Source organism: Arthrobacter sp. R1-13, assembly GCF_054161475.1.
Window position 1 is genome coordinate 3,380,577 of record NZ_CP096420.1, and the last position, 56,850, is coordinate 3,437,426.

General features: G+C 62.8%; 53 protein-coding genes and 1 tRNA gene (1 of these 54 cut by a window edge). 24 read left to right on the forward strand and 30 right to left on the reverse strand.

All coding sequences use genetic code 11. The annotated features are described in order from the left end of the window. Positions 1-1,367, forward strand: partial view of an APC family permease gene (locus M1D88_RS15650; RefSeq protein WP_458111669.1) — the 3' portion only. 136 nt of this gene lie to the left of the window's left edge; 1,367 of the gene's 1,503 nt are visible here — the last part of the coding sequence; the start codon falls outside the window, past its left edge; the stop codon is at positions 1,365-1,367. A gap of 9 nt (positions 1,368-1,376) precedes the next feature. After that, positions 1,377-2,594 carry an acyl-CoA dehydrogenase family protein gene (locus M1D88_RS15655; RefSeq protein ID WP_458111670.1) on the forward strand — a complete coding sequence of 406 codons (1,218 nt, stop codon included), beginning with the start codon at positions 1,377-1,379 and terminating at the stop codon, positions 2,592-2,594. On the opposite strand, the gene M1D88_RS15660 is transcribed toward M1D88_RS15655, so the two are convergent. From M1D88_RS15660 to M1D88_RS15670, 3 genes are all read right to left on the reverse strand, one after another. Continuing rightward, positions 2,591-3,772, reverse strand: a complete 1,182-nt coding sequence (locus tag M1D88_RS15660) for a cystathionine gamma-synthase (protein ID WP_458111671.1) — start codon at positions 3,770-3,772, stop codon at positions 2,591-2,593. The genes M1D88_RS15655 and M1D88_RS15660 overlap by 4 nt on opposite strands. A 35-nt stretch (positions 3,773-3,807) precedes the next feature. After that, the gene (locus M1D88_RS15665) at positions 3,808-5,193 is read right to left on the reverse strand and encodes a cystathionine beta-synthase (RefSeq protein ID WP_458111672.1); all 1,386 of its coding nucleotides are present in this window, start codon (positions 5,191-5,193) and stop codon (positions 3,808-3,810) included. 76 nt (positions 5,194-5,269) lie between these two features. Continuing rightward, positions 5,270-5,692: a VOC family protein gene (locus tag M1D88_RS15670; RefSeq protein WP_458111673.1), complete on the reverse strand. Its 423-nt coding sequence runs from the start codon at positions 5,690-5,692 to the stop codon at positions 5,270-5,272. Between the two features lie 237 nt (positions 5,693-5,929). Between M1D88_RS15670 and M1D88_RS15675 the strand changes: the two genes are divergently transcribed. Beyond that, positions 5,930-6,910 carry a DNA-3-methyladenine glycosylase family protein gene (locus tag M1D88_RS15675; protein ID WP_458114547.1) on the forward strand — a complete coding sequence of 327 codons (981 nt, stop codon included), beginning with the start codon at positions 5,930-5,932 and terminating at the stop codon, positions 6,908-6,910. A gap of 14 nt (positions 6,911-6,924) precedes the next feature. On the opposite strand, the gene M1D88_RS15680 is transcribed toward M1D88_RS15675, so the two are convergent. Then, positions 6,925-8,601 carry an AMP-binding protein gene (locus M1D88_RS15680; protein ID WP_458111674.1) on the reverse strand — a complete coding sequence of 559 codons (1,677 nt, stop codon included), beginning with the start codon at positions 8,599-8,601 and terminating at the stop codon, positions 6,925-6,927. Between the two features lie 102 nt (positions 8,602-8,703). On the opposite strand from M1D88_RS15680, the gene M1D88_RS15685 reads away from it, so the two are divergent. Further along, on the forward strand, positions 8,704-8,982 hold the full coding sequence (locus M1D88_RS15685; protein ID WP_458111675.1) for a putative quinol monooxygenase: 279 nt from the start codon (positions 8,704-8,706) through the stop codon (positions 8,980-8,982). A 76-nt stretch (positions 8,983-9,058) separates the two neighbouring features. On the opposite strand, the gene trxA is transcribed toward M1D88_RS15685, so the two are convergent. Both trxA and M1D88_RS15695 read right to left on the reverse strand, forming a co-directional pair. After that, positions 9,059-9,472 (reverse strand): thioredoxin, encoded by a 414-nt coding sequence (gene trxA / locus M1D88_RS15690; protein ID WP_458111676.1) that lies wholly within the window; start codon positions 9,470-9,472, stop codon positions 9,059-9,061. Between the two features lie 100 nt (positions 9,473-9,572). Next, on the reverse strand, positions 9,573-10,118 hold the full coding sequence (locus tag M1D88_RS15695; RefSeq protein ID WP_458114548.1) for an acyl-CoA thioesterase: 546 nt from the start codon (positions 10,116-10,118) through the stop codon (positions 9,573-9,575). Positions 10,119-10,202: 84 nt separating this feature from the next. On the opposite strand from M1D88_RS15695, the gene M1D88_RS15700 reads away from it, so the two are divergent. Then, positions 10,203-10,937, forward strand: coding sequence for a potassium channel family protein (locus M1D88_RS15700; protein ID WP_458111677.1), 735 nt, complete (start codon positions 10,203-10,205; stop codon positions 10,935-10,937). A gap of 314 nt (positions 10,938-11,251) precedes the next feature. Then, on the forward strand, positions 11,252-12,079 hold the full coding sequence (locus M1D88_RS15705) for a LysM peptidoglycan-binding domain-containing protein (protein ID WP_458111678.1): 828 nt from the start codon (positions 11,252-11,254) through the stop codon (positions 12,077-12,079). A gap of 145 nt (positions 12,080-12,224) precedes the next feature. Here M1D88_RS15705 and M1D88_RS15710 read toward each other — a convergent pair whose 3' ends face one another. The 3 genes from M1D88_RS15710 to M1D88_RS15720 form a co-directional block, all read right to left on the reverse strand. Then, positions 12,225-12,731 (reverse strand): methyltransferase family protein, encoded by a 507-nt coding sequence (locus M1D88_RS15710; RefSeq protein ID WP_458111679.1) that lies wholly within the window; start codon positions 12,729-12,731, stop codon positions 12,225-12,227. 168 nt (positions 12,732-12,899) lie between these two features. Then, positions 12,900-12,981 (reverse strand) — tRNA-Tyr (locus M1D88_RS15715). Positions 12,982-13,130: 149 nt separating this feature from the next. Then, entirely contained in the window at positions 13,131-13,385 is a 255-nt protein-coding gene (locus tag M1D88_RS15720) for a hypothetical protein (RefSeq protein WP_458111680.1), read from the reverse strand. 208 nt (positions 13,386-13,593) lie between these two features. On the opposite strand from M1D88_RS15720, the gene M1D88_RS15725 reads away from it, so the two are divergent. Further along, complete coding sequence (locus M1D88_RS15725) at positions 13,594-14,085, forward strand: YajQ family cyclic di-GMP-binding protein (protein WP_458111681.1); 492 nt, start codon at positions 13,594-13,596, stop codon at positions 14,083-14,085. A gap of 99 nt (positions 14,086-14,184) precedes the next feature. On the opposite strand, the gene htpX is transcribed toward M1D88_RS15725, so the two are convergent. Continuing rightward, positions 14,185-15,051, reverse strand: coding sequence for a zinc metalloprotease HtpX (gene htpX / locus M1D88_RS15730; protein ID WP_458111682.1), 867 nt, complete (start codon positions 15,049-15,051; stop codon positions 14,185-14,187). A gap of 170 nt (positions 15,052-15,221) precedes the next feature. Here htpX and M1D88_RS15735 point away from each other — a divergent pair, with 170 nt between their 5' ends. From M1D88_RS15735 to M1D88_RS15750, 4 genes are all read left to right on the forward strand, one after another. Further along, a complete protein-coding gene (locus M1D88_RS15735; protein WP_458111683.1) occupies positions 15,222-16,025 on the forward strand; it encodes a hypothetical protein in 804 nt (267 codons plus the stop codon). Positions 16,026-16,055: 30 nt separating this feature from the next. Continuing rightward, the gene (locus tag M1D88_RS15740; protein WP_309108453.1) at positions 16,056-16,529 is read left to right on the forward strand and encodes a Fur family transcriptional regulator; all 474 of its coding nucleotides are present in this window, start codon (positions 16,056-16,058) and stop codon (positions 16,527-16,529) included. Between the two features lie 22 nt (positions 16,530-16,551). Continuing rightward, the gene (locus M1D88_RS15745) at positions 16,552-18,069 is read left to right on the forward strand and encodes a catalase (RefSeq protein ID WP_458111684.1); all 1,518 of its coding nucleotides are present in this window, start codon (positions 16,552-16,554) and stop codon (positions 18,067-18,069) included. 123 nt (positions 18,070-18,192) lie between these two features. Further along, positions 18,193-18,828 carry a DUF2461 domain-containing protein gene (locus M1D88_RS15750; RefSeq protein ID WP_458111685.1) on the forward strand — a complete coding sequence of 212 codons (636 nt, stop codon included), beginning with the start codon at positions 18,193-18,195 and terminating at the stop codon, positions 18,826-18,828. Positions 18,829-18,928: 100 nt separating this feature from the next. Here M1D88_RS15750 and M1D88_RS15755 read toward each other — a convergent pair whose 3' ends face one another. The 4 genes from M1D88_RS15755 to M1D88_RS15770 all read right to left on the reverse strand — a co-directional run bounded on the left by M1D88_RS15755 (position 18,929) and on the right by M1D88_RS15770 (position 23,533). Then, a complete protein-coding gene (locus M1D88_RS15755) occupies positions 18,929-19,222 on the reverse strand; it encodes a DUF3040 domain-containing protein (protein WP_458111686.1) in 294 nt (97 codons plus the stop codon). A 241-nt stretch (positions 19,223-19,463) separates the two neighbouring features. Next, a complete protein-coding gene (locus tag M1D88_RS15760) occupies positions 19,464-20,069 on the reverse strand; it encodes a TetR/AcrR family transcriptional regulator (RefSeq protein WP_458111687.1) in 606 nt (201 codons plus the stop codon). Between the two features lie 68 nt (positions 20,070-20,137). Further along, positions 20,138-21,670 (reverse strand): amino acid permease, encoded by a 1,533-nt coding sequence (locus tag M1D88_RS15765; protein WP_458111688.1) that lies wholly within the window; start codon positions 21,668-21,670, stop codon positions 20,138-20,140. A 141-nt stretch (positions 21,671-21,811) separates the two neighbouring features. Continuing rightward, a complete protein-coding gene (locus M1D88_RS15770) occupies positions 21,812-23,533 on the reverse strand; it encodes a sigma-70 family RNA polymerase sigma factor (RefSeq protein WP_458111689.1) in 1,722 nt (573 codons plus the stop codon). Positions 23,534-23,672: 139 nt separating this feature from the next. On the opposite strand from M1D88_RS15770, the gene M1D88_RS15775 reads away from it, so the two are divergent. Beyond that, entirely contained in the window at positions 23,673-24,545 is an 873-nt protein-coding gene (locus M1D88_RS15775; protein ID WP_458111690.1) for a hypothetical protein, read from the forward strand. A 243-nt stretch (positions 24,546-24,788) separates the two neighbouring features. On the opposite strand, the gene M1D88_RS15780 is transcribed toward M1D88_RS15775, so the two are convergent. Then, on the reverse strand, positions 24,789-26,237 hold the full coding sequence (locus tag M1D88_RS15780; protein WP_458111691.1) for an FAD-dependent oxidoreductase: 1,449 nt from the start codon (positions 26,235-26,237) through the stop codon (positions 24,789-24,791). 72 nt (positions 26,238-26,309) lie between these two features. Beyond that, positions 26,310-27,308 (reverse strand): DNA topoisomerase IB, encoded by a 999-nt coding sequence (locus M1D88_RS15785; RefSeq protein ID WP_458111692.1) that lies wholly within the window; start codon positions 27,306-27,308, stop codon positions 26,310-26,312. 218 nt (positions 27,309-27,526) lie between these two features. Here M1D88_RS15785 and rarD point away from each other — a divergent pair, with 218 nt between their 5' ends. Beyond that, positions 27,527-28,504 (forward strand): EamA family transporter RarD, encoded by a 978-nt coding sequence (gene rarD / locus M1D88_RS15790; protein WP_458111693.1) that lies wholly within the window; start codon positions 27,527-27,529, stop codon positions 28,502-28,504. Positions 28,505-28,511: 7 nt separating this feature from the next. On the opposite strand, the gene gabT is transcribed toward rarD, so the two are convergent. After that, a complete protein-coding gene (gabT, locus tag M1D88_RS15795) occupies positions 28,512-29,867 on the reverse strand; it encodes a 4-aminobutyrate--2-oxoglutarate transaminase (protein ID WP_458111694.1) in 1,356 nt (451 codons plus the stop codon). A gap of 65 nt (positions 29,868-29,932) precedes the next feature. Further along, the gene (locus M1D88_RS15800) at positions 29,933-31,363 is read right to left on the reverse strand and encodes a gamma-aminobutyraldehyde dehydrogenase (RefSeq protein WP_458111695.1); all 1,431 of its coding nucleotides are present in this window, start codon (positions 31,361-31,363) and stop codon (positions 29,933-29,935) included. A gap of 183 nt (positions 31,364-31,546) precedes the next feature. On the opposite strand from M1D88_RS15800, the gene M1D88_RS15805 reads away from it, so the two are divergent. The 6 genes from M1D88_RS15805 to M1D88_RS15830 all read left to right on the forward strand — a co-directional run bounded on the left by M1D88_RS15805 (position 31,547) and on the right by M1D88_RS15830 (position 39,116). Next, complete coding sequence (locus M1D88_RS15805; RefSeq protein ID WP_458111696.1) at positions 31,547-32,992, forward strand: PucR family transcriptional regulator; 1,446 nt, start codon at positions 31,547-31,549, stop codon at positions 32,990-32,992. A 35-nt stretch (positions 32,993-33,027) separates the two neighbouring features. Next, positions 33,028-33,687, forward strand: coding sequence for a hypothetical protein (locus M1D88_RS15810; protein ID WP_458111697.1), 660 nt, complete (start codon positions 33,028-33,030; stop codon positions 33,685-33,687). A gap of 216 nt (positions 33,688-33,903) precedes the next feature. After that, entirely contained in the window at positions 33,904-35,793 is a 1,890-nt protein-coding gene (locus M1D88_RS15815; RefSeq protein ID WP_458111698.1) for a substrate-binding domain-containing protein, read from the forward strand. A gap of 100 nt (positions 35,794-35,893) precedes the next feature. Next, positions 35,894-37,150 (forward strand): MFS transporter, encoded by a 1,257-nt coding sequence (locus tag M1D88_RS15820; protein ID WP_458111699.1) that lies wholly within the window; start codon positions 35,894-35,896, stop codon positions 37,148-37,150. Further along, positions 37,147-37,839, forward strand: coding sequence for a FadR/GntR family transcriptional regulator (locus M1D88_RS15825; protein WP_458111700.1), 693 nt, complete (start codon positions 37,147-37,149; stop codon positions 37,837-37,839). The genes M1D88_RS15820 and M1D88_RS15825 overlap by 4 nt, the downstream gene beginning before the upstream one ends. A gap of 104 nt (positions 37,840-37,943) precedes the next feature. Then, positions 37,944-39,116, forward strand: coding sequence for an AI-2E family transporter (locus tag M1D88_RS15830; protein ID WP_458111701.1), 1,173 nt, complete (start codon positions 37,944-37,946; stop codon positions 39,114-39,116). A 78-nt stretch (positions 39,117-39,194) separates the two neighbouring features. On the opposite strand, the gene M1D88_RS15835 is transcribed toward M1D88_RS15830, so the two are convergent. Further along, positions 39,195-39,734, reverse strand: coding sequence for a hypothetical protein (locus tag M1D88_RS15835; RefSeq protein WP_458111702.1), 540 nt, complete (start codon positions 39,732-39,734; stop codon positions 39,195-39,197). Between the two features lie 210 nt (positions 39,735-39,944). On the opposite strand from M1D88_RS15835, the gene M1D88_RS15840 reads away from it, so the two are divergent. The 3 genes from M1D88_RS15840 to M1D88_RS15850 are packed head-to-tail and all read left to right on the forward strand — an operon-like array spanning position 39,945 to position 42,363. Then, positions 39,945-40,229 carry a hypothetical protein gene (locus M1D88_RS15840; protein ID WP_458111703.1) on the forward strand — a complete coding sequence of 95 codons (285 nt, stop codon included), beginning with the start codon at positions 39,945-39,947 and terminating at the stop codon, positions 40,227-40,229. A 20-nt stretch (positions 40,230-40,249) separates the two neighbouring features. Next, entirely contained in the window at positions 40,250-41,077 is an 828-nt protein-coding gene (locus tag M1D88_RS15845) for a DUF1206 domain-containing protein (protein ID WP_458111704.1), read from the forward strand. Between the two features lie 2 nt (positions 41,078-41,079). After that, complete coding sequence (locus tag M1D88_RS15850; protein WP_458111705.1) at positions 41,080-42,363, forward strand: SRPBCC family protein; 1,284 nt, start codon at positions 41,080-41,082, stop codon at positions 42,361-42,363. 111 nt (positions 42,364-42,474) lie between these two features. Here M1D88_RS15850 and M1D88_RS15855 read toward each other — a convergent pair whose 3' ends face one another. The 10 genes from M1D88_RS15855 to M1D88_RS15900 form a co-directional block, all read right to left on the reverse strand. After that, positions 42,475-43,941 (reverse strand): FAD-dependent oxidoreductase, encoded by a 1,467-nt coding sequence (locus tag M1D88_RS15855; RefSeq protein WP_458111706.1) that lies wholly within the window; start codon positions 43,939-43,941, stop codon positions 42,475-42,477. 23 nt (positions 43,942-43,964) lie between these two features. Beyond that, a complete protein-coding gene (gene cobA, locus M1D88_RS15860; RefSeq protein ID WP_458111707.1) occupies positions 43,965-45,248 on the reverse strand; it encodes a uroporphyrinogen-III C-methyltransferase in 1,284 nt (427 codons plus the stop codon). Positions 45,249-45,488: 240 nt separating this feature from the next. Then, the gene (locus tag M1D88_RS15865; protein ID WP_458111708.1) at positions 45,489-46,436 is read right to left on the reverse strand and encodes an ABC transporter permease; all 948 of its coding nucleotides are present in this window, start codon (positions 46,434-46,436) and stop codon (positions 45,489-45,491) included. Further along, complete coding sequence (locus tag M1D88_RS15870) at positions 46,426-47,151, reverse strand: ABC transporter ATP-binding protein (protein ID WP_309107875.1); 726 nt, start codon at positions 47,149-47,151, stop codon at positions 46,426-46,428. Before M1D88_RS15870 ends, M1D88_RS15865 begins: the two co-directional genes overlap by 11 nt. A 75-nt stretch (positions 47,152-47,226) precedes the next feature. Next, positions 47,227-48,372 carry an ABC transporter substrate-binding protein gene (locus M1D88_RS15875; RefSeq protein WP_458111709.1) on the reverse strand — a complete coding sequence of 382 codons (1,146 nt, stop codon included), beginning with the start codon at positions 48,370-48,372 and terminating at the stop codon, positions 47,227-47,229. Positions 48,373-48,620: 248 nt separating this feature from the next. Further along, entirely contained in the window at positions 48,621-50,054 is a 1,434-nt protein-coding gene (locus M1D88_RS15880; protein ID WP_458111710.1) for a sulfate adenylyltransferase subunit 1, read from the reverse strand. Beyond that, the gene (cysD, locus tag M1D88_RS15885) at positions 50,054-51,016 is read right to left on the reverse strand and encodes a sulfate adenylyltransferase subunit CysD (protein ID WP_458111711.1); all 963 of its coding nucleotides are present in this window, start codon (positions 51,014-51,016) and stop codon (positions 50,054-50,056) included. Before cysD ends, M1D88_RS15880 begins: the two co-directional genes overlap by 1 nt. Then, positions 51,013-51,753: a phosphoadenylyl-sulfate reductase gene (locus tag M1D88_RS15890; RefSeq protein ID WP_458111712.1), complete on the reverse strand. Its 741-nt coding sequence runs from the start codon at positions 51,751-51,753 to the stop codon at positions 51,013-51,015. Before M1D88_RS15890 ends, cysD begins: the two co-directional genes overlap by 4 nt. Then, on the reverse strand, positions 51,750-53,492 hold the full coding sequence (locus M1D88_RS15895; protein WP_458111713.1) for a nitrite/sulfite reductase: 1,743 nt from the start codon (positions 53,490-53,492) through the stop codon (positions 51,750-51,752). The genes M1D88_RS15890 and M1D88_RS15895 overlap by 4 nt, the downstream gene beginning before the upstream one ends. 146 nt (positions 53,493-53,638) lie before the next feature. Beyond that, positions 53,639-54,376, reverse strand: a complete 738-nt coding sequence (locus M1D88_RS15900; protein WP_458111714.1) for a sirohydrochlorin chelatase — start codon at positions 54,374-54,376, stop codon at positions 53,639-53,641. A 62-nt stretch (positions 54,377-54,438) separates the two neighbouring features. Here M1D88_RS15900 and M1D88_RS15905 point away from each other — a divergent pair, with 62 nt between their 5' ends. Both M1D88_RS15905 and M1D88_RS15910 read left to right on the forward strand, forming a co-directional pair. Beyond that, a complete protein-coding gene (locus M1D88_RS15905) occupies positions 54,439-55,104 on the forward strand; it encodes a trimeric intracellular cation channel family protein (RefSeq protein WP_458111715.1) in 666 nt (221 codons plus the stop codon). Positions 55,105-55,118: 14 nt separating this feature from the next. After that, a complete protein-coding gene (locus M1D88_RS15910) occupies positions 55,119-55,541 on the forward strand; it encodes a hypothetical protein (protein WP_247042083.1) in 423 nt (140 codons plus the stop codon). Positions 55,542-55,663: 122 nt separating this feature from the next. Here the strand turns inward: M1D88_RS15910 and M1D88_RS15915 are convergent, their stop codons facing one another. After that, entirely contained in the window at positions 55,664-56,515 is an 852-nt protein-coding gene (locus tag M1D88_RS15915) for an endonuclease domain-containing protein (RefSeq protein WP_458111716.1), read from the reverse strand. Between the last annotated feature and the right edge of the window lie 335 nt (positions 56,516-56,850).

Below are 56,850 nucleotides of genomic sequence, written 5' to 3' on the forward strand. Positions count from 1 at the left end.
CCACTCTGGGGCTGATTGTGGCGGTCAATGGCAACTACACTCCCCTGATCCTGCTCCTGGGCTTCATCCCCGTGCTGTTCATCGCGTATGCCTTCCGCGAACTCAACAGCGCCATGCCCGACTGCGGCACCACGTTCATCTGGGCACGCCGTACTTTCGGTCCCTGGGCCGGCTGGCTCGGCGGATGGGGTGTCGCTCTGGCTGGCATTGTGGTGCTGGCAAACCTCGCCCAGGTAGCGGGCCAATATGTCTGGCTGCTCATCGGTGATGGGTCCTTGGCGGATAACAGCCTCCTGGTTACGGCAACCGGAGTGCTTTTCATCGCCCTTATGACATTGGTGAACTACCGGGGCATCCGCCTGGGCGAACACGTCCAACGCGTCCTGACGTACGTCCAGTACATCTCGCTGGGCATCTTCGTGCTGGCCCTCGTGTTCAGGATTGCGGGTGGGGCTCCGGAAGGTCAGGCGTTCGATATTGAATGGTTCAACCCTGTCGCTGCCTTTGCCGATCCCGGGGCCGTGGTGCACGGGGCGCTCTTGGCCCTTTTCATCTACTGGGGCTGGGACACGTGCCTGGCCGTCAATGAGGAAACCGAGAATCCCACCAGAACCCCCGGCCGCGGAGCCGTCATCTCCGCGTTCTTGCTCGTTGCCATCTACGTTTCCGTGGCCCTCCTGGTAATGCTGTACGCCACGATCGGCACCGAGGGAATCGGCCTGGCCAACGCCGAAAACCAGAGCGATGTCTTCGTCGCGATGAAGGACGTGGTCCTGGGTCCCTGGGGCTGGCTCATCGTGGTGGCGGTGCTTGCCTCAGTGCTGTCCTCAACCCAAACCACCATCCTGCCAACTGCGCGAGGAACGCTCTCGATGGGAGTCCATGGGGCCCTCCCGGCCAGGTTCGGCCAGGTCCACCCCCGCAACCAGACACCAGGGTTTTCCACCACAGTGATGGGGGTCGCAGCCATTGCCTACTATGTGGTCATGAGCATCCTCAGCGAAAACCTGCTGTCTGATTCCATCAGCTCGATCAGCCTCTTCATTGCCTTTTACTATGCGCTGACAGGCTTTGCGTGTTTCTGGTTCTTCCGCGGAACGCTCCGCGAGTCAGCCAGGAATCTGTGGTTCCGCGGCATCCTGCCTTTGCTCGGTGCCCTGATGCTGACAGCGGCCTTCTTTGTTTCCGCGGTCCAGATGTGGGACCCGGCCTACGGCGACACAGAGATCTTCGGGGTGGGCGGCGCGTTTGTGAGCGGCGTGCTCCTGTTGTCGATGGGCGTGGTCCTGGCCGTAATGTGCCGGTTTGCACCGGCCACCCGTGGTTACTTCGTCAGCAAACGGGAGGTCACCACAGTCAGCGCGTAGGATGCTCCAATGAGCAACGCTGCTGAATTTTCCGCCATCCCCGCGGCCGCCTCGATTCCTTCCAGCTCCGACGTTTTGGCTCTGGACGCGCTGCTAAGCCCTGAGGAACTGGCGTTACGGCAGCGGATACGGGATTTCACCGATCAGCGAATCCGTCCGGGTATTGCCGCTTGGTACGAGGACGCGGTATTTCCGCTGGAGCTTGCTCCCGAGCTCGGCGAACTGGGCGTGCTCGGAATGAGTCTTCGCGGGTATGGCTGCCCGGGCCGCACAGCCGTCGAGTACGGCCTGGCCGCGATGGAACTGGAGGCCGGGGACTCGGGTATCAGAACTTTTGTTTCAGTCCAAGGCTCGTTGGCGATGACCGCCATCCACATCTGGGGGTCCGAGGAACAGAAACAAGAGTGGCTGCCGCGCATGGCTGCCGGTGAGCTGATTGGCTGCTTCGCCCTGACAGAGCCCGACGCCGGCTCCAATCCCTCGGCTATGACCACCAGCGCACGGCGGGACGGAAGCGGAGAGGGCGCAGGCTGGCTGCTGGACGGCACGAAACGGTGGATCGGCCTTGCCTCTGTTGCGGGGGTGATGGTGGTCTGGGCCGGGACCGACGACGGCATCCGCGGCTTCCTGGTTCCCTCCGGTACGCACGGCGTCACGGCCACACCTATCGGGCAAAAGCTCTCAATGCGCGCTTCCATTCAGTGTGATGTGACGTTCGACGGCGTCCGGCTAGGTCCCGAAGCCCTGCTGCCAGGAGCGCGCGGCCTGCGGGGCCCGTTCACTTGCCTCAACGAAGCCCGGTACGGAATCGTCTGGGGTGCCATGGGCGCCGCCAGAGACTCCTACGAGGCAGCCTTGGGGTATTCCGTTGAGCGCCTGCAGTTCGGCAAGCCCCTGGCCGGCTATCAGCTGACTCAGGAGAAGCTGGTCAACATGCTGCTGGAAATCCAGAAGGGCACGCTGTTGGCTCTTCACCTGGGACGCCTCAAGGACGCCGGAACGTTGCTTCCGGAGCAGATTTCACTCGGCAAGCTCAACAACGTCCGGGAAGCCATTGCCATCGCACGGGAGGCCCGCACCATCCTCGGCGGCAACGGGATTACCCTGGAACACTCTCCTCTGCGCCATGCTGCCAATCTGGAATCCGTCCGCACCTACGAGGGAACTGACGAGGTGCACACCCTGATCCTGGGCCAGCATATAACCGGGTTGCCCAGCTTCCGCTAGCTCCCGGTACGGCCATTGGAGATGAACGAGAAGGCGTGGTCCAGGTCGGCGATCAGATCCTCAACATCTTCGATCCCGCAGGACAGCCGGATGAGGTTCTCGGGGACAGCCAGTTCCGTGCCTTTGACGGAGGCGTGGGTCATCTCCGCCGGGTAGTTCATGAGGGACTCGATCCCGCCAAGGGACTCGGCCAGGGTAAAGACGGAGGTGGACTCGGCGACCTTCCGGGCCGCGGCCTCTCCTTCCTTGAACTGGACGGAGACCATGCCCCCGAACTTCTTCATCTGTTTCCTGGCGAGCTCGTGTCCCGGATGCGACGGCAGGCCCGGGTACAGCACGGCCTCCACCTCGGGACGTTCCAGCAGCCACTCCGCCACGGCCTGGGCGTTCTCGCTGTGGCGGTCCATACGCACACCCAGGGTCTTGAGCCCGCGGGTGGTCAGGAAGGCGTCCATCGGACCCGAGACGGCGCCGACGGCGAACTGCACAAAGCCGATCTTCTCCGCCAGCTCCGGATCCTTGACCACCAAGGCACCGCCCACCACGTCGGAGTGGCCGCCGATGTATTTGGTGGTGGAGTGAACCACGACGTCAGCCCCGAAGGCGAGCGGGTTCTGCAGGTAGGGGGACGCAAAGGTGTTGTCCACCACGAGGAGGGCCCCGGCGTCGTGCGCTATCTCGGCGAGCGCCGCCATGTCGGTGATCTTCATGAGCGGGTTGGACGGTGTTTCAACCCAGACGAACCGTGTCCTGTTGGCCGCAACGGCATCCCTCACGGCATCGAGGTTGGCCATATCCACGGGCGTGTTCCCGATCCCCCAGTCGCCCAGGATGCCGTTGATCAGGCGGTATGTTCCGCCGTAGGCGTCATTGCCGAGAACGATATGATCCCCCGGCCGGGTGAGCGCCCGGATGAGGGAGTCTTCCGCGGCCAGGCCCGAGCCGAAGGAAAAGGCTGCCGTGCCGCCTTCCACGGCAGCAAGCTGCTCCTGAAGTGAATCACGGGTGGGATTGGCGCCGCGGCCGTATTCGTAACCGTCCCGGAGCCCGCCGATCCCGTCCTGCGCGTAAGTGGAGCTGAAGTGCAGCGGCGGGACCACGGCACCGGTACGGGGTTCGAAGGCCTGGCCGGCGTGAACGGCGCGGGTGTTGAAGCCGGCGGATTCTGAGACGGGCATGATGCTCCTTGAGTCGTTGCTGAGTAGGGAGGCGGTCAGTGGCTGAGGTAGGCGAGCAGGTCGTGGCGGGTGAGGATACCCACCGGGGCGCCGACAAACGTCACCATCACGGTGTCGACGTCGGAAAGCAGTTCGCGGGCGGCCGAAATGGTTTCCAGCGAGCCGATGACGGGCAGCTTCTCCCCCATGTGTTCGGCGATCTTGTCCGTCAGCTTGGCTTCACCGCGGAACAGTTTGGCGGTCAGGGAGCGTTCATCGACGGCGCCCAGCACCTCGCCCATGACCACCGGTGGTTCCTGCGACAGGACAGGGATGTGGCTGACGCCGAACTCGTTCATGATGTTGATGACGTCGCGGACGCTCTCATTCGGGTGGATGTGCACCAGGTCAGGCAGCTCCCCCGTTTTGGACTTAAGCACCTCTCCCACGGAGGTTTCCTCGCCGCCGGACAGGAAGCCGTAGGAGCGCATCCACTTGTCGTTGAAGATCTTGGCGAGGTAACCGCGGCCTGAATCGGGCAGGATAACCACCACCACAGCACTCTCCGGTAGGTCCCGGGCGGTCTGCAACGCCGCGACCACGGCCATGCCCGATGATCCTCCCACCAGGAGTCCTTCCTCGCGGGCCAGGCGCCTGGTCATGGCAAAGGAGTCCCCGTCAGTGACGGCGATGACGTTGTCAGGGACGGCTTTGTCGTAGTTGGCTGGCCACATGTCCTCGCCCACGCCCTCGACGAAGTACGGCCGCCCGGTTCCGCCTGAGTAGACCGAGCCGGCGGGGTCAGCCCCGATGATCCTGACCCGGCCGCCGTCGGACTCGGGACGGTCGGCCGAAACCTCCTTGAGGTAACGCCCGGTGCCGGTGATGGTGCCGCCGGTTCCGGCGCCGATCACAACATGCGTGACCTTACCGTCCGTGTCCTCCCAGATCTCAGGGCCGGTGGTCAGGTAGTGGCTGCCGGGCGCGGCCGGATTGGAGAACTGGTCCGGCTTGTAGGCGCCGGGGATCTCCGTCACGAGCCGGTCGGAGACACTGTAGTAGCTCTGTGGGCTGTCCGGTGCGACGGAGGTGGGAGTGACTACGACCTCCGCCCCGTAGGCCTGGAGGACGGCGCGTTTGTCCTCGCCCACTTTGTCCGGCACCACGAAAATGCACTTGTAGCCCTTTTGCTGGGCTACAAGGGCGAGTCCGACTCCGGTGTTTCCGGAGGTTGGTTCCACTATGGTTCCGCCGGGCTGGAGTTTGCCGCTGCGCTCAGCATCCTCAATCATCTTCGCCGCGATACGGTCCTTGATGGAGCCGCCGGGGTTCAGGTACTCGAGTTTGACCAGGACGGTAGCCCTGATGCCTTCGGTGACGTGGTTCAGTTTGATCAGCGGGGTGTTGCCGATGAGGTCCAGGATGGACTGGGCATACTTCATAGGTACAAAGTTACCGCTAGTGCCGTGCCTGGCCTTGGTCGGCCACACGCCCTTCTGCCCGGCGGGGTGCTGATGGCTAGCCGGCCGGCTGCTGCTCGGCAGCCGCGCTCTGTTCGCTGGGAGAGGCGTTCTGCCACAGCCCCATGAGATTTCCTTCGCTGTCCCTGAAGTACGCCGCAAAGCCCATGTCCATTACAGGCTGCTTGGGGGAAACCACCGTCCCGCCAAGGCCCGCGATTTTGGCCAGGGAGGCGTCGATGTCCTCCACGTCCACGGTGATGACGGGGACTGTGAGCTCCCCCTCCTTCTTGAACATTCCGCCGTTGATGGAGCCCGGTTCGGTCGGCGTTCCCTGTTGATCAGTTGGCGTCGTCATCACCGTGTTGTAGTCCATATCCGGCACCGGGCTGATATCCCATCCAAATGCCGAACTGTAAAACTCCCTGGCACGGTCCTGATCGTCCGTGGGGATTTCGAAGTGCACAACTCGTCCAGCCATTGATTCACCTGACAATTCGAAAGGCCTGGCACGGGCGGTCCGCGCCACACGCAAATTCTAGTCTCGGCGCCCTTTTCAGGTAAGCGTGGGAGGGACCCTGTACGTGTGTGCCCCCGGCCCCTGCCCCGCTGACCAGTCCGTGTTCCTGTCAGCCGGGCGTGGGAGCATAGTCATGTGACCCCCGCTCCCCCATATACAGGCTTGGCGCCTGTCGCCGCGTTTGCCGACGCCCCTGGCATTCAACTCGGGACAGCTGCCAGCGACGGGACAACGCATGCCGATGCCTCGCTGCAGTGGTCACCGGATGGGGACTATGACCTCCTCCAGACACTGGGCATCCTTCTGCGAGGAAACTCAGATCCCGCCGCCAGCATCCGGCGTGATGGATACTGGCTGGCCTTTACGACGCCGGACGGCCCGGCCACCCTGCGTCTCTCACCACGGACTTCCGGTTCCGGAACGGTAATCGATGCTGCCGCATGGGGCCCCGGCTCCACTGCCGCGATCGAGGGCGTGCCGGCGCTGCTCGGGGCCGGGGATGACTGGTCCGCTTTTGATGAACCGGCGTTCCACGCCACGCTTCCTCCGTTGGTGGTTGAAGCCCGACGCCGGAACAGGGCTGTGCGTTTGCCTTCCACATTGCGGGTCGTTGATTCCCTGGTGCCTACGATTCTGGAGCAGAAGGTCACGGTCATCGAGGCACGCCGCGGCTACCGCTACCTCATGTACCGCCACGGCACCCCTGCCCCCGGCGCCGGTACCTTTGCCCCCGCCGGACTCCTGGTGCCACCGACGCCCGAGGCATGGCTCCGCATTCCGTCCTGGGAGTGGCATAAGGCGGGAGTGGGACCCCAACGATCTGCTACCGTCATGCGGGCGCTGCGCTCCGCCGCCGCGCTTGAACGCCTCGCCGGGCTGCCGGCCGCGGAGGCAGCCGAAAAGATGCAGACTATTCCGGGGATCGGAGTGTGGACCGCCGCCGAGGTAGTGCAGCGCACGCACGGCTGCCCGGACTCCATCGCAGTGGGCGACTACCACCTCGCGGCTTACGTCGGTGCGGCGCTGACAGGCAGGAGAACGGACGACGCCGGCATGCTGGACCTGCTCGCACCGTGGAAGGGGCACCGCCAACGTGTCGTCCGGATGATCGGTCTGAGCGGCTTCCGCAAACCCACCTTCGGACCCCGGATGACCATTCAGGACCACCGAAGGCACTGAGCCTACCGCTCCAGTCAGAGCCCCAGCCTGGCCACTGCTTCCTCGCGCATCTCCACTTTGCGGACTTTGCCGGATACCGTCATCGGGAAGCTTTCCCTGACATCCACATAGCGGGGAATCTTGTAGTGGGCCAGGCGTCCGCGGCAGAAGTCGGCTACGGCATCCGCATCCAGGGGCTCGGTTCCTGGCACCTGGATGATGCAGGCCATCAGTTCCTCGCCGTACCTGGCATCCGGGACGCCAATCACCTGGACGTCCTGGATCGCAGGGTGGGTGTAGAGGAACTCCTCGATCTCCCGGGGATAGATGTTCTCGCCGCCGCGGATCACCATGTCCTTGATCCGGCCCTCAATCACCACGTAACCGTCGTCGTCCATCCGGGCCAGGTCTCCGGTGTGCATCCAGCCGTCCGCGTCGATAGCCTCGGCGGTCTTTTCGGGCTGGTTCCAGTAGCCCTGCATCACCGCGTAACCCCGGGTGCACAGTTCCCCGATCTGGCCATGCTCCAGCACCTCCCCGGTGCCCGGGTCGATGATCTGGCTCTCAAGCCTGGGCATGGTCCGGCCCACGGTCTGGGTGCGGTGTTCCAACGTGTCTCCCCGCCGGGTCATGGTGGAGACGGGGGACGTCTCGGTCATGCCGTAGCAAATGGCAACGTCCCGCATGTTCATGTCTGCAATGACCCGGTTCATCACCTCGACAGGACACGTGGACCCTGCCATCACCCCGGTGCGGAGAGTGGAGAGATCGTAGGACGCAAAGTCCGGCAGCGCGAGTTCGGCGATGAACATGGTGGGAACGCCGTACAGGGAGGTCCCGCCGAAGTCCTGGACTGCTTCGAGGGCAGCGGACGGGCTGAATCCACGGCTTGGAATGATGGTGGCAGCTCCGTGACTGAGGGCGTTGAGGTTGCCGATCACCATGCCGAAGCAGTGGTAAAACGGCACCGGGATCACCACGCGGTCATGTTCGGTGTAGCCGAGCAGCTCACCAATCGCGTAGCCGTTGTTCAGGATGTTGTGGTGCGTCAGCGTCGCGCCTTTGGGAAATCCGGTGGTTCCCGATGTGTACTGCAGATTTATGGGATCGTGCGGGTCAAGTTCCGCCATCCGCGCCTTCAAGCCGGCATGCCCGACGTCGTCGGCGCGCTTGAGCAGCTCGGCGTAACTCAATTCGGTGTCGCTTTCCGGGACACCGGCGTCGAGGCCCTCCACTCCGGAATCCGGCAGGAAAACAAGCCCCTGAAGGGCCGGGCACGCGGCGAGGGCCTCGCGGGCCATGCCCACGTAGTCGCTGTTGCTGTCCGAGGGCGCCGCTACCAGCATCCGCATGCCGTTTTGTTTCACCACAAATTCGAGTTCGTGGCTGCGGTAGGCGGGATTGACGTTGACCAGAATGGCCCCGGCCTTGGCCGTGGCGTACTGCAGGATGGTCCATTCGGCGCAGTTGGGACTCCAGATCCCGATCCTGTCCCCTTTGCCGATTCCCATGGCCAGCAGCGCCCTCGCGAGCCGGTCGACGTCGTCGTTGAACTTCGTATAACTCCACCGGCGCGCATCTTCGCCGGCAACCGGGGCCGCTTCAATCAGCGCATCGTGGAAGGGAAATTCGGCCACCATCCGCTCAAGATTCTGACCGATGGTCTCTTCGAGCAACGGGACGTCAGTGTCCCCGGCTGTGTAAGCGCGCATGCTGGCACGCTACAGCGTCCCCGGCTTCCTGAGAAGGGCAACTACTAGGGAGTCCTACTAAACAATTCTTTCGACGTTCCGGTGCCCGGTATTGTGAAGCGCATGACTGAACCCATTGACTTGAAGACCACGTTCATCCCCAATGACGGCGAATTTTTCCGCGTCAAGCTTGCCTTGGAAATCGCCATCGACGAGGCGACGAATGAGCCGGGGTGCATCCGATATGAGCTGACAGAGGCCACGGAGGACAGGCTGGTACTGACCGAGCGCTGGGCCTCGGAAGATGACCTGGAAAAGCATTCAAAGGGCGTTGTGGTCCAGGATCTCAACGAGCGGCTGAGCGCGTTGCTGGCCGAGCCGGTCAAGTGGGAACGGCTCTAAAGAGCCGTCCCCACCTGAGCCGGGAAACCTGAGTCCTAGAAACCAGGCGTGACGGATAATCAGGCGACGCGAAAAACTAGGCGTCCGGAATCTGGGAGCCGTCCTGGGGCCCCGCGGAAGCGGCGGCCTCTTCCCGCGAACGCGCCACATGGGCGTGGACTTCGTCCATGTCCAGCGCTTTGACAGCATCGACAACCTGTTCAAGCTGCTGTTCGTTCAGGGCGCCGGGCTGGGAAAATACCAGCACCTTTTCGCGGAACGCCATCAGTGTGGGGATGGACGTAATGCCTGCCTCGGCAGCCAGCTGCTGTTCAGCTTCGGTGTCCACCTTGGCAAAAACGACGTCCTGGTGCTTCTCGGAGACAGCGGAGTATCTGGGAGCGAATTGACGGCAGGGGCCGCACCATTCCGCCCAAAAGTCCACCAGTACGATGTCGTTGTCCTCAATGGTCGATGCGAACTGTTCACCTGTTATGTCTACGGTAGCCATCCCTCCACCGTACGCGAGGCCGCTCCCGATGTCCCGCCGGTTCGCTGATGGCACAGTCAACCAGGATATGCGCGACGTCGGGACTCACCTGGAAGCGGACTTACACCCATACATGCGGGGCAGGGCGCCTGGCGCCGGGCAAAGCGTTGGTCTCACGCCACTCGTGGATCCACTCCGGGAGCTCAAGCCCAGCCGGCGGTTCACCGAACTCCTTCAGGATTTCCTCCTGGCTGACCGGACCTCCGCTGCTGACGAGGCGGGTGGCGATATAGGCCCGGGCATAAATCTCGCCGTCCGCCACCATGCGCTGCTCGAAGTAAATGGCCTTTGCATCCAGTCCAATGATTTTTGATTCAATGGTGTAGCGCTGCCACAGCTGGAGTGACTTCCGGAAAGCAATCGTTTCCCCAGCTGCGACCGGCGACCAGCCGCGCCTGCGCATCTTTTTCCACGTACCGCTTCGGCCCATCAGGTCAAAGCGGCCAAGGTCCATCAGGGAAAAATACATGCCGTTGTTTACGTGCAGGGCGATGTCTATGTCGGTGGGAAGAACCCGAAGAGGCAACGATGACGTCTCCCAAACGCTCAGGCGTAATCTCCGGGACGAGGTGAAAAGGACCAGGAGCGTGCGAAGCAATAGGTGCATGGCCACAATGTTACCGGCCAGTAACTTCATGGCCAAGCGCTGCTCTTTCCGGGTGTTGGACAGCGCCCGCCCTAGAATTCCCGTATGACCCAGGAACGCTACCGCAACCTCGCCGAGTGGCCCCTCATGGGAACGGCACTGATTTTCCTCACGGCCTACGCGTGGCAGGTGATCGGGGCCGTCGAAGGGCGTGACGCAGACGTCCTTGAGGTTGTCATGTGGATTACCTGGGCCATTTTTGCCGTCGACTACGTCACGAATCTCTGGCTTGCCCAAGATCGGCGCCGTTGGTTTGTCCGGAATCTTCATGAGCTGCTCATCGTCGCGCTTCCGTTTTTCCGCCCGCTGAGGCTGCTGCGTCTGGTCACCTTGCTTTCCGTGCTCCACAGGACAATAGGTGAGACTCTGCGGGGCCGGGTTGTTACCTATGTGGCGGGATCGGCGGCTCTGCTGGTGTTTGTGGGCGCCCTTGCGGTGCTCGACGTCGAGCAATCAGCTCCTGACGCCAAGATCGTCACATTCGGCGATGCCCTGTGGTGGGCGATCACCACCATCACCACCGTTGGTTACGGTGACATGTACCCGGTCACGGCCATCGGACGGATAGTCGCCGCAGCGTTGATGATGAGCGGTATTGCCGTGCTCGGTGTGGTCACAGCTTCCATCGCGTCCTGGCTGGTCCAGCGCATCGAAGAAGGCACGGAAGCAGCCACCGAGGCAGCGGAGGCGCCAGTGCGGGACGAAGTGAACGAACTACTGCAGGAAGTTATCGCATTACGCTGCGAAATTGAGGAGCTGCGGAGTGAAAAGAGCATTTAGTTCCAGTGCAATTTGGTTGCTTTTAATTCATGCCCCAATGCCCGCGGCCCATTTTGCCCGTACCACGCTTAAGTACGCACCCGCGGCCTAAGTAATTCGTCGAAAAAGTCGAGTATTGGCTACTCGTGCGACGTGCATCCGCCCCTTCATAGACTCGGTATTCCTAGGGCCGGCAAGTCAACAACACTTGTCGGATTTGTCCATCGGTAGTTCCTTGTACTGCTCTGCGCCTTGCTGCGACTGGAGCATTCACAAGGAACTGCCGCCTTAGGGGTTTCCGACCGGCAATCCCTCAGTTTGATGGGGGTGAACCAGTGGAAAATGAATATCTCGGACGCTTTGCCGAGGTCAGGGCCGTCAGCCAGGCAGCCCCGCGCTTTGGAGCCGGCAACAAGCTCAAAGCCGGAGGGATCGCGGGCTCCATTCTCGCCGTCGTTCTCACTGCCTCGCTGTTCACCTTCGATGGCGACTCCAGCGCTACTGCGCCGGTGGAGCCCGCTCAGAGTGTCGACGTCGGGGTCGTGGGGAATGCTGACCAGGAAGGCTCTGCCCCAGCGGCGGGGAGCGAGCGAGCGGCGGATTCCCTTGCGGCTGAGCTCCCTGAGGAGGCCCCGCTTCCGGCACCTGCACCAGCTGAACCGGTTGTTGTGGAACCTGCGCCGGAGCCGCCGGCACCCGCACCGGTACCCGAGCCCGTTCCCGCGCCGGAACCAGTCCCGGTTCCAGAGCCTGCCCCAGAGCCTGCTCCCGCCCCGCCCCCTGTTGCTGCCCCGGCACCCCCAGTTGCCGCGCCGGCACCCCCACCAGCGCCCACAGTACGGACCATCTATGTTGCCGGAGCCGGGGGCCAGGCCCTCTTGGACAGCTGCATCGGGCCCATTCACTACACACCCAACGATGGCTACTCGCTCTTCATCACCGAGCACGATTACTGTGGCGGCTGGGCACGTTTTTCAGGAATAGGAATCGGCGAGACAGTAAGCCTGGGCGGGTATGGAACCTATACGGTGACAGCACGTGGTCAGGTTCCCAATCCCGGCACCACCAATGACGTCATCGCAGTGTTCGGAGGATTCCCGCGAGCTATCCTGCAAACCTGCATTCCCGGCACCAGCCAGATGCTGTTGATCGCTCTGAATTAGCGCAGAGCCACGACTGTCCGGTTGCGCACCCACCCTCCAGTGATTGCAGCCGGCAACAGAAAGGCCTTCGGCTCCTGACGGTTCCGGAGGCCTTTCCAATGCTGCCATCACTCGGGCGCCAAGGCACCTGTTTTGTGGTTCCCGACTATCCCTCTTTACGGAAACGGAACCTGACGTAGCGCGGAACCCTCTCCGCGTAGTCAGCATAAGACTGTCCGAAGATCGCGGCCGTGGCGGCCTCTTCGTGGAGGACACCAAGATGCTCAGCGAGCACCGCGGCAGGGAAAGTTGCGAGAACCCAGGACGAACCGGACAGGGTTCCCGCCCCTACATGGATGAACCACCAGCCGACGTACATGGGATGCCGCGTAATCGCATACGGGCCGCTGGTAACCAATACCTCCGGCCGCTCCAGCTCGAATGCACCCGTAGAGTGGTGTCGCCGTTCCGCCAGCGCCCACAGATTCAGGCCGACGCCGGCAACCACGATTCCGGTCCCTCCGAGCCGGTGAAGGGCACGGGATCCAGGAAGAGGTGCGGGACGGATCCGGCCAAGAATGAGATTCACGGCTAATCCGGTCAGTTGCCCTGGCGGCAGGGGAAGGTTTTCGTAAAGCTCCCTCAACCGGGCCGTCCGGGACGCAGTGGCCATGCCAGAACTGTATCTCCGAAACGACGTCAGCGTTGGATCAGATGATGCCTTAGTTCCCGCGGTGGACGCGCCCAAGGGGAGGTTGGCTTGGAATGAATAGGAATGTCGGAGAATGACAAAGGCCCGTAATTTTCCTGGTTCCAGGAGAATTACGGGCCTTCGTTTGGGTGGCAGATGAGGGATTCGAACCCCCGTAGGCGTTGCCAGCTGATTTACAGTCAGCCCCCTTTGGCCGCTCGGGTAATCTGCCGAACTTCAAAAGAAGATCACTCGCGTTCTCCATGCCAGAAGGGCTGTTTCCAGTCCGTTCCGCTTCCGGTGACCGCGGGCAAGACAACTTTACAGAACTTCCGCCGAAGAATCGAATCGGCGCGGAGACGGGCTAAAAAGCCCGGAAAATCAGGCTTCTCCGAGGATCCGGCCAGCCAGCTTCGCTTCAAACCGTGCTGCCTGTTCTTCTGTGATCTGGTTCAACTGGACTGCGCGCAGCAAATCCGTATGCACCCCGTCCATCCGTGCTGACGCTGCCGCGGTGGGGCTGAGAATGATCGAAGCGGCCAAGGCTGCAGCAGCAACGGTGCCCGCGGCTGACGCAATGGTTCCCGCGGCATAGGAGCTAGAACGGAGGACGTAGCGGACGGCCTTGTGCGGCATGGTCTTTCCTTTCGGGGTGGCACTTCCAACAGTTACAACTCTGCCCGCGCACGCTTGGTTCCTCCCGGAGGTTAGCTAGGAGTGAACTGTGAACAGCAGTGCTGGGCGAACCTTCCCCCCGACTTCACTTCCAGCCCATCCGTATTAGGCTGGATTCCAGACATCCCGGCCGTTATTGAGGCACCGGACCAACAGCAGGAGGAGAGTCATGGCAGGCGAATCCACATTCGACGTCGTCAGCAAGGTAGACAAGCAGGAGGTTGCAAACGCCCTGCACCAGGCGCAGAAAGAGCTGGCTCAGCGTTACGACTTCAAGGGTGTAGGCGCTGAGGTTGATTTCAGCGGCGAGAAGCTCCTCATGAAGGCAAACTCGGAAGAGCGTGTGTTGGCAGTTCTGGACGTACTGCAGTCAAAGCTCATCCGCCGCGGCATTTCGCTGAAGTCCCTGGACACCGGCGAGCCCTACGCGTCGGGCAAGGAGTTCCGACTGGAAGCAACCATCAAGGAGGGCATCGCCCAGGACCTCGCCAAGAAGATCAACAAGCTGATCCGGGACGAGGCTCCGAAGTCGGTCAAATCCCAGATCCAAGGCGACGAGCTGCGTGTGACCTCCAAGTCCCGCGACGATCTCCAGGAGACCATGGCTCTGCTGAAGGACTTCGACGAGGCTGACCTCCAGTTTGTGAACTTCCGCAGCTAATTCCTGTGCCAGGACGCGCAAACGGGCTTAGGACACGCATATTTGGGTGTCCTAAGCCCATTTGCGCGTCCTAGGCGGCAGGGCACGACGGCGGGCCCGTCACCTGAGCGGCCGCCCCGCCATCTGCTCCAGCCTGGCAATCCGCTCCCGCATCGGAGGGTGCGTGGCGAACATCTTGTTCATGACGCCTCCACGGAACGGGTTGGCGATCATGAGGTGGGATGCATTCACCAGCCGCTGGTCCGGCGGCAGCGGCGCGAGCTGGACGCCCTGCTCAATCTTCCGCAGGGCAGAGGCGAGCGCCAGCGGATCCCCGGTCAGCGCTGAACCGTCCTCGTCGGCGTCGTACTCCCTGGTCCGGGAGATGGCGAGCTGGATCATCGAAGCTGCGAATGGCGCCAAGAAAGCCATGGCGAGCAGGGCTACGGGGTTGGAGTTGCGCCGGTCCCCGCCCAGGAACACGAGCATCTGCCCCACCGAGGTAATTACCCCGGCGACGGCGGCAGCTACCGACGACGTGAGGATATCCCGGTTGTAGACATGCATCAGCTCGTGCCCCAGAACGCCGCGCAGCTCCCGCGGATTGAGGATCTGTAGGATTCCCTCCGTGCAGCACACAGCCGCATTCCGCGGATTCCGGCCAGTGGCGAAGGCGTTCGGCGCCATGGTTGGCGAAAGGTAAATGCGGGGCATGGGCTGCTTGGCCTGTACCGAAAGCTCCCGGACTATCTGGTACAGCTGGGGCGCCTGGGCCTCAGATACTGGGTACGCCTGCATGGACCTGAGCGCGATCTTGTCACTGTTCCAGTAGCCGTAAGCCGTGGTGCCGACGCCGATCAAAGCCATGATCCAGATGGGTGTTGCGCTCCGCATGCTGCTGCCGATCAAGGCACCAAGTCCGAGCAGCACGGCCCAGAGCACTCCAAACAGGGCCGCGGTCTTCAATCCGTTGTAATGTTTGTGCACTTCGCCTCCCACTGACACGCCGCACAACAGCAGAACCAACCTTCACTCAAAAGTTTAATGCCGCCATGAGCAAGAATGTTCCCCACCGGGACAGCGGCAATTTCGCAACTCAAGCGGCGACGACGCGGCTTGAGTCACGCTTGATATGGTCAGCGGGGAAGGGAGCGCACATGGGATTGGCCAGACGGCTGCTGTGGGGATCCGCAGTCTGGGAAGTAGCCCGGCCTCGGACGCCACTGACTTCAACCCACCTCCTGATCAGGCTCAGCAATCCCGCCACCGCCCTTGACCGGCGCTCCGCCTCAGACTGGCTTCGCTGCCACAAGGCAGCTCATGCCGCACTGACCCAGGTCCTCGGCGTCACCCACTGCACGCTTATGTTTGCCTACCAATGGCACGCCCTGGGGGCGGCCCTGGGCGAGCCGGTGGCTGAGTCCTCGACCCCCACCTTCCATCTCTTCGGACGCTGGGACGCGGAACCAGGCGCCCCCGGCGCAGTACTGGCCCTTCCTGCTCATCGTCGGACACCCCTGGGCGACGACGAACTCCTGGACATCGATCTCGCCCTCCGTGGCGCTCTCCGGGCCACGGCCGCGTTCGACGCCGAATTGACGGCCGCCGTGGACGGTCCAGATAGTGGCCCGCTGGCCGGCGAGAACCGAGCAACCTCGCTCCCCGACGTGGCTACCGTCACGCCTGCGCACCCTATCGATGGCGGGCATCGGGTGTTGACGTTCCACCGCTCCCTGGCCTCCATCTCAGACGTCCGCCCGGCGGAAGTCCTGGCCCTGGCAAAGGCGCTGGAAGGATTTGCCGCGGATCCGACCGTCAGTGGGCTCAGCTGCATTGCCCCTGACCCTTCCACTACCGGCCGCAGACTGAAGTTGCATGTCCTTGGACGCTCCGCCAACGAGTCCAGGAATCCGCTCGCTGCATTGTCGGATTCCCCGGAACTTAGCCAAGCCTTATTGTGATTCAGTCATAATAAGTGTTTCAATGGAGCCATGAGCGATTCCGGTGGCGACCACGAAGCATGGGCCAAGGCCCTGCGTGCCCACGGGCGCCGCGTGACCAAACAGCGGCTCGCCGTGTTGGCCGCCGTCGAACGCCACCCTCACTCCCCCGCCGAAAACATCCTTGCAGCCGCCCGGAATGACCTTCCTGAGCTGACGGCTCAGTCCGTCTACGTGGTTTTGGGGGATCTCACCGACCTGAACATGCTGCGCCGGTTTGAACCTCCCCACTCACCGGCCCTGTACGAAACCCGCGTGGCGGACAACCATCACCATGCGATCTGCATCAGCTGCGGACGCGTGGAAGACGTCGATTGCGCCGTTGGCCACGCGCCGTGCCTTACACCCCACTGGGGCGAGGACAGTGGCCGGCGCATGACCATTCAGATCGCCGATGTGTTGTATCAGGGCATTTGCCAGGACTGCCAGCGCACCCAACAGCTTCCTTCCGAACTCGATAAGTAACAATCCAAGAAATAGGAGAACGATGACCGCGAACAGTGTTGCGCCCATCCCCGTATCCACCACCCAATCCGGGGCCCCTGTCACTTCAGATGCCCATTCCCGCTCCGTCGGTGCTGACGGCGCAATCATCCTCACGGATCACTACCTGGTCGAAAAGCTGGCGCAGTTCAACCGCGAGCGTGTGCCGGAGCGTGTAGTTCACGCCAAAGGCGGCGGCGCTTTCGGCAAGTTCACCACCACCGAGGACGTCTCGGCCTACACGAAGGCTGCTTTCCTGCAGCCGGGCGTTGAGACCGAGATGCTCATCCGCTTCTCCTCTGTTGCGGGCGAGAATGGCTCCCCTGATACCTGGCGCGATCCCCGCGGTTTCGCCGTGAAGTTCTACACCTCCGAGGGCAACTACGACCTCGTTGGAAACAACACTCCCGTCTTCTTCATCCGCGACGGCATCAAGTTCCCCGACTTCATCCACTCCCAGAAGCGCCTCCCGGGTACCCACCTGCGTGACGCTGACATGCAGTGGGATTTCTGGACTCTTTCCCCGGAATCCGCACACCAGGTCACCTGGCTCATGGGTGACCGTGGCCTCCCGGCGTCCTGGCGGGAAATGCAGGGCTACGGCTCGCACACCTACCAGTGGATCAACGCTGAAGGCGAGCGCTTCTGGGTCAAGTACCACTTCAAGTCCAACCAGGGCGTCAAGAGCATGAGCGGGGACCAGGCCGAAGAACTCGCCGGTTCAGACGCCGACTTCTACATCCGCGACCTGCAGGAAAACATTGCTGCCGGCAACTTCCCGTCCTGGGACCTGCACGTCCAGGTTATGCCGTACGAGGATGCCAAGACCTACCGCTTCAACCCGTTCGACCTCACCAAGGTGTGGCCGCACGCTGACTACCCGCTGATCAAGGTAGGCACCATGGAGCTGAATCGGAACCCGGAGAACTACTTCGCGCAGATCGAGCAGGCCACGTTTGCGCCGTCGAACTTCGTTCCCGGCATTGCCGCTTCCCCGGACAAGATGCTGCAGGCCCGTATCTTCTCGTACGCGGACGCACACCGTTACCGCGTGGGCACCAACCACGCCCAGATCCCGGTGAACCAGCCCAAGAACCAGGTCAACAACTACAGCCAGGACGGCGCGGGACGTTACCACTTCAACGCCCCTTCGGTTCCGGTTTACGCACCGAACTCGGTGGGCGGCCCGGCTGCGGTTGAGCCGCAGAGCCCGGCCGGCGGCTGGGAGAACGACGGCGAGCTGACCCTTGCCGCGCACTCCCTGCACCCTGAGGACAGCGATTTCGTCCAGGCCGGCGCGCTTTACCGCGAGGTTTACGACGACGGCGCCAAGGCACGTCTGCTCGAAACCATCACCGGAGCCGTGGGCGGCGTCAAGAGCCCTGGCATCAAGGAACGCGCCATCCAGTACTGGACCAATGTTGACGCCGAGCTTGGTGCGAAACTCCGCGCCAACCTTGGTGCAGGCGTTACCGCCGGCGCTGGCAACTCCGAGGCAGAAGCTGCCAACAAGATCGGCTGATGTTCTGATCGAAGCGTTACTGAACGCCCCGTCGCGGATTTCTCCGCGGCGGGGCGTTTTTGTTTTCCACATAGCCTCCGGAGAGTATGGCCCGCCCTGCCGGTGGCTGCCTACGATCCGTACATGGAAACTTTTGAAGGAATTCCCCCGACGGCGTTCGGGTTCTACGCGGAACTGGAAGAAAACAACAACCGCGACTGGTGGCTGCAGAACAAGGCCCGCTACGAGGAGGACGTCAAAAGGCCATTGATGGCGCTGCTCGCCGGGTTGGAGCCAAGGTTCGGTCCCGCGAAGATCTTCAGGCCCAACCGTGACATCCGGTTTTCCCAGGACAAAGCCCCTTACAAAACGGCCCAGGGCGCCTTCGCTTCCTACCAGGAAGGTGTGGGGTACTACCTTCAAGTGGGGGCGGACGGCCTGCTGGTCGGCGGCGGCTACCACTCCCACTCCCCGGCCCAACTCGCCCGCTACCGAAACGCCGTACATGCTTCTGCAACGGGCGAGTCGCTGCAGCATATCGTCGAGGCTCTCAGCACCTCGGGCTTTGACGTTGAAGGTGAAAAGCTGAAGACCGTACCGCGCGGCTTCGATTCCGCCCATCCGCGAGCCGAACTGCTTAAGCACAAAACGCTAACGGCCGGTGTTGACCTGGGGCAGCCAGAATGGCTTGCAACTCCTGCGGCGTCAGATGAAATCGCCGGGCTTTGGGAGCAGCTGCGCCCGCTCGTCGAGTGGGTGGGCCGCCACGCCTCACCTTAATGCCATCAGCCGCGAAGCGGTTCAACCTTCACCAGGCCACCAAGGATGAGACCGGAAACGGGTCGTGAAGAGGTGTCAGGTGAAAAGGTATCAGGCACCATCACAGCGGCGGATTGCCGGTCCTGGTTCGTTTGGGAACTCCATAGAGGAACCAGTAGGCGCCGGCCATGGTCAGCACAAAGCCGAGGGCGCCGATGATCGTAATCTCCGTGACGATTCCTGTGATGACCACCGCGAATCCGGCCAATGTGCTCAGGACCCCGTAGACCCGCTGTGAGGAAGTTCTGCTGCTTGGGACTCCCCATTGCAGTTTCCGGTATAGATCAGGATCGGATGCGGCCAGTTCCTGTTCTAACTTTTCAAGGCGCGCGCGTTCCTCATCCGATAGAGCCATGGGAACCTTCCTGCCCATGGAGTAGCAGCCGGGATTGAGCGTCCGGAATGTCCCGAACCTGCCGCAATTGCGACGCCACCTTCTCTCTCACCTGGGTTGACAGCTGCCAACACGAGTCAGGACCGGCGGCGGTCTGGTAAGAGCTGAGGCGGACACGGGTTCACCTGCAGACCCTGGCCGTCGCCGGCCTAGGTTCAATTTTACGCCGTGCTGACGGAGGAAGTTCCGTTTAGGTCAAAGGTCAGCTGTGTTGGCCTTCGGTGGCCAGCCGATAGTCCAGGTTGCTGAAAAACACCGAAAGCATCAGTTCGAACGCCTTCGTCGCTTCTTCCGGCTGATTCATCACCACGAAGTCGAACTGCAAACCGTAGAAAGTGGACGTGAACAGCCGGGCATCGGTGTCGGCGAATTCTTCCCGGATGCCCTGGATGACCAGCCAGTCCCTCGTCTTGTGGTGCAGCATCCGGAAGTTCTCCTGCGAGGTGCCACGGGGTGCTGCGGCCACGATGTCCTGGGCGGTGGCCTCGAACTCCAGCCGGGCCAGGTGGCGGTTCCTCTGGGCCATTGTCCACTGCCACGATTGCAGCAGGAACGCCCGCCAGGCTTCGCGGTCAATGTCGCGAACGTCAGCGCTTCGCATGGGGTCCAGCCTGGACTCAATGGAACTGATGATCTCGGCGATCAATTGTTCCCTGTTGCCGAAATGGTAGACCAGCACGTAGCTGGATATCCCCAGTCCGTCGGCGAGGCTGCGGAACGTCAGTTCAGCAAGAGTCTTGTCCATCAGGTAGTCCAGGATGGCAGCCAGGAGCTCCGCTTTGCGCTCGGGTTTTGCAGGGCGGGCCATGGCTCCATCTTAGGAGCCATGGCCCGGCAGGGTTGACGTCGCGACCGGGGCGGAGCCCGGACCGCGGCTTAGACGCGGGTCAGGGCGTCGTCGTTGTCCGTTGTTCTGTTGACTGCTGACCTGGCTTCGCTGAACCGCTCGTTAAGACGTGAGTGCCGCTGCCCGTAGGAGAAGTAGATGGCGATACCCAGTACCAGCCAGATCGCGAAGAAGATCCATGTCTCAACGGCCAGGTTTGTCATGAGGTAGAGGCACAGCAGGGCCGACACCACGGGAAGTACCTTGCCGAACGGAACACGGAACGCCGGCTTCAGGTCCGGGCGCTTCTTCCGGAGCACCAGGATGCCCAGGCTGACCATCACGAAGGCGGAGAGGGTTCCAATGTTGATCATTTCCTCCAGGAGATCCACATTTGTCAGCCCTGCCACCACGGCGACGGCTGCCCCGCAGATGATCTGCAGACGGGCCGGAGTGGAACGCTTTGCGCTGGTCCTGGACAAGGACCGCGGCAGGAGCCCGTCCCTGCTCATGGCCAGGACGACGCGCGACAGACCCATGAGGAGCACCATAATGACGGTGGTCAGGCCCACGAGTGAACCGAACGCGATCACCTTGGCCGCGCCGGTATCACCTACCGCCTCGAACGCCGTGGTGAGGGTCGGGTTCTTGACCTCAGCCAGTTCGGTGTAGGACACCATTCCCGTCAGCGCCAGCGACACCAGGATGTAAAGCAGGGTCACCACTGCCAGGCCACCGAAGATACCGCGGGGAAGGGTTTTCTGCGGGTTCTTCACCTCTTCAGCAGAGGTGGCAACGACGTCGAAGCCGATGAAAGCGAAGAAGACCAGGGCGGCGCCGGCAAAGATGCCAAGAGTTCCGTATTGCGCGGGGGCGGCCCCGGTCAGGAAGCCGAAGAAGGACTGCTTGAGGACGTCCGTGGCCCCCGCTGCGGCGGTGGGTTCAGATGCCGGGACGAACGGGCTGTAGTTCTCGAACTTGACGTAGGTGAACCCGACAACGATGACGAACAGCACGACGGCGATCTTGATCAGTGTGAAGACGTTGCCGACGCGCGCTGACAGCTTGGTTCCCAGTACCAGCAGCACGGTGAAGATCGCCACAATCAGGAAGGCGCCCCAATAGAGGTCGATTCCTCCGAGCGAGATGGCCGGCGGAATATCCAGCCCGGTCAATGCGAATACCTTGCTGAGGTAGATGCCCCAGTACTTTGCGATCACTGCGGCGGCGGTGAACAGCTCCAGGATCAGGTTCCAGCCGATGATCCAGGCCAGGAGCTCACCCATGGTGGCGTACGTGAAGACGTAGGCGGAGCCTGCCACGGGAATGGCCGTGGCGAATTCGGCGTAGCACATGATGGCCAGAGCACAGGTGACGGCGGCGATCGCAAAGGAAACAGTAACGGCAGGGCCGGCAAAGTTTGCCGCAGCCTTTGCTCCTACCGAGAAGATTCCGGCGCCGACAGCAACGGCGACGCCCATGATCATCAGGTCCCAGGTACTCAGGGTCCGCTTGAGTGTGCGGCCCGGCTCTTCGGCGTCGGCTATCGACTGCTCAACTGTCTTGGTCCGGAAAAGGTTCATGAAGAAGTCCACAATCTTGATTGCGTGCGGGAAACAGACTTATCAAGAGTAGTGTCCATCAAGTGGACAGCCACATTTGTCCCGGAATGTGAGACGGCGGCAGATAGCGGCGGTCAAGACCAGGCGGTCAAAACCAGGCGCTCAATAATGGGCGGATGTCGCGACCAGGCGCGAACCGCTGATTTCCAATCTGAACCCGGGACGAACCGGGCTCGTGCCGTTGACCACCACGGGCGGGACCACCCCGGCAGTGGCCGATGCAAGAGTGCAGATGATTTCCCGGCCGGCCAGAGAGCATTGCCAGCCTGCTCCGCTGGCGGTCAGCGTCTGGAAGCCGTGATATTTGAGCACGAGCCGAACGTCCGTAGGTTCGGTTCCGCCCGTGACCGCGGCGAGGGATATAGCGATGACATCAGTAAACTGCCGGCTCCCACCGCGGCTGACATTTGCCGAAGCGCTAAAAAGAGTAGCTTCCGCAGGGGCCGGCGGTGGAGGCGGTGCGGGGGCAGGAGGAGGTGCCGGGGCAGGACCCGGAGCGGGACCCGGGGCAGGAGCCGGAGTCGATGGCGGTGCCGGTTGCACAACTCCAGGATCGGCCGACGTGTCCTGCCGGGGCACCTCCCCCACTGTCTGTTCTTCGCCGCCGGGGGCTGCTCCCGCAGAGCCTGGATCGTCAGTGGTGGATACCAGGTCCGCTGCTGCCTGGTCTGCTGCACGCTCCTCGGCCGACTCGGGCGGCAGCTGCTCGCCATCCCGGGGTGAGCCGGGAAGTCCTGCTTCCGGCACGTCTCCCGGCGAAGAGCCGGCGTCGGGGGCCACTCCCCCGCCAGGAAGTAGAGTGTCCGCCGGCGTGCTGTCTCCCGGCAATTGCGCGGCAGGCACCTGCGGTCCGGCCCCGCCTGCATTGAGGCCGCCAAACTGCACTGCCACTGCGATTGCGACGGTCGCGGCCGCAACTGAGGCGGCGCTTGAGCTGATCAGGGCATGGGAGCGGGCCCAGTCCCAGGTCCGCGAGGCGCCCTGCTGCAGTCCCAGGAGTGCGCCGCTGAAGAGTCCTCCGGCGGCAATCCCGGCTGCGGAGGGGAAGGCCAGCCCGGCAGCGAGCGGGAAGATGATTCCACGCATGCCCGCCCCCACGTCCTGTACCTGCAGGAGAAGACCCAGGCATTTGGAGCACTCGTCCAGGTGATCACGGACCTTTGCTTCGTTCCGGGGACTGAGCCCCCGGCGGGCATAGGCGCCCAGCTTGTCGGTGACGGCCGCGCAGCCGGGATCTTCGGCTGTGGCGGTGATGTGGTGCTGAAGGTACGACTGCCGCAGCCCTTCGCGTGCACGGACGGCGAGCGCAGACACTCCGTTGGCGGACAGTCCCAGCAAGGGAGCCACGGCTGCCGGCGGCATGCCATCGATTTCGGTGTACCAAAGCACTGCCTGCCAGCGTTCGGGCAACGAACGGAACGAGTCCGCAACGGTTTTGGATTCAAACGATGCGAGCACGGGATCCGTGTAGCCTGTGGGGTTCTCATAGGCAGTCAGGTCATCGCTGAGGGTCTGCCGGCCGTCTCCAACGTTCTTCCGGGCTGCCAGCCGCGCAATGGACGAAAACAGATAAGCCCGAAAAAAGGCGTCAGGTCCGGATCCGCTCTGCAGCGCCGCCAGGACGTTTGCGAAGCCTTCGGCAGCCAGGTCTTCGGCGTCGGATCCGTTGCGGGCATACCGGTGGGCAAGCCCGACGGCGGCCCTGTGGTGCCGCCCGAAGAGCTGACCGTAGGCATCCCCTTCTCCGGCCCGCACCTTGGCAATAAGCTCGGCATCGCTGGGTTCGGCCGGTTCCGCGCCGGGGGTGGCTTCGCTGAGCATCATTCTTCCTGACAGTCCGTCATATCCCCTGCCGGACAGGGCAGGGCTCCCAGTTTACGGCCGGCGAATCAGGATCCGGGTTGTCTTGGGAAAATCTTCAAAAGTCGCGTCATGACTCCTGGATTGGGTGCTCTTAACGGGTGTGACCATTCTTCAGCCCGCGGCCGGCATCAGGCCAATGGACCCCTTGGATGTGCTGGCGCGCTGGCGCCGCCGCACCATGGCAGCCGACTGGCGGGTCGAGGCCGATTGGCTTTGTGCTGGAACGCGGGCGTTGGCAACCGCTTTTGCCCGCGGGTTCTTCGATCCGACCCGGTCCTCTTCCTACAGCGACCACTTCAGCGGGCAGCCTATGGCCGGCCAGCACACCGGCAAGGTCTTCAGCCTCGGTTCACTCGGCGCAGGAATCAAGACAGCAGATACGGGCTCACTCGAACCCGTACGGCAGTTGGGGGCGGCCAGGGCTTATGACGGCGTTGGCATCGCCGAGGCACTGGCCGACGTCGGGGCGCTCTTCTCGGCCCATGACCAGCCCACGCCAATGAACGTGACGGCCGCCTTCGCCGAGGCCTGGGTTGAAGCCTCTTCGCTCCTGAGCGTAGCCATCTCCTGCACCGACCCGGCCAGTGGCCTCTCCACCTGGCCGCACTTCAGGAACCGGCTCTACGAACTTTATGGAGCCCACGAGGACGTCAGCCGGCGCTTCCTACTTGCTGTCCTCAGGCACCCGAGCCATCACGGTGCAGGGCGGCGCTGGGAACTCGAAGCCAGGATAGGCCACATCTGCGCGGAGAACTTCACCCGGAGCGGAACCGTTTTGAGCCGGGCCCCCGACGCCGTCATCGTCCTGTCGGAGCGGACCCAGGACGCCTTCGGACGAATCAACAGCTGTGCCGCGGAACTCAATACCCTGCTAACCGGGCAGTTCCCGGGCGCGAAGGTGAGGATCGACGTCGAACCCCTGCCGGACAATGTCCACGACGTAGCCAGACTCCTGGACAGCCTGCGGCGGTGACCGCGTAAAGAACTGCTTTGCCTGGCCCGCTGGGGGTGTCAGGCAAAGCCGTACCACCGAGGGAGGTCTCCTGCTTATTGCAGGAGACCTCCCTTCTATCCCGGATGGCCGCCGTCCTTTTCCTACCCTCTCCCAGGTGACCGACCGCGACGGTTCGGCGCTCGTTTTCGGCTTCATCCAGGACACGTCACAGGGCGTCTCTTCCTTCCACGCAGGAGCCCGCGAGCGCAGTCTCCCGAAGCCTCAGTCCTCTGGTCCGCGTGAAATCTCAATCATTTCCTCACGCGGAACCACCTTGACGCGCTCACGGATGACTCCGGAGTCAGTCTCGCCGGACCAGGTGACGCCGAGTTTCAACTCATGGGCGTCCAGCCGGTTCCAGCCTTCCCAGGTGGTGTACCGGATGCCCCGTTCCTCCAGCAGCTCGATGATGGCCTGCGGATCAGGGTTTTTCGCGGGAGGAAGCGTCAGCCGGTCTTCCAACAGGAAGCCGATGGTTTCCAACGCGTCGCCCTTGGTATGGCCGATCAGCCCCACCGGTCCGCGCTTGATCCAACCTGTGGTGTAGATCCCGGGGACCGGCTCGCCGTACTCGTCCAGTACGCGTCCCCCTTCGTTCGGGATCACGCCGTACTTTGCGTCGTACTCGAGTTCGTCCAAGGGGGAGCCGTGGTAGCCAATGGCGCGATAGACAGCCTGGACCGGGTAGTCGATGAACTCGCCGGTCCCCTTGACATGGCCTGTCCCATCGAGCTGCATCCGCTCGAACTTGATACCGGCCACTCTGCCGGTGCCGGCGTCGCTATCATTTCCATAGATCTCCACCGGGCTGTGCAGGAAGTGCAAGTGCAAGCGGCGCGACGACGGAACGTCCGCCTCTGTGTGCTCCTCGGCCAGCCAGTTGGTCATGGTGTTTACCATCGTCTTGATCTGGTTGTTGCTGCGGATGGCTTCCTCGGAGGCTTCGTCAAACTCGAAGTCCTCGGGATACAGCACTATGTCCACGTCCTTGGCGTGGCTGAGTTCGCGCAATTCCAACGGAGTGAATTTCACCTGCGCCGGACCACGGCGGCCGAACACGTGCACGTCAGTGACAGGTGAGTTCTTCAGCGCCTGGTACACGTTGTCCGGGATTTCCGTCGTCAGCAGCTCATCCGCGTGCTTGACCAGCATGCGGGCGACATCCAGCGCTACGTTTCCATTGCCGATGACAGCAATTTCCTTTGCATCCAGCGGCCAGTCCCTGGGTACGTCCGGGTGTCCGTCGTACCAGGACACAAAATCCGCGCCGCCGAAGGAGCCCTCCAGTTCGACCCCGGGCACGTCCAGCTCGGCGTCCTTGATCGCGCCGGTGGAGAAGATTACGGCGTCGTAGAAGGCGCGGATATCGTGAAGGGTGAGGTCACGGCCATAGGTAACGTTGCCAAGGAAACGGATATCGCCTCGATCAAGGACCTTGTGAAGGGCGTTGACGATTCCCTTGATCCTGGGGTGGTCTGGAGCGACGCCGTAACGGATCAGGCCATAAGGAGCCGGATGGGCTTCAAAGAGATCGATGCTGACTTCGAAATCCCCGTCCTTGACCTCGTTGGACTTGGTGAGGATGTCGGCGGCGTAGACCCCTGCCGGCCCCGCGCCGACGATTGCGACGCGGAGGGGGCGTTTGGCCGTTGTTTCTGCCGAACTGGTCACGGGACCCCTTCTGAGACTGGAGACTGCGCGAGCTCATGCAGCGCACAGTACCCAATTCTAGTGGCCTGTCCGTCAGCCGGCGTTCTGGATGGAGACGACCCGCCCCTCGCGGTACAGGAGCGCCCGAAGCTCAGCTTCCGCGGAGTCCAGGCGCCTGGGATCAATCGTCTCTCCGGTCGCGAAATGATCCAGCAAGCGCGGATCAACGTAGCTCTTCCGCGCGATGGAAGGCGTATTGCCAAGGACGGCAGCAGCCTCCCTCATGGCCTGGCTGATGGCAGCCTTGCGGGCGGCCACTGATCTTTGTGGTCCGCTCCGGGCCAGGCTGACGGCGGCAGCAATAGTTCCGCGCAGAGTCCGGAAGTCCTTGGCGGTGAAGTCGGACCCGGTTCGTTCCTTCACATAAGCGTTAATGTCGGCGCTGGTTACCGGATGCCACCTTCGGCGTTCCCGGTAGGCGAGCAGGCGGGCGTTGCCGCCTCTTTTCTTCAGGACGCGCATCAGGGCGGCCAGGTCCGGATCAGTGATTTCCGATTCCCAGGTCTTCCCGCTCTTGGCCGGAAAGCTGAGCAGCAAAGTGTCCTTCCGGACCTTTACATGGGCGCAGAGCAGGGTGGCCAGTCCATGGCTGCCATTTTCGTTGGTGTACTTTTCCGAGCCCACCCGTAACGATCCGCTGTCCAGCATCCTGAAAGCCGCCGCCAGCACACGTTCGCGGGACAGCCCTTCGGAGCGCAAGTCTATGGTCACGCGCCGCCGTGCGGATGGCAGGGACTCGGCAAGCTGCAGGGCGCGATCGAACTTCACCCGGTCCTTACGCTCGCGCCATGCGGGATGGTAGATGTACTGGCGCCGGCCAACGGCATCCAGGCCCGTTGCCTGGATATGCCCGTTATCGAAGGGCGAAATCCAGACATCCGTCCAGGCCGGCGGAATCCCGATGCTCTCCAGCCGCTCACGGACAGGACCCGGTGGCAGCGTGGTGCCATCCAGGTCCCTGTAGCTGAAGCCCTTTCCGGCAGCCACCCTGCGGTAGCCCCGGCCCGAGGCGTTGCTCCGCCGGAGCCTCATGGAATGCTTTCCTGCCCATGCATCATGATCACAATGGTAAGCCTACTGACTAACTCCGGAATCCAGGCAAGTTAGGATTGCCGGCTTTTCTCTGTTGGCGGAATACTGGCCGGAGCTGTGATGTTCTTAACCTTGTGCCTACACCTCACGGATCTTCCTCTGCCAGCGTTGCCAGCTCTGACCCCGTGGCTGGCCCCTCAATGGAATCTGGATCTTCGATGGAATCCCACTCAGGAGCCCCCTCAGCCTCGCCAGCAGGACAAAAGCCCGGCCTGAAGGCCGTAGATAAGGACACGACGGCGGGGATTCTGTTCGGCATTGGCGCCTACGGCCTCTGGGGACTGCTTCCCATCTACTTCTTCGTGCTGCAACCGGCCGGAGCTGTGGAGATTGTGGCCAACCGTGTGGTGTGGTCCCTCATCTTTTGCGCACTGCTGATTACTGTCACACGTTCCTGGCCTGTGCTCATAAGCGCCTTCAAGGACCGGTCAGTTTTTGGAACCCTTGGCATAGCCGCAGGCCTCATCGCCGTGAACTGGCTGACGTACACCTTTGGTGTAACCACAGGCCAGGCGGTGGAGGCATCGCTTGGCTACTTTATCAATCCCATCGTCTCGGTCCTGCTGGGGGTGTTCGTGCTGAAGGAAACGCTGCGCCCCCTGCAGTGGGCCGCCGTCGGAATCGGTTTTGTGGCGGTGGTGGTCCTGACAATCTCCTACGGCAAGCTGCCCTGGATCGCCCTCACGCTGGCCGTCAGTTTCGGCTTGTACGGCTTCGTGAAAAAGCGCGTGGGTCCCAGGGCGGATGCCATCACCAGCCTCACCGTGGAGACCATTGTGCTGGCACCGCTCGCGGCAGCCACTATGGTTTTCCTTGCCTTCACCAACACCGCCACTCTTACCAACAACGGGGCTACCCACTTCTGGCTGCTGCTGTCCTCCGGCATCATCACAGCGGTTCCCTTGGTGTTCTTCGGCGCCTCCGCCCGGCGGCTGCCCATGACCACCATCGGCCTGCTGCAGTACTTCGCTCCGGTTCTCCAGTTCGTCATAGCCCTCGTGGTGTTCCAGGAGGCCATGACAACCGGACGGTGGATCGGCTTCGGCGTCGTCTGGCTTGCGCTCCTGGTACTCACGGTGGACATGCTGATTCACGCCCGGAAGAACTCAGTTGCGCGGAAGCTGGCGCACGCTTAGAAAACCTTTACGCGTGGGCCTTGATCGCCGATGCCAGCACGGACAGGCCATCCAGCAGCAGCTCGTCGGTGATAACCAGGGGCGGCAGCAAGCGGATCACGTTTCCGTAGGTTCCACAGGTGAGGATGATGACGCCTTCCTTGAGGCACGCTGCAGCCACGGCCTTGGTCAGCTCCGGGTTCGGTTCCTTGGATCCGGCCTGCACCAGCTCGATGGCCAGCATGGCGCCCCGGCCACGGACGTCGCCGATGACCGAGACTTCTTCAGCAAGTTCGCGCAGTTTGCCCGTGGCCAGCTCTTCGATGTGCTTGGCCCGGGCGTTGAGGTCGTACTCCTCCATGGAGCCAATCGACGCGAGTGCAGCGGCGCACGCTACCGGGTTGCCACCGTAGGTGCCGCCCAGACCGCCCGGGTGGACGGCGTCGAGCAGGTCTGCACGGCCGGTGATGGCCGAGAGCGGCATCCCGCCCGCAATGCCCTTGGCCATGGTGATGATGTCCGGGACAACGCCCTCGTGGTTGACCGCGAACCATTCACCCGTGCGGCAGAAGCCGGACTGGACCTCGTCGGCGATGAACACAATGCCCTTGTCCTTGGCCCACGCCGAGAGTGCGGGCAGGAAGCCGTCGGCCGGAACGATGAAGCCGCCTTCGCCCTGGATCGGCTCGATGATGATGGCAGCAACCTGATCCCCGCCGATCTGCTTCTCGATCATGGTGATGGCGCGCTTGGCGGCCTCGGCGCCCGTGATCGAGGGGTTCTCCTCGCGGAAGGGGTAGCTCATGGGCATGCGGTAGACCTCGGGCGCGAACGGGCCGAAGTTGGTTTTGTACGGCATCGCCTTCGCGGTCAATGCCATGGTCAGGTTGGTGCGGCCGTGGTAGGCGTGGTCAAAGGCGACGACTGCGTCCCGGCCGGTTGCCAGCCGGGCCACCTTCACGGCGTTTTCCACTGCTTCGGCACCGGAGTTGAACAGGACGGTGCGCTTCTCGTGGTCGCCGGGGGTGAGCCTGTTGAGCTGCTCGGCGACGGCAACGTAGCCCTCGTACGGGGTGACCATAAAGCACGTGTGGGTGAAGTGCTCAACGGCTTCCTTCACAGCACCGACGACGGCGGGATCGGAAGCTCCGACGCTGGTCACTGCGATGCCTGAGCCAAGATCTATGAATGAGTTTCCGTCGACGTCGTGGATGATGCCGCCGTCGGCGTCGGCTACGTAAACAGGGACGGCGGAGGCGACGCCGGCAGCAACTACTGCCTTTCGGCGTTCAGTCAGTGCCAAGGACTTGGGGCCGGGGAAGTCTGCCTGGACGCGGCGCTTCTGCTCCAGACGGTAGGTGATTTCACTTGCTGTGGCGGTCATGGAGAAAGCCTTTCTTAATTGCTTTGGGGACGGTGCTGGGGCCATGTGGGGACTAGGCGGCTGAGTCACGCATCAAGTGCAGACATCACGTGCTTGATGCGGGTGTAGTCCTCGACGCCGTACATGGACAGGTCCTTGCCGTAACCGGACTGCTTGAAGCCTCCGTGCGGCATTTCCGCGGTGAGCAGGATGTGCGTGTTGATCCAGACGGCACCGAAGTCGAGGTCCCGGCTGACCCGCATGGCAGTACCGTGGTCGCTGGTCCAGACGCTTGAGGCTAGGGCGTATTCGACGTCGTTGGCGAGGTCGACCGCTTCTTCCTCGCTGCTGAACTTCTGGACAGTGATGATGGGGCCGAACGTTTCCTGCTGCACCACGCTGTCCGTCTGCTTGGCTCCGGTGATGATGGTGGGCTCAAAGAAGAAACCCTTGTCCCCCGCCCGTTTGCCACCGATTTCGATCCGGCAGTTTTCCGGGAGGGATTCAACCACGGCGCTGACCGCCTTGAAGTGGTTGACGTTGTTTAGCGGACCGAAGTAGTTTTCTTCATCGTTCTGGGAGCCCGTGTGCAGGGTCTTGGTGTGGTCCACCATGGCGGCCACGACGTCGTCGTGCACTGAGTCCTCCACCAGCACGCGGGTGATCGCCGTGCAGTCCTGGCCCGCGTTGAAGAAGGCGAATTCAGCGATGGCTGCGGCGCTCTTCTTGATATCAGCGTCCTTGAAAACGATGGCAGGTGCCTTGCCGCCCAGCTCCAGGTGGGCTCGCTTGAGGCCCTTTGCAGCTCCGGAAGCCACGGCGATCCCCGCTCTGACTGAACCGGTGATGGACACGAGACCCGGAACCTTGTGCTCCACCATCATCGAGCCGGTCTGACCGGTGCCAAGGAGCACGTTGAGCACGCCCGCGGGGAGGATGTCCGCTGCAAGCCTGGCAAGGACCAGCGTGGATTCCGGCGTGGTGTCCGACGGTTTCAACACAACAGTGTTGCCGGCGGCGAGCGCGGGACCGATCTTCCAGATGGCCATGAGGAACGGGTAGTTCCAGGGAGCTACCTGAGCCACCACGCCGATGGGCTCGCGGCGGACAAAGGAGGTGTGGCCTTCGAAGTACTCACCGGCGGACTTGCCCTCGAGAATGCGTGCGGCACCGGCAAAGAACCGCATCTGGTCTGCTCCGGCTGCAACTTCTTCCGAGGCGATCAGGGAGCGGACCTGTCCGGTGTTGCGGTGCTGGGCCTCGACTATTTCGTCGCTGTTGGCTTCGATGGCGTCAGCAAGTTTGAGCAGCATCAGCTGGCGCTGGCCGGGTGTGGTGTACTTCCAGCTCTTGAACGCCTCGGCGGCGGCAGTCATGGCAGCGTCAACGTCAGCCTGGCCGGAAACCGGAGATTTCGCCACGACGTCACCGTTGGTGGGATTCACGATGTCCAGCGACTCGGTGCCGGACGGCGTGACGAACTCGCCATTGATGAAGTTCTGCAAGGTTTGAACCACGGTGTGCAACCTCTTTCGTACTGACTCAGGCAAAGAGCCTTTTTGTGATGCGGAGCATAAAAGCATGCCTCCGATGCGGCTGCAACGAGCCTATGCCTTGCCCTCATGGCTGGGAATAGCCACCTGCACACCGTTGACTGATTCCTTTAGTGCGATGACACAGCACAGGGCTATCCTTTACGCATGGCAATCTCACTCGCTGCCCTGCTGGGGGTGCAGGCTTTGAAACTCCGCAAATCCGGTTTGGCCGAGACCACCTGGCATCAGGACATCCACTGGGTTGCTGTCACTGAACAAGAGGATCCACAGCGGTTCCTCAACGGCGGAGAACTGGTGCTCACGACCGGCATGCGCCTGCGCACGGCTCCCGATCAGCGCAGGTTCGTCCGCCAGGTACAACGCGCCGGGGCTGTGGGGATCGGCTTCGGAACGGGGCTGACGCATGAGGAGGTCCCGTCGGCACTCGTTGCAGAAGCCAACCGCTGGGGACTTCCGGTCGTCGAAGTGCCCTATGAGACACCGTTCATCGCCATCGGCAAACTCGTGGCCGATGCGCAGTCGGCCGACCACTACGCCAAACTAGAGCGGCTCATCGCGGGCCATCAGATCCTGGCCCGCGCACTGCTCACCGGCGGCGGGCTTGCGGAGCTTCTGAGGCACCTCGGTTCCATGCTGCGTACTGAGATCATCCTGACCCAGTTCACCGCGCAGCTTTACAACAGCGTTGCCGGAAGCCCGCCCCCCACGGCGGACGGGTGGGCGTCCTACCCCATTCCGACGGGCCGCCGGGATGCCTGCACGCTTTGGGTGAAAAGGCCCTTCGAGGATTCAGGGATAGTTAATTACGCCCAAAACCTCATCAGCGTGGAGCTGAACAACATGATGAAGCAGCGCCAGTCCCAGCGCGCCTTGTCGGGGCAGGTCCTTGAGGACGTTATCCACGGAACCCTGGAACCTAGTGAAGCCTCGCGGCGGCTGGCCGGTATAGGGGTCAACAGCACCCGCAAGAACGTGGTGTTGTTGGCCGAGTCCGCCGCGCACCAGAAACAACTCATCAGCTCTTCCCTTCCGCCTGAACTGGAGCAGGGGGTGACCGCCGTCGTCGGCAAGGACCTTATTACTGTCATCCCCGACGACGGCACCGGTTCCGGGGCGCTCGCCAGGCGCCTTAGCGACCACCTGGCGGAAGCGGGTATACACGCCACAATAGGAATCGGCGGAGCGTATACCAAACCCAACGGGCTCCGCTGGAGCTACTTCGAGGCCCGCGACGCCGCCAGCCGAGGCCTGCCCGTGAACGAACCGGAACGGCTCAGTCTGACGTCGCTGCTGCTGGCCAGCGAAGACGTACCCCTCGCGGACATGGCCAACGAGTCCCTCAATCCGCTCCGGACGTTCGATGCCAATCATGGTGCCGAGCTGATGACCACCCTGGAGAGTTACCTCAGCAACAATGGTTCCGTGGCCGCCGTCGCCGAAGCCCTGACACTGCACCGCAACACTGTCCGGTACCGCTTGGCGCAAATCACCGAAATGACCGGTTACGATCCCTCGGTTACGGCGGACCGCGTGCAACTGTGGCTCGCCCTGGCAGTCTCCCGCCTTGGGGCGCGGCACGCAGGACGGTAGCCCTTTTGGAGTCATTCCTGGTTCTAGAAACCCGGTTGTATGCTTTAGCCGGCATCGACCGCGGCTTCCATCGAGCAGGAATCCGTCCCGGCAACGCGGAGGTGACACCCGAGGGAGAAACCTTGCCGGAAACCTGGTCCACGAGCACCTTAATTGCGGCCGGACGGCGTCAAACCGGGCCCCTGCCAACCGTCTCCGTGATGGCCGTGGGCATCTGGATCGTATGTATAACGCTGGGCGCCATTGTCAGCCCGGAACCCGAAGTCCACAAGACAGCCCTCATGGTCCATCTCGCCGCCATGGTGGTCTCGTTCAGCGGTGTTCTGGCAGTGGATATCAGGGGCTTCCTGTGGATGGCCGGGGTACGCCCAGTCCAGGCCGCCCTGCGAATGGAGAGCTTCGTAACGCCGTTCATCTGGGGCGGGTTGTTGGCTCTGATGGTGTCCGGCATCTTCCTTGAGCCCAGTCTGGACGCCCTCCCAACGCTGGCAAAGTTCGCAGCCGTCCTTGGGCTGATATTGAACGGCATTTGGCTGGTTCCTTTCAAGGAACGGCTGAGAGCCATAGGCAGGGATGCACCCTTCCTGGCGTTCACCCCTTGGTTCCGGCAACAGTTGCTTTTGCGGTTCTCGGCATCGCAACTCTGCTGGTGGACCGCGGTCATCGTTGGATTTGTCTCGGCCGCGAGCCATTAGCCCGCCCTTGCACGAGGTGCATATTGCGGCCTTGCTTTGGATTGTGACTCAAGCCACGCGCTGCTGACGGGTTTGGGATATTCTCTAGTGGCGTATCCAGGTGTTCCGGCACCAGGGCGGGGGCTAGGCGCAATGTGGCGACCCCAGCCGCCCCGGCTGATTTTCAGAGATGCAGCCCGGGACCCGACCCCGCGGACATCAAAGGATACGACGAGCATGGGCCGACGACGTGCCGCCACCAGACCCAGCTACCCGCGTTGGCTGTTGACCGTTGCCATAACGGCTGCCGCCGTGCTGGGCCTGATCGGCGGGGCACTGTTGTTGCCGACGCTCCTGGGACCGGGCGGATCAGCATCCTCCCGGGGAGGCGCCGCCATGGGCGGCACCCCCACACCAACCGTGAAAGCAGTCCTGCCGGCTGATCAACCCCCTGCCGCCTCGGGCAAGGCGCCCTGCATTTCGGTGAACGTGCTCGCGTCGTTGGAAAACGCCGACATGGTGCGGTCCCTCGCGTCGGAATACATGGCCAAACCCCGGAGCGTGGACGGACTGTGCGTGACCGTGAACGTCACCCAGGAGAAGTCCGGAGTGGCAGCAGCGAAGAGGGCGAGCCAGTTCGCAACCACTCCCGCAGCCGACCGCCCCACCGTTTGGCTGCCCGATTCCACCGCTTGGCTGCGCGTAGCCAAGGACAAGGCGGGAGACGCGGGGAAGGGGCTCGAAACCAGCGGGACCAGCGTTGCGCGGAGCGGGATCGTCGTAGCCATGCCGGCCTCCATGGCCAAGGCGATCGGATGGGACGCCAAGGCTCCCAGTTGGGCCGACGTCTTCAAAGCCGCAGGAGACCCGGACGTCTGGGAGCGCCTGAATCACCCCGAGTGGGGGAAGTTCAAGTTCGGCAAGGCCAGCCCCACCGTTTCGACCTCCGGCCTGATGGGATTAGTGGCCTCCTACGGTGTGGCTGGAAACAATCTGGCGGCGCTGGACGGGTCCAGGCTGAAAGAGGCTGCAGTCATTAAAAAGGTCAAGGCAGGTGAGCTCAGTACGAGCCACTACATGGCAACTCCTGAGCATTTCCTGTGGCATGCCCGTCAGGCAGATGACGCCGGCAAGGTCTCGGAATTCCTGTCGGCAGTGATCGTTGATGAGAAGTCTGTTTGGGACTACAACAGGGGCATTTCCAGCAACGACGGCGTGACCAAACAGACAGGACTGGCACCAAAAGAACCCCTGCTGGCCATCTACCCGAGCGAAGGCGTCCTGGTGGCGGATAGCCCGGCCGTGGTCCTCGACGGAAACTGGATCAGTGCGCAGCAGCGTCTCGCCGCAGAAAGCTTCATTGCATATGCCGGCACCGAGCAGGGCCAGAACGTGGTCAAGACCACCGGGTACCGGAACATCCAGGACAAGGTGGAGGATGTTGTGGCGACTACGGGACGTTACGCATCCTCACTTGATGAGATCCCGCTGCCGTCGGATGAAGTGCTGACGGCGGTTCAAAAGAGCTTTCCGGACGTGCGTAAGAGGGCACGGGCCCTTTTCCTGCTCGACGTTTCCGGCTCCATGCGCCAGGAAATCGCTCCAGGGGTGTCCCGCCTGCAGGGCGCAAAGGATGCCGTCACCAAGGCGATGGAGCATTTCACCGGGGAAGACCAAGTGGGCATGGCTGCGTTTTCTCACCTGGAGGGCGGCGAACTGTCTCCCGGGCTGGTGAGTCCGGTGGCCCCCCTCAAAATAAACAAGGCTGATCTGCTGGCGGAACTGAACGCGCTGCAACCAGTCGCCTACACGCCCCTCTTCGAAGCTGTGGGGATGTTTGCCGCCCAACAGGCAGAGGCCTACGACAGCTCTTCGATCAACACCATCGTGCTCCTAAGCGATGGCAAGAACGACACTCCCCACGCGGGAACCCTCGCCACCCTGACAGAGCAGCTCCATGACCAGCACCACACCGCGCCGGTGCTGGTCTTCACCCTCGCCTACGGCGCCGACGCCGACACCACTTCCCTGCGGGCAATCGCCAAGGCCAGCGGAGCTCATTTCTACGACGCGAGTGATCCTAACCGACTGGAAGCAGTGCTTGGCGATCTGGTGACCAGCTTCTAACTCCGTTTACGCAGATCATTCATGGAGCGACCTGTGCTTCATGGAGCGATCTGCGCCACTTAAGTTCCGGATGCAAACGTCTAACGTCTAACCTTTGATAATGGCTAGTACGACGACGGCATCCCTTCCGGTGGTTGCACCCAACAAAGAGGACGAGGGCGTTCCCTCACAGCCGCGCTCGGTGCTGATTCTGGGCGTGGTCGCCGTCGTGCTGATCGGGCTGAACCTGCGAGCGGGCATCACCGGGGCTTCGGCCTTGTTCCATGATCTACAGCAGGTCCTGGGTTACGGACCCTTCGTTGCCTCAGTGATTCCGTCGATCCCCACGCTTTGCTTCGCCGTCGCAGGGGCCGCAACATCGTGGCTGAGCCGCCGATTGGGCGTCGAGAAATCTGTTCTGCTGGCGTTGGGAATGCTGACGGCCGGACTCCTGCTGCGGGGCATCCCCTCGACCGGAATGCTGCTGGCGGGAACGGTGGCAGCAATGTCCGGCCTGGCCGTCTGCAACGTGGCGATGCCATCCTTCATCCGCGAGCACTATGCGCACCGGACATCGCTCATGACCGGCCTTTACACCGTCACCATGACCACCGGAGCCACCCTCTCCTCCGTACTCATCGTCCCTTTGGCCCATCAGCTCGGCTCACCATCCCTGGGGGTAGGGGCCATCGGCCTGCTCTCCGCCGCAGCCTTCCTCGGTTTCCTCCCGGTTGCCCTCCGTGCACACCGGATGACAAAGGCGGCGACGCCACTGCACTTCTCGCCCTGGCAGATGCTGCGGACCCGCAAGGGCCGGCTGATCACGGCCATTTTCACGTTACAGGCATTGCTGGCCTACGCCATCTTGAGTTGGTTCCCATACATGCTCACCACCGTCGGCCTCTCCGCGGCGGACAGCGGACTGCTGTTCGGGCTGATGCAGCTCGTCTCGGTTCCCTCAGGGATGGTACTCATTGCCATCGGCTCGCGTCCGCGGATGCTGCGGCCCGCTTTTTACCTCGCGACCGCGGCCATGGTCCTGGGAATAGCTGCGCTGCTCCTGCTGCCCCCTTCCCTTGCCGCCGTACCGGCAGCAGTACTGGGCTTCGGGCTCGGAATTTTCCCGCTGGTCATGGTGATGATCAGCCGCAGCGGGCGCACGACGGCGGAAACCACGGCGATCTCCACATTGGCGCAGTCGGTGGGGTACCTGCTTGCAACGGCAGGACCATTTGGGATGGGCCTGCTGCACAGCGCAACCGGAAGCTGGAGCCTGCCCCTGGCACTCTTGCTCGCCGTCGCGATTGTGCAGGTGGTGGTGGCACATCAGCTCACCAGCGAACGGACGGAGAAGAAGATCCCGGTGGCCAAGCCATGAGCCTCACTGCCTCCTCCCGTCCGGCACTTGCCGAAGAAGTTACCGCTAAGCTGCGGCAGATGATCCAGTCCGGGGAATGGCCCCTGCAGGAGCGGATCCCTGCTGAACCGGAGCTGATGGCTGGACTTGGCGTCTCCCGGGGTACCCTGCGTGAGGCCATTAAAGCGTTGGCGCACAGTGGAATGCTGGAGGTTCGGCGGGGGGACGGAACTTACGTCAGGGCCACGAGCGAACTTTCGGGAGCTGCGCGGCGGATGTATAAGGACCACACTGAGGAGCACATCCTCGAGGTTCGGGTGGGGTTGGATACGCAGGCGGCACGGCTTGCCGCCCGCAACGCCACTGAGGCCGACATCATCGCGATGCGGACCCTCCTGGCCGCACGGCAGAACGCCTGGACTGCAGGGGACTATGCAACTTGGGCGCGGGCGGACTGGGAGTTTCACGAGGCAGTTGCCCAGGCATCAGGGAATCCGCTGCTTCATGAGCTCTACACCAGTTTCGGCGGCATCTTCCACAGCGATCTTGTGCGGCAGCAACGCCGCCCCGGCTTCGAGGGACTTCCGGTTGCGGGTCACGGCGAACTCCTGGACGCCATCGAAGCACACGACGAAACTGCCGCCGTCGAAAGCGTTCAACGCAATCTGAACTCCTGCGCGGAGTGGCTGCGGGAGTGGCTGCCGGAGTAACCCCGCTGAACTTCCCCCAAAATGTCAGAAGGCTTACTGTTTCAGGGTTATCTTTTCCATGAATCCTGAATTCAGCTTTGCCCACCAACAACTGGGAGAACGTCATGGCTCGAGCAGTGGAACCCTCGGCACAGGAATCCACGACCCACGCGGCACCAACCCTTAGCGCCGCGACAACCCCCAAAACCCCACGCTCCCTTTGGTCAGACAGCTTGGGGCGCGTGGCCGTCCGCTCTGCCCAGATTCTGCTCATCCTGGCGGTGGTCAGCATCTCCATCTTTGCCCTGATGCAGATCCGGCTGTTAGTGATTCCGGTGCTGATCGCGCTCATCCTGGCCGCTGCGATCGGCCCGTTCGTGAACCTGCTGCGGCGACGTGGTTTGCCCGGCGGCGCCGCAACGGCCATCGCCTTTGTTCTGCTGCTTACTGTCCTGGCCGGGGTCACGAGCATCATCGTCATGTCGGTCCGCAACCAATGGGGAGAGCTTGTGTCCCAAGCGGCGTCAGGGCTGGAGGAACTGGAAAATTTCCTCTTGACGGGCCCGTTCCCGCTGGACAGGGAGCAGCTGGAACAGGCACGGACAGGTCTGGTGGATTTTGCCACCAGCAGCCAGGCGCGGTCCGGAGCCATTACCGGGCTGTCCGTGGTGACGGAGTTCCTGGCCGGCGCCATCCTCATGGTGGTCATCCTCTTCTTTTTCCTCAAGGACGGCGCGAAGATCTGGGAGTTCTTCCTGCGGCCCTTCAAGGGGCAGCGGGAACAGAAACTGCGCCGGGCAGGCAAGCGGACGCTGGAGGTCCTGGGCGGTTACGTGCGCGGCACGGCCATCGTGGCCCTCGTGGATACCCTGGCAATCGGCGCGGCCCTGCTGATTCTGCAGGTCCCCCTCGCCATACCCTTGGCCATCATCGTATTCATCACCGCATTCATCCCCCTGGTGGGAGCGACCGTTGCCGGTATCCTCGCGGCACTGGTGGCACTGGTGGCCAACGGTCCCGTGGTCGCGCTGATCGTGGTGGCAGTCGTTATCGCCGTGAACCAGCTCGAGGGTGACCTTCTGCAGCCCGTTGTTATGGGGAAATCGCTTCAGCTGCACGCCTTGGTCATCCTGATGGCACTGACGGCGGGGACCATTTTGGCGGGCATCATCGGTGCCGTGCTGTCCGTTCCGCTCGCGGCCGTTGTATGGGCCATCATCCAGGTCTGGACAGCCGAGGACCCGAAACTCGAGGATATGAACCCCGACCTGCCCCCAGCCAACAGCCAGCCCGTGTAACTCGCCGGGCTGGCTGCATTGGTTGGTTTTATTGCAGGTGTTGGTTTTATTGCAGGTGTTGGTTTTATTTCAGGTGGATCAGGAGCGCCTGAGGCCTGCCAAGACGTTCTTCGGACGCTGCATCTCACCGTGCTTGGCGCCCATGATTATCACCGATCCGGCAAAGACAGGAATGGCCCACTGCAGCAACTTGAGCTGCTTTTGCGCTGACTTGAGCTCATCTGAAGCCGCAGGATCGGGCTCGGTGGCGCCTTCGGCTCCCTCTGCGGCAAGCTTCTCGACTTTGCCTCCAAGCATGCCCGCATAGAGAGTGACGGCCGCCCCCACCAGCGTCACGGCTGTTTTGTAGATGCTCAGACGGGTGACGCCCTCCTGCTTGGCCATGCGCTCCTTGTTCTCCCAGATCACTGCGAGGCCGGCAACGATGTGTGCTGTGAAGGCGGCTGTCTGTACCGGCGCCCACCTCTTCCATCCGAGGCTGGAGAGCCGTGTGCGTTCCGTTGGATCCTTGGCCTCAGCCGCTGCCCCGTTGAGTCCTATGGCACCCATCAGCGAACCGCCGAACCAAGCCCCTGCTGTCAGATCGTGGATGGAACGGGCAATAAGATTTCCTGCCATTGTCTCTTCCTAACGTGTTTGCGTTTCCTGGATTGGGCTTAGGCTTCAGGACTTCCCGGACCTTCACCGCGAGATGTTCAGACAAGATCCGGATGATAGTCGTGATCTAATATGGTAAGCACACTTACTATAGAACTGATACCCCTTGAACTGGAATGGAAGGGAATGTTGAAGCGAATGCTCGGGGCTAGGGAATCGGCAGGAACTGGAATGAGTGGAACACTCTTCGGTTGGGCCTTTGGGGATGCCTCGCGGGAGAATGACGAGCAGTACGTTGACACTCTTCGCCATGAAGCGCTTGAGAACGCACAGCAGGCTGCTGCTTCCAAAAATGTCAGCGTGGAGCCGGGTACGGAAACGTACACAGTCCTCGCTCCTGGGGAAACCCTCGTGGATATCCACACGGCACCGGACAGCCTCGTGGTCCGCTGCACCGTCAAGCTCGTGGGGCCAGGTTCAGAGAAGATTCACGCCGAGGGACCCATGAACGGGTAGGAAGGACATCGGATTCAGACATGACGGACATGGATTCGGCACTCAGCGAAGCGGCGAGCGCCGCGGAGGCTGCCTCCAACGCCAAGGCGCTCGACGTCGTCGCCCGTTGGGGATTTGCGGTGATGGCGCTCCTTCATGTGGTGGTGGGCGCCATTGCCATAGCCGTCGCGTTCGGTCAGCCCGGCGAGCCGGAACCTACAGGTGCTATTGAACAGCTCGCCGCTAATCCCTGGGGCCCGTTTGTGATGTGGTCATGCGCAGCAGGATGCGCGGGTCTCGCATTATGGCAACTAAGCGAAGCGACGCTGCGGGTACGTCGTGAGCGCCGCCGCGAGCGCCTGGGCAAGCTGATCTCGTCAGGGGCGCTGAGCGTGGTGTACGGCAGCGTGGGCTATACCTTCGCGAGCTTTGCTGTGGGTGCGCGGAGCGACTCCGGCGAGTCAACCCGGGCCTTCAGTACCTCCTTGCTAAGCCGTCCCCTCGGCGCTCCAGTGCTGGTGATCGTGGGCCTGACTATCATCGGCATCGGCATCTACTTCGTGTTCAAAGGATTTGCCAAGCGGTTCAAGGACGAGCTGCATCACTTCGAGGGGACACGGCGGGGCAGGGCAATCAGCGGACTTGGCGTCGCCGGGCATGTTGCCAAAGGGGTTGCCTTGAAGCTGGTAGGACTGCTGTTTATCGTTGCTGCTGTGAAGAACAACGCTGCCGAGTCGACCGGACTTGATGGAAGCTTGAAGGCGTTACGCGACCATCCGTGGGGGCCGGTTCTCCTTACTGCCATCGGCGCGGGCTTCATCTGCTACGGAGTCTTTGCCCTCGTCAGATCCCGCTTCGGCAGGATGTAGCTATGGCAATCGGAATCAGCAGTGCGGCTGGTATTGCGGGTCTTGCGGGGGCCGCCTTCTCCTTGATTTTCAAGGCCCTGAAGGTTGTCCGGCCGGAACGGCCTATCCACCCCAAAGGAACCCTGCTCACCGGCGAGCTCACCAAGGCAGGTTTCGGCAACAACGAGAGCCTCTTACACGGCCAATCCAGCGGCGTACCGTGGGTCGACTTGCCCGGCAGGCATGTTGTGACTGCCCGCTATTCCCGCTCGATAGGACTGCCCGCTCCCCTGCCTGACATTCTGGGGCTGGCACTGCGACTCAAGGACGACGGCGGTCCGGAAGATGTTCTTTTTGCGACCACCGGCTGGTCTTGGCCTGCCCGGTTCGCCCTCCTGCCGCGACGGGACCCGGGCAAGGCCACCTTCACCACGCTGATGCCTTACAAAGGAACCCGCGGTCCTGTCCTGCTTGGCCTCACCACGGAGTCCCCCGGTGCAGCTGCGTCGGGAACAGCATCGTCGGGAACAGAGCCCTTGGCAGCTGACTGGGTGCTGGCGATGCATTACGCCCGGCCGTCGGGACCCTGGATCCGCTTCGGGACCCTCACCCTGCGCCCTGCCGCTGCCGCCGAAGATACCGGCCTCCGCTTCGATCCGGTCCTTAATCCGCTGAAAAGCGCCGGGACCTACGCCTGGACCAGACGGCTGCGGGCCCCGGCGTACGGCACTGCCCGTAAGCCAAGCAATCGCGAACCGCACTATCGCCACCCGAAGGACCGCTCGTCCCGCCGTCGAGCCCTCCACGCCTCTGGTCCGCCCACCCACCAATCCCTGAGCAGGAGCACCCACATGGTTACCGTCAGCAAAACCTTCCTCGCCTCGGCAAACGACGTTTGGAACGTCATTGCGGACGGCTGGCTCTACTCCGGTTGGGTGGTGGGGGCGTCGAGGATTCGCGACGTCGACGCACTCTGGCCTGCCGAGGGCGCGGTTCTCCATCATTCAGTAGGAGCCTGGCCACTCCTGATCAACGACAAAACCCATGTCACTGCCTCAAACCCGGGCAAGTCCATCGAACTCATCGCCAGGGGTTGGCCGCTCGGTGAGGCAAAAGTGGTGATCACCATTGAGGAACAGCGCACCGGCTGCAAGGTCACCATGGCCGAAGACGCCATCAAGGGCCCCGGCAGTGCCATCCCGAAATTCATCCTCGACCCCCTCATCACCGTCCGCAACAAGGAGACGCTCAAGCGGCTGGAGCTGATGGCCTCCGGCGGCGCGGGTGCGAAGGGTCCGGCCATCTGAGGCTGGGCTGCCAACTGGCGCTTAAAAAGCAGTGCGAACCGGCAGGTAAAGACCTCAAACCTGAGTTTTGCGGTCATTACCTGCCGGCTCGCGCTGCGCCGAAGTAGCGGACTAAACGCTGGCGGCAACGCCGTCCCGGGAGATGTCCACCATGTCCTCGCGCGGCACAACCTTGATGCGCTCACGCTTGACCTCAACACCGTGCGACCCGCCGGCAGCAGTAGCCTCGGCGCCGAGAGCCAGTTCGTGGGCGTCCAAGGCCAGCCAGCCTTCCCAGCTGGTGTACTTGACGCCGCGGTTTTCAAGCAGTTCGACGACGGCGTCCGGCGCGGGCGCTGCAGCGACCGGAAGGTTTTCGCGGTCTTCGAGGAGGTAGGTCACGGTTTCGAGGGCATCGCCCTTGGTGTGGCCGATCAGGCCGACAGGACCGCGCTTGATCCAACCCGTGGCGTAGATGCCGGGGACGTGGGAGCCGGAACCGTCCAGCACGCGGCCGCCGTCGTTCGGAACAACACCCCTCTTGTGGTCGAACTCAACCTCAGGCAGGGCGGAACCGAAGTAGCCGATTGCGCGGTACACGGCCTGGACCGGGTAGTCGATGAACTCGCCGGTGCCCCGGGCGTTGCCGGTTCCGTCCAGCTCGGTCCGCTCAAACTTCATGCCCGCGACGTGGCCGGGGTTTGCGGGGTCATCGTAGATCTCCACCGGGCTGTGCAGGAAGTGCAGGTGCAGGCGGCGGGAAGCCTTGAACTCGGAAGGGTCCTCAGGCTGCTCGGCGATCCAGTTGGTGAGGGTGCCCACCATGGTCTTGGTCTGGTTGTTGGTCTGGACCTGGCGGTCGGACTCTTCGTCGAACTCGAAGTCTTCCGGGTACAGGATGATGTCGACGTCCTTGGAGTGGGACAGTTCGCGCAGTTCCAGCGGGGTGAACTTCACCTGGGCAGGGCCACGGCGGCCGAACACGTGGACATCCGTCACGGGGGAAGCCTTCAGCCCGGCGTAGACGTTCTCCGGAATCTCGGATACCAGCAGATCATCCGCGTGCTTGGACAGCATGCGGGCGACGTCGAGGGCGACGTTGCCGTTGCCGATCACGGCGATTTCCTTGGCATCCAGCGGCCATTCGCGGGGCACATCGGGGTGGCCGTCGTACCAGGAGACGAAGTCAGCACCGCCGTAAGAACCTTCAAGCTCGACGCCGGGGATGTTCAGGTCCGCGTCCTTGATGGCACCGGTGGCGAAAATGATGGCGTCGTAGTGAGTGCGGAGGTCCTCGATGGAAAGGTCTGTGCCGTAGTCCACGTTGCCGAAGAAGCGGATGTCGCCGCGGTCCAGCACCTTGTGCAGGGCGTTCACGATGCCCTTGATGCGGGGGTGATCGGGGGCAACGCCGTAACGGATCAGCCCGTAAGGGGCCGGGTAGCGGTCGAAGAGATCGATGCTGACCGTCAGCTCGCCGCTCTTGACGGCTTCGCTCTTGGTGAGGATGTCCGCAGCGTAAACGCCGGCAGGGCCGGAGCCAACGACGGCGACGCGCAGCGGGCGGGCAGCAGATCCTACGGTGGTGCTGGTTGACACGGCTGTGTTCCTTTTCTTCTGCATCAGGTGGTGAGAACGCGGGCGGAGCTCAGGGTTGTGCGGGGGCGGTTCGGAGTGATGGTGCTGTAGTCGGAAGTTTTGAAGTGCGACGGCGCGAACGGACTGACGCGAACAACGTCACCGATCACGATTACCGCGGGGTTAGCGACGCCGGTGGCTTCTGCCTGGTCCGCTATGGACGCCAGGGTGCCGATCGTCACGCGCTGGTTAGGCAAATAGCCGTTTTCAACAATACCAACGGGAGTATCTTCAGGCAGCCCGGCCTGGGCCAGAGAGGCGGCAGAGGCACGCAACTGCCCCACTCCCATGAGCAAGATCACAGTGTGGTCGGCACGGGCCGGGACCTCGGCAAGCTCCTCATGGCCGGTGACCACGCTGAAGCCCTTCGCCAGGCCACGGTGCGTCACCGGAATGCCGGCGGCCGCTGGTACGGAGATGGCGGATGTGACACCGGAGACCACTTCAACCTCGACGCCATGCTGCCGGCAGAACTCTGCTTCCTCGCCGCCGCGGCCCAGAACGTACGGGTCGCCGCCCTTGAGCCGGACCACGCGGTGGCCCTGCAGCGCCTCGTCGACAAGGATCCGGTTGATCTCCGACTGCGGAACAGGATGGTGGCCAGGGGTTTTGCCGACCTCGATGACGCGGACGTCGGGGGCCAATTCTTTGAGGAGTTCGCGGGGACCAAGGCGGTCGGCAACCACGACGTCGGCCTGGCCAAGGAGCCGCCGTCCACGCACCGTAACGAGGCCGGAGTCGCCTGGTCCGCCGCCCACCAGGGCCACGGAACCGGCATCGGTGGAAGCACGACGACGGCGCAGGGGAAGGTCGCCCGTCTCCAAAGCGGTGGCAACAGCATCGCGCAATGCCATGGCTCGGCGCGGGTCTCCCCCGGCGTTCACGGCGATATGGACGTTGTCTACAACGGCGACTGCGGGGGTCCAGGCAGCTGAAGCCTCATGGTCGGAGGCGTTGACGCACCAGATGCGCTGCGCTTCGGCATCGGCGGAGACCTGGGCATCGACGGCGGAGTCGCCGGTGGCGGTCTGGACGAACCAGACAGCGTCGACGTCGGAAGGCTGGTAAGGCCGCTGCTCCCAGGTGAGGAGTCCGGCGTCGGCGAGTTCCAGGAGAGCGGCTGACGCAACAGGAGCGACGACGGTGACCCGGGCTCCGGCGTCGAGGAGTCCCTTGGCGCGGCGGGCAGCGACGGGACCGCCGCCCACCACCAGCACGGGGCGGCCGAGGAGGCGCAGCGCTGTGGGATAGATGTCCTGGATAGCCATGAATCAACGGTAGGGCCGCGTCACATTGGGGGCCAACGCCGCGGAAACACCAGTTCACGCAAGGTAATGCTGCGTAACTTTCCTCCCTTTCCTACCCCAGGACACGTTTCCTACCCCAGGACACGTTTCCTACCCCAGGACGCGCAAATGGCTCGGGGACCCCCGTATTCGGGTGTCCCCAAGCCATTTGCGCGTCCCCAGACCGATTGCGCGTCAGGGCGGGCGGCGGGAGCGGGTTGCTTAGCGGGTGCTGCCGGCGAGGAGGCCGCGGCTGCGCAGGAGTCGCTTCTCAATCGGTGCGAAGACGAGCAGTTCGATCAGGATGCCGATCGCGAGGATCAGGAGGATGGCGGACATCACGATTGTCATGTCGGACAGGTCGCGGCCCTGGTTCAGCATGGAGCCGAGGCCGAAACCAATGGTTCCGCCGACCGCGATGATCTCAGCTGCCATCAGGGAGCGCCAGGAGAACGCCCAACCCTGCTTGAGACCACTGAGGTAGCCGGGGAGGGCCGCGGGAAGGACGATCTGCACAGCCATCTGGAGCCGGGAGGCACCCAGGACTGTGCCGACACTTCTATATTGCGGCGGGATCTGGTCCACACCCGAGATCAGTCCGTTGATGATGGACGGGATGGCGCCCATGAAAATGACGAAGTACACCGTGGCGTCGGTGAGCCCGAACCAGATGATGGCTGCAGGCACCCATGCGACGGACGGCAGAACCTGTAGCCCGGAAATCAGCGGGCCGAATGCACGGCGCAGCGGAGCAACCTGGGCAAGCAGCAAACCGACCGGGGTTGCGATGGCCACGCTGATGAGGAAGCCAAGGAGTCCGCGTTGAAGGGAAGTCCAGACCGCTTCCTGAAGCTTGCCCTCACCCCAGAGGGTTCCGAACTGAGCCACAACATCCATGGGTCCGGGAACGAGGTCGCGCCGCTTGAAGCCCATGGACACATAGAGCTGCCAGATGACGATGAGAACCGCGATTGCAGCTATCGGAAGCAGGATGCGCGTCCAGTCGATCCCGGCCTTGCGTACGGCGTCCGACTGCAGCGAATCCAAACCGCTGCCGAGCTCACGAAGGTCCTCGGAGCCGGTTGAGGAACGCGTGAGCGCAGCGTGGACTTTATGCGATTCCTTTGGCTCCGTATAAACGTCCTGCAGTGGAGTGGGATTACTTGGCATGGCGACGGATCTCCTCTCGCAACCGGGCCGTGATGACCCCGGTCAGCTGTCCGGCAAGCCCGGCGTCAGTTCGGTGTTCCTCGGTGACGTTCCATTCCTGGACCACGCGGCCGGGCCTGGAGGACAGGAGCAGCACACGCTGGCCAAGCCTGACGGCTTCGCGCACGTTGTGCGTCACGAACACGATGGTCCGGCCGGTTTCCTTCCAGATCCGCTCGAGTTCGTCATGAAGGAGGTCGCGGGTGATGGCGTCCAGGGCTGCAAAGGGCTCGTCCATCAGCAGCAGCTGGCGGTCCTGGGCGAGGGAACGGGCCAGGGCTACACGCTGGCGCATACCGCCGGAGAGCTCGTGCGGGCGCTTATCCCCGGCTTCCGCCAAGTGCACCAGCTCCAAAAGCTCGTTGGCCTTAACCCGCCGTTCCGACCTACCCACGCCCCGCAGTTTCAGGGCAAGCTCAACGTTCTCCCTGGCTGTCAACCACGGAAACAGTGCCGAGTCCTGGAACATGAATGCGGCGCCATCGCTGGGGACTTCAAGAGCGCCCGACGTCGGCAGCTCCAGTCCCGCCATGATGTTCAGCAGGGTTGACTTGCCGCAGCCTGAGGCACCCAGCAGGGCGACGAACTCCCCTTTAGCAATGCTGGCGTTGACGTCGTCCAGTACCGGGGCGCCGTCGCCGAAGCGCTTACCCAGGTTTTCCAGTACGACTGGCATGGTCCCGTCCTTTGCTAGTTGATGATGGTGGAGCCGACGTGAAAGCTAGTCTTTGCCTAGCTATTCTTTGCCGAGCTATTCTTTGCCGAGTCCGGCGGCTGCGATGTTCTCGCCTGTAACTTCATTCAGGGCCGTTAGGTCGAAGATCCCGTTGAGGTCTGCCTGCTTGGTGGTGCCGGCCTCGACACCATCCTGGAGCAGTTTCTTGTAGGTTCCTGCGAGCGGGTCCACGGTGAAAACAATGTTTTGAAGAGAACGCTCCAGGACGTCCGGCTTCAGCTCGGCTCCAGCGTCTTCCTTCAAGGCGGCGTTGAGCACGGACGCTTTCTCGGCGGCCGGAGCATCATTGAGCCACGCTACCGACTGGGCATGCCCCCTCAGGAGTGCTTTGACCGTTTGAGGGTGGCTGGCCGCGAACTGCTTGTTCACGATCAGGATGGTGGTGGGAAACTCGCCAGGTTTTCCAGTCAACGAGCCGTCCCAGAGATCTTTCTCGTCAACCAGTACCTTGGCTCCGGCTTGGAGCACCAGCCGCGAGGCCCACGGCTCAGGCAACCACGCGCCGTCGAGCTTTCCGTCCTGGAAAAGCTTCAGGGTCTGACCGTTCTCAGTGGGGTTGATGGCGACGTCGCCACTGCCGTCGGTGTTGGTTTTGAAGCCTTGTTTCGCCAGCCAGGACCTCAAAGCGACATCCTGGGTTCCGCCAAGCTGAGGCGACGCCAATGTCTTGCCCCGCAGATCAGCAGGCGAGTTAATGCCCTCCCTGACAACGAGCTGCGCTCCGCCCGCCGCAGCCCCGGCGATGATGCTGACGGACTCACCCTGGCTCTTGACGAACGAGTTGATAGCCGGGTTGGGGCCGATGTAGGTTGCGTCGATCGCTCCGGCATTGAGGGCTTCTATGGCTGCCGGGCCGGCGTTGAAGGACTCGGTGCTGAGCCGGGTGCTGCCCAATTCCTTGGCAATAATGCCCTCGCTGACGCCAACCAGGGCCGGAGCGTGGGTGATGTTGCCGAAGTAACCGAGTTTCAGTTCCTGGGCGTCCGACGCCGGGGCCGGAGCCGCCGATTGGGCATTGGACATCGCCGAGGAAACCGCGGCACCTGCTCCGATCAGCAGGACCAGACCAATGGCCAGCGCGATCTCCACGGCGCGGCTGCGCTGGGGCTTGTTACTCTGGCCAGCAACAATGCGCTTCATGCCGGGCTGTGGGCTAGTCATGAATTCACCATAGGGAGTGTCACAATCGGGGCTAAATGAAACAGAAACTCAGGGTCATGCAAGTTCACGTGGCGTCATGTTCGGTCACTCTAAGTGTCTCCACAGCTGAACTGTCCGGGAACCCGTAGCGGGACGTCAGGAAATAGGTAGTCGAAGGTCCGGGCACCCGTAGTGGGCGGCCCGGACCCCTGACTTCGGAAACCCTGACTTCGGAAACCGTGACTTCGACGGAACTGGGGACAGCGGAACTAGATGGAGTAGCGCTCGTCCTCGTGGTCGCCCGGGTGGTCGTTCACGAGCCCGGCCGCGAGGGTGTTGCCGTCGATCGGATCAATCACCAGGAATGCGCCGGTGCGGCGGTGGTGCAGGTAGTTCTCCAGCGGCAGCGGGGCAGCGAGCCGGAGCTGGGCGTGACCGATGTCGTTCAGTTCCAGGTTGGACGTGGCCTCCAGCTGGAAGTTGGCGAGATCGAGCTTGCCGGTGACGTTGCGCACCAGCGCCTGGACTGTGCGCGTACCGTGCTTGACCAGTACCTTGGCGCCTTCGCGGAGCGGCTTGGGCGAAAGCCAGCACAGCGCGGCGTAAAGATCCGCTGAGCTTTCCCGGATGGTGCCGGCGGCCGCGATCGTGTCACCACGGGCGACGTCGAATTCATCGGCGAGGCGGATCGCGACTGACTGGGGTGCAGCTGCTTCGGTCAGCTCTGCGCCTGCGAAGTCGATCCCTGTCACCGTGGTGGTCCTCGGACCCTGGCCCGGAGTCAGGACAGTAACCTTGTCGCCGAGCTTCACGGAACCCTCGGTGATCTGCCCGGCGTAAGCGCGGTAATCCCGGTACTTTTCCACGTCCAGGCCGCCGGCAACCGCATCGGGAGCGAGTGCGCCCTGGGGCCGGATGACCAGCTGCACGGGGAACCGGAAGCTCTCCAGGTGGCTTTCGAGCTCGTCGGCGGCAGGCAGGGACTCAAGCGTTTCCAGCAGCGCCGGTCCGTCGTACCAGGGGGTGCGCTCCGAGCGGTCCACGACGTTGTCGCCGTCGAGGGCCGAAACCGGGATAACCAGCAGATCGGCAATGCCGTCACTGCCGAGACCGAGTTCGCGTCCCACTTGCTGAACATCTGCTTCGATCTCACGGAAGACAGTTTCGCTGAAGTCCACGAGGTCGATCTTGTTCACGGCAACAATCACGTGCGGAACACGCAGCAGCTGCAGCACGGACAGGTGCCGGCGGGTCTGCTCGAGGACACCCTTGCGGGCGTCAATGAGTACGACGACGGCGTCCGCAGTGGACGCGCCGGTCACCGTGTTCTTGGTGTACTGAACGTGGCCGGGGCAGTCCGCGAGGATGAAACTGCGGCGGTCCGTGGCGAAGTAGCGGTAGGCGACGTCGATGGTGATGCCCTGTTCCCGTTCGGCACGCAGGCCGTCGGTCAGGAGGGCCAGGTCAATCGCTTGAGTGCCGGTGGCTCCGGAACCGCCAAAGCCGCGGTCAGCAGAGGTGCGGGCTACGGCCTCGAGCTGATCGGCCAGGATCGCCTTGGAATCGTGAAGGAGGCGGCCAACGAGGGTGGACTTGCCGTCGTCGACCGATCCGGCGGTGGCGAAGCGGAACAGCGTCGCGTTCGTCAGCGGGGCTTCATCCAGGAGGGCTGCCGCGCGGGCGGTGTCAATATCGGTGCTCATTAGAAATAGCCATCCTTCTTGCGGTCTTCCATGGCGGCCTCGGAGATGCGGTCATCTGCGCGTGTGGCGCCACGTTCGGTGATGGTGGAGGCGGCAACTTCGATGACGACGTCGCGCACGGTAGCGGCAGCTGACTCAACAGCGCCGGTGCAGGACATGTCGCCAACCGTCCGGTAGCGGACCGTCTTAGTGATGACTTCCTCGGTGTCCAGGGGCTGCGACACCTCGCCCACGGCGCGCCACATGCCGTCGCGGGCGAAGACTTCGCGTTCGTGGGCGTAGTACAGGCCGGGCAACTCGATGTTCTCGCGCTCGATGTAGCGCCACACATCCAGCTCGGTCCAGTTGCTGATGGGGAACGCCCGGACGTGCTGGCCAACAGTGTGGCGGCCGTTGTAGAGGTTCCACAGTTCGGGCCGCTGGTTGCGCGGGTCCCACTGGCCGAACTCGTCGCGGAGGCTCAGGATGCGCTCCTTGGCGCGGGCCTTGTCCTCGTCACGGCGGCCGCCGCCAAAGACAGCGTCGAACTTGTTGGACTGGATGGCATCCAGCAACGGAATGGTCTGCAACGGGTTACGGGTACCGTCGGCACGCTCGGCGAGCTCCCCGCGGTCAATGAACTCCTGCACACTGCCGACGACGAGCTTGAGGCCCAGCCGCTCCACGGTCCGGTCACGGAAGTCGATGACCTCGGGGAAGTTGTGACCCGTGTCCACGTGCAGCACGGGGAACGGAACCTTGCCCGGCCAGAAGGCCTTGGTGGCCAGGTGCAGCATCACCACGGAGTCCTTGCCGCCGGAGAAGAGCAGCGCAGGCTTCTCGAACTCGGCTACAACCTCGCGGATGATGTGGATGGCCTCGGACTCAAGCGTGTCCAGGCTGGAGAGGCGTGTGGCTGGGACGGTGGTGTCAGATTCCAGCACAGACAGCTCCAGGTCCTCGTTGGTGATTTGGGTGCTCATACGTGTAGTCCGCATTCTGTCTTGTCGGTTCCTGCCCAGCGGCCGGCGCGGGGGTCATCGCCCGGCGCCACCTTCCGGGTGCAGGGCTGGCAGCCAATGGACGGGTAGCCCTGTGAAAGCAGCGGGTTGACGGGGAGGAGGTTGTCGTCGGAGTACTGCACCAGCTGGTCGAAGCTCCATGCCGCAACCGGGTTGACCTTGACCAGGCCGTTTGCCTCATCCCAGGTAACCAGGGGCGTGTTGGTACGGGTAGGGGCTTCGTCGCGGCGTACTCCGGTGAACCACAGCTCATAGCCGGCAAGGGTGCGCTTGAGCGGAGCAACTTTCCGGAGGGCGCAGCACTGGGCGGCGTCACGGGCGAAAAGGTCCTTGCCCAGGAGCCGGTCCTGCTGTTCCACAGTGTTCTCGGGGAGGACGTCCACCACGTTGACGCGGAGGTTGGCAGCCACCTCATCACGCGTGGCGTAGGTTTCCGGGAAGTGGTAGCCGGTCTCCAAAAACAGGACGTCGACGCCGGGGATCTGGTCGGCGACGAGGGCCGGGAGGACGGCGTCGGCCATGGAGCAGGCGACGGCGACGGCGGGCAGTTCGAAATTGCGCGCCACCCAGGCAATCACGTCACGGGCAGGAGCGTCCCAACCGAGCTCGGCAGCACCGGACTCTGCGAGGGCTTTGAGCTCCTCGACACCGCGCTTGACGACCGGGGCGTTGACAGGCGATGGCTGAGCCGCGCTCACTGGAGTGCCTCCTCATCAGCTGCATGAGCCCATTCGGCGAAAGTCTGGTTTTCATTGCGCTGGGCCACAAAGCTGCGGACCACCCGCTCTACATAGTCAGGAAGATCCTCGACGTAGACCTTGAGGCCGCGGACGGTGCGGCCCAGGCCTGCCTCGTCGCGGTCAGTGGATGCCAGTCCGCCGCCCAGGTGGACCTGGAAGCCGGGGGTGGGGTCGCCGTCGGGCGTTGGCAGCATCATGCCCTTGAGGCCTATGTCCGCGGTCTGGATGCGGGCGCAGGAGTTGGGGCAGCCGTTGATGTGCAGGGACAGGGCGTGCGGCAATTCACCGGACGCTGCGAGGTCCGCGAGGCGGCGCTCGAGCTCGGCGACGGCGGTAGCTGCGGTGACCTTCGTTTCCACGATGGCCAGCTTGCAGTACTCGATGCCTGTGCAGGCGATGGTGCCGCGGCGGAACACCGAGGGGCGGGCGGAAAGACCCAGCGCGTCCAGCTCGGCAACCAGCGGCTCAACCTGGTCCTTGGGAACATCGAGGACCACCAGCTTCTGGTGCGGCGTGGTGCGGAGGCGGTAGGAGCCTCTGGCCTCAAGGGTGTCCGCGAGCTTCACCAGCTGCTTGCCGGAGAGCCGGCCGGCCAGCGGGGTGGCTCCGATGAAGAACTTGCCGTCCTTCTGCTCGTGCACGCCGATGTGGTCGCCGGGAGTGGTGGGCTTGGGTGCGGCGGGGCCGTCAGCCAGTTTGTAGCCGAGGTATTCGTCCTCGAGGATCTGGCGGAACTTCTCCGGACCCCAGTCAGCCATCAGGAACTTCAGACGGGCCTTGGTGCGCATGCGCCGGTAACCGTAGTCGCGGAAGATGCTGGTCACGCCGAGCCAAACCTCTGCAGCTTCCTCGGGCTTCACGAAAGCACCGAGACGCTTGCCGAGCATCGGGTTGGTGGAGAGTGCGCCGCCGGCCCAGAGGTCGTAACCGACGCCCAGCTCGGGGTGGCGAACGCCGACGAGGGCGAAGTCGTTGATCTCGTGGACCACGTCCTGGCTCGGGTGGCCCGTGATGGCGGTCTTGTATTTGCGTGGCAGGTTGGAGAGCAGCGGGTTGCCGATGAAGCGTTCGCCCAGCTCGGCGATCAGCGGCGTGGGGTCGATGATCTCATCCTTGGCGATGCCTGCCACGGGTGATCCCAGGATGACACGCGGAACGTCGCCGCAGGCCTCGGTGGTGGACAGGCCGATGCCTTCGAGGCGGCGCCAGATCTCGGGGATGTCTTCCACCCGTATCCAGTGCAGCTGGATGTTCTGTCGGTCAGTGAGGTCGGCGGAATCGCGGGCAAAGTCAACGGAGATTTGGCCGATGACGCGCAACTGCTCAGTGGTGAGGGCGCCGCCGTCGATCCTGACGCGCAGCATGAAGTACTTGTCCTCAAGCTCGTGCGGCTCAAGAGTGGCGGTCTTGCCGCCGTCGATCCCGGGCTTGCGCTGGGTGTACAGGCCCCACCAGCGGAAGCGGCCGTGAAGGTCTTGGCCGGGGATCGAGTCGAAGCCCTCTTTGGAGTAGATGGACTCGATACGCTCACGGACGTTGAGGCCGTCGTCTTCCTGTTTCCAGGTTTCGTTGGCGTTCAGCGGTTCGGTGCCATCAACCTTCCACTGGCCGTGCGGCTTCGCTGCCGGGCGGGAGGTGCGGGCCGGTCGCTTCGGAGCGGAATCCGCGGACGCTCCGGCTAGAGCTGTATCAGTCATGCATCGACTGTAAAGGGGACCGGAAACGCGTCACAAAGGTTGGGAAACGGGAGGTCACCTAGGGAAATATTTCGTCATGTTCTTGGCCGGTTGCAGCAATTTCTGGCCAGAAGGGATGCTGCGCGTCCCATGAGGGAAGCTGCGCGTCAGGCGGGGAGTTTGGCTAGCGCGGCGTCGAACCGTTCCAAGGCAATCTCCGCAACGATCGGCGACGGCAACAAGGGCTCGGTCACCAGATCGGCGGCGGCCTTGGCCAGCTGGTCGTGGAAGTAGCCCGGCGCCAGGAGGTAGGACGCGATAACCACGCGGCCGCCGTCGTCCACGGCTCCTGCGGACTCCCCCGCCCCCGCACCGCCCGCCGCTTCCTCGCGAAGCATGGCGACGGCGTCGGGCACCGACGGCTTGGCAGACGCGCCATAGGCAGCGACGATCCTGTTGGTGCGGAGTGCGCGCAACTGCTCGGCCAGTTCTTCGACGCTGATTGCGGCGTTGGGGTTGGATGAACCAGCGGCGGCCAGCACGACGGCGTCGCGATCTGTAACTCCCGCCTCTCGCAAGCGCTGGTCCAGCAGGGCCGCAAGCCGCGGATCCGGTCCCAAAGGTGCTGCGGCGAGGGTTCCCGGACGGCTCTTCACGGCCCGGGCGATATCCACCTTGACGTGGTATCCAACGCTGAGGAGCAGCGGTACCACCACGGCAGGCTCGCCGTCGGGAAGTGCAGCCACAACGTCCACCAGATCCGGATGCTGAACGTCGACGTATGACTCCCGGACATCCAAACCCGGCCGCAGGGCTGCGATTTCATCGCGCAGGGCATTCACCTCTGCTGCACCTTGCGCATTGGAGGTCCCGTGGGAACAGGCGATCAGGATCGGGTTCTTCATAAGGGCTAGCGTAACGTTGGAGCCGCCCCGTCCGCCCTTCGAAATCCACTGGATGCCGCTGCATGACCTTCCCTTTTGACATCGCGCTGGTATGGCTGGACCTCGCCGGAGTCTTCTTCTTCGCGGTGTCGGGTTCCTTGCTTGCTGCGCGCAAACAGTTCGACATCGTGGGCTCCCTGCTCCTGGCATCCCTTGTCTCGTTGGGTGGCGGCGTGATCCGCGACATCATCCTCAACACCACTCCCGCTGCCTTCAGCAATCCCGCGTACCTCGCCCCGCCGCTGCTGGCCACCCTGCTGGTGTATTTCCTGTTTTCCAGCGTCCAGCGCTTCACCTCCCTCCTGATCCTGTTCGACGCCGCCGGGCTGGCCCTGTTCTGCATCACCGGGACGTTGAAGGCCCTCTCGTTAGGGATAAACCCCTTTGCCGCGGTGCTCCTGGGTGTCACGACAGCGGTGGGCGGGGGGCTGTTGCGCGACATTACGGCCAATGAAGTGCCACAACTGTTCGATCCCAAGGACATTTACGCTTTGCCCGCTTTTGCCGGCGCCGCACTGACCGCCGTCCTCTGGCTCACAGGTTCCTTCAACGCCATTACTGCGTGTGTTGTGGCGGCTGTTGTTTTCGCTTTCCGGGTAGCCGCCTGGCGCCGTTCGTGGCACGTTCCGCTGGCTGTCCGAGGATGGCACCGGCTGGGTTTGGACGGCGCAGGCAGGCCCCGCGATTAGCTAGGATAAGAGCCATGACTGACATGTTCCTCGAGAAGTTCCGTGCGCTCGTTCCGAAGTATCTCGAAGACGAATGGCAGGAAGAGGATGGACTGTCCCAAGAGGAGCTCGACAAAGCCCTGGCAGACCACCAATTTACGGTCCCGCTGGTGCTCCGCGAGTTCTACGAAGCCGTGGGTGGCTGCGAAGATCTCATGGAGGCTTACCACTACTTCTGGGACCCGGAGGAACTGGAAGTGGACGATGAAGGCTTCCTGATGTTCCTTGAGGACGAGGAAGAGCAGTTCACCTGGGGATTCCGCGTGGGCGATCTCAATGTTCCCGATCCCATTGTGTGGCGCCGCAACAATGCCCGCGGCCAATGGAAGAGCGAAGAGGGTACGTTCTCCGAGTTCGTCTTTGACATGTTCGAGTGGGCTTTCAACGACGAGGACTAGGTTTTCTGGTCTGCCCTTCGCCTCCGCCGCTTTGTCCCCGGCCGATTTGCGTAACTTCTAGCGTCTACGGGGGTTGCGGACCTTGGAATCACGGGGCTGGAGGCAGCTGCCGGGGCCAAAAGTTACGCATTTACGTTCGGGGACCCGTTGAATTTCCCACGACGCCACAACTCAAGGACGGCCAGGACTTCGGCCACCATCTCATCCGGTGCAAAAACGACGTCGTCATAGTAGTAACGCAGCACCAGGTAACCACCCAGCGTGCTCCTGTTATTGCGCCGCTGATCACGCTTGACCGACTTAGGCTCAAAATGAGTCCGCCCATCGGTTTCCACCACAAGGCATTCCTCCACCAGGAAGTCCACTTCGCCTACCCCAGGAATGAAAACATGCCTTCGGACTCGCAATCCGGCCCTCGCAAAATGGGTATTCGCGAGCACTTCCAGCAGTGAGTCGGCTCTCGGAATCAACTGATCCAATACTGCACGTACTTTGCCATTCCGCCGTCCCATTGCCTTGGCATAAAGGAAGTCGAGCGAGATATCTCCGCGTCCCACGGCCGACTGCACAAAAACGAGGGACTCGAGCTCGGGCAGACACTGCAAGCTGTGAAGGAGCACATCTGCCAGGCCAGCCACAGGGAGCCAGGCGTGACGCTCATGCTTGGGCCTGCCATGCTCCGCGACGCCTTGGCCTGGAACAGGGTGGCTCCGGCAGAGGTGGAGCCGCGCGGCCTGCTTCAAGGTCCACAGTCTGTAGATTTCAGCCGCTGACAGGCATGTAAGCAATCCGCCATGCGCCAGGGCCTGGGCCACGTCACCGTTGCTGGAAAGCCCGTAGATCCCATGGCTGACCTTGATCACTGTGCCACGGCCCAGTGCCTGCCCTAACGCCACCCTGCCGAACCCGGAAGCGCGGATCCTGGAGGCCCGGGCGGCGCCTCCATTGAGCTGGAGAAATTCAACGATGTCCACTCAAGCAACAGTGAGTGGGCAGCGGCGCCCCGGAAAGACATGCAAATGGCTATGTGGACAATCATGGTCAGGCTCAGGTCCTGCCAGAATGCGTAACTTTTGCCGGTTCAGGGCAGCTCAGACCCTGATTTTCCGGGGGCACTCCTCGCTGAAAGCGGTATAAGTTACGCACTTCGGCAGGGAAGAATTGTGACACGCCATTTACACCCTGGTTAGCCAACATGACATATCTGTCATAGACTCATTCCCGGATCCACTAATTGCCTCCGGTGGATCTGATGCGAACGGAGAAATGGCCCCGGTTCAGTGCAGCGGATGACGAACGTTGCGCAGGG

Excerpts from the sequence above, each read along its gene's own strand:
- M1D88_RS15910 (WP_247042083.1), top strand. The coding sequence starts at position 55,119 with ATGACTGACATGTTCCTCGAGAAGTTCCGTGCGCTCGTTCCGAAGTAT.
- M1D88_RS15815 (WP_458111698.1), top strand. The coding sequence starts at position 33,904 with ATGGGCCGACGACGTGCCGCCACCAGACCCAGCTACCCGCGTTGGCTG.
- M1D88_RS15700 (WP_458111677.1), top strand. The coding sequence starts at position 10,203 with ATGACCCAGGAACGCTACCGCAACCTCGCCGAGTGGCCCCTCATGGGA.
- M1D88_RS15765 (WP_458111688.1), bottom strand. The coding sequence starts at position 21,670 with ATGAACCTTTTCCGGACCAAGACAGTTGAGCAGTCGATAGCCGACGCC.
- M1D88_RS15745 (WP_458111684.1), top strand. The coding sequence starts at position 16,552 with ATGACCGCGAACAGTGTTGCGCCCATCCCCGTATCCACCACCCAATCC.
- cobA (WP_458111707.1), bottom strand. The coding sequence starts at position 45,248 with ATGGCTATCCAGGACATCTATCCCACAGCGCTGCGCCTCCTCGGCCGC.
- M1D88_RS15895 (WP_458111713.1), bottom strand. The coding sequence starts at position 53,492 with ATGACTGATACAGCTCTAGCCGGAGCGTCCGCGGATTCCGCTCCGAAG.
- M1D88_RS15665 (WP_458111672.1), bottom strand. The coding sequence starts at position 5,193 with ATGAAGTATGCCCAGTCCATCCTGGACCTCATCGGCAACACCCCGCTG.
- M1D88_RS15655 (WP_458111670.1), top strand. The coding sequence starts at position 1,377 with ATGAGCAACGCTGCTGAATTTTCCGCCATCCCCGCGGCCGCCTCGATT.
- M1D88_RS15660 (WP_458111671.1), bottom strand. The coding sequence starts at position 3,772 with ATGCCCGTCTCAGAATCCGCCGGCTTCAACACCCGCGCCGTTCACGCC.
- M1D88_RS15720 (WP_458111680.1), bottom strand. The coding sequence starts at position 13,385 with ATGCCGCACAAGGCCGTCCGCTACGTCCTCCGTTCTAGCTCCTATGCC.
- M1D88_RS15825 (WP_458111700.1), top strand. The coding sequence starts at position 37,147 with ATGAGCCTCACTGCCTCCTCCCGTCCGGCACTTGCCGAAGAAGTTACC.
- M1D88_RS15785 (WP_458111692.1), bottom strand. The coding sequence starts at position 27,308 with ATGAGGCTCCGGCGGAGCAACGCCTCGGGCCGGGGCTACCGCAGGGTG.
- M1D88_RS15710 (WP_458111679.1), bottom strand. The coding sequence starts at position 12,731 with ATGGCCACTGCGTCCCGGACGGCCCGGTTGAGGGAGCTTTACGAAAAC.
- M1D88_RS15875 (WP_458111709.1), bottom strand. The coding sequence starts at position 48,372 with ATGACTAGCCCACAGCCCGGCATGAAGCGCATTGTTGCTGGCCAGAGT.
- M1D88_RS15735 (WP_458111683.1), top strand. The coding sequence starts at position 15,222 with ATGGGATTGGCCAGACGGCTGCTGTGGGGATCCGCAGTCTGGGAAGTA.
- M1D88_RS15755 (WP_458111686.1), bottom strand. The coding sequence starts at position 19,222 with ATGGCTCTATCGGATGAGGAACGCGCGCGCCTTGAAAAGTTAGAACAG.
- M1D88_RS15740 (WP_309108453.1), top strand. The coding sequence starts at position 16,056 with ATGAGCGATTCCGGTGGCGACCACGAAGCATGGGCCAAGGCCCTGCGT.
- M1D88_RS15865 (WP_458111708.1), bottom strand. The coding sequence starts at position 46,436 with ATGCCAAGTAATCCCACTCCACTGCAGGACGTTTATACGGAGCCAAAG.
- M1D88_RS15870 (WP_309107875.1), bottom strand. The coding sequence starts at position 47,151 with ATGCCAGTCGTACTGGAAAACCTGGGTAAGCGCTTCGGCGACGGCGCC.
- cysD (WP_458111711.1), bottom strand. The coding sequence starts at position 51,016 with ATGAGCACCCAAATCACCAACGAGGACCTGGAGCTGTCTGTGCTGGAA.
- M1D88_RS15845 (WP_458111704.1), top strand. The coding sequence starts at position 40,250 with ATGACGGACATGGATTCGGCACTCAGCGAAGCGGCGAGCGCCGCGGAG.
- M1D88_RS15820 (WP_458111699.1), top strand. The coding sequence starts at position 35,894 with ATGGCTAGTACGACGACGGCATCCCTTCCGGTGGTTGCACCCAACAAA.
- M1D88_RS15770 (WP_458111689.1), bottom strand. The coding sequence starts at position 23,533 with ATGATGCTCAGCGAAGCCACCCCCGGCGCGGAACCGGCCGAACCCAGC.
- M1D88_RS15830 (WP_458111701.1), top strand. The coding sequence starts at position 37,944 with ATGGCTCGAGCAGTGGAACCCTCGGCACAGGAATCCACGACCCACGCG.
- M1D88_RS15695 (WP_458114548.1), bottom strand. The coding sequence starts at position 10,118 with ATGCACCTATTGCTTCGCACGCTCCTGGTCCTTTTCACCTCGTCCCGG.
- M1D88_RS15670 (WP_458111673.1), bottom strand. The coding sequence starts at position 5,692 with ATGGCTGGACGAGTTGTGCACTTCGAAATCCCCACGGACGATCAGGAC.
- M1D88_RS15760 (WP_458111687.1), bottom strand. The coding sequence starts at position 20,069 with ATGGCCCGCCCTGCAAAACCCGAGCGCAAAGCGGAGCTCCTGGCTGCC.
- M1D88_RS15680 (WP_458111674.1), bottom strand. The coding sequence starts at position 8,601 with ATGCGCGCTTACACAGCCGGGGACACTGACGTCCCGTTGCTCGAAGAG.
- M1D88_RS15900 (WP_458111714.1), bottom strand. The coding sequence starts at position 54,376 with ATGAAGAACCCGATCCTGATCGCCTGTTCCCACGGGACCTCCAATGCG.
- rarD (WP_458111693.1), top strand. The coding sequence starts at position 27,527 with ATGGAATCCCACTCAGGAGCCCCCTCAGCCTCGCCAGCAGGACAAAAG.
- M1D88_RS15880 (WP_458111710.1), bottom strand. The coding sequence starts at position 50,054 with ATGAGCACCGATATTGACACCGCCCGCGCGGCAGCCCTCCTGGATGAA.
- M1D88_RS15835 (WP_458111702.1), bottom strand. The coding sequence starts at position 39,734 with ATGGCAGGAAATCTTATTGCCCGTTCCATCCACGATCTGACAGCAGGG.
- M1D88_RS15805 (WP_458111696.1), top strand. The coding sequence starts at position 31,547 with ATGGCAATCTCACTCGCTGCCCTGCTGGGGGTGCAGGCTTTGAAACTC.
- trxA (WP_458111676.1), bottom strand. The coding sequence starts at position 9,472 with ATGGCTACCGTAGACATAACAGGTGAACAGTTCGCATCGACCATTGAG.
- M1D88_RS15850 (WP_458111705.1), top strand. The coding sequence starts at position 41,080 with ATGGCAATCGGAATCAGCAGTGCGGCTGGTATTGCGGGTCTTGCGGGG.
- M1D88_RS15725 (WP_458111681.1), top strand. The coding sequence starts at position 13,594 with ATGGCAGGCGAATCCACATTCGACGTCGTCAGCAAGGTAGACAAGCAG.
- M1D88_RS15685 (WP_458111675.1), top strand. The coding sequence starts at position 8,704 with ATGACTGAACCCATTGACTTGAAGACCACGTTCATCCCCAATGACGGC.
- gabT (WP_458111694.1), bottom strand. The coding sequence starts at position 29,867 with ATGACCGCCACAGCAAGTGAAATCACCTACCGTCTGGAGCAGAAGCGC.
- M1D88_RS15905 (WP_458111715.1), top strand. The coding sequence starts at position 54,439 with ATGACCTTCCCTTTTGACATCGCGCTGGTATGGCTGGACCTCGCCGGA.
- M1D88_RS15750 (WP_458111685.1), top strand. The coding sequence starts at position 18,193 with ATGGAAACTTTTGAAGGAATTCCCCCGACGGCGTTCGGGTTCTACGCG.
- M1D88_RS15840 (WP_458111703.1), top strand. The coding sequence starts at position 39,945 with ATGAGTGGAACACTCTTCGGTTGGGCCTTTGGGGATGCCTCGCGGGAG.